The sequence below is a fragment of the Streptomyces barringtoniae genome (assembly GCF_020819595.1).
Classification (GTDB): domain Bacteria; phylum Actinomycetota; class Actinomycetes; order Streptomycetales; family Streptomycetaceae; genus Streptomyces; species Streptomyces barringtoniae.
On the sequence record NZ_JAJHNP010000004.1, the window covers coordinates 228,329 to 283,899 of the forward strand.

Here is a 55,571-nt window from a genome sequence, read left to right on the forward strand (position 1 = left end):
GCCGGTGCACCCGTGAGCCCGCCTCCGCCGCCGGCCTCGGCCCGGTTCCCCGACGCACCGCCGCGCACGGGTCGTGAGGAGCACCGTCCCGGACGGGAGTACCGCAAGCCCGGAGCCCCGGTGGAGACCCCCTCGGAGACGACGGCCCGGCTCCGCCCGGTCACCGCGTCGGAGACGACGGTCCCGCCCCGCCCGGTCACCGCGCCCGATTCGACGGTCCCGAGCCGGCCGGTCACCGCGCCCGGTGCGACAACGCCCGCCCGGCCGGTCACCGCTTCGGAGACCACGGCGCGGCTTCGTCCGGTCACCGACGTGCCGAAGGCACCGCGTCCCGCTGCCGCGCCCGGTCGGCCGTCTGTCGGGGCGGGCGGAGAGCGCCGTACCGCCTCCGCGTCCCCTTCGACGGTGTCCGCCTGGAGCCCCATGGCGCCGGCGCATCCCGTCGGCCCGCCGCCGGCCGGCACCGCCGCGCCGGACCCCGCGCTGTCCTGGAGCGCCACGGCCGCCGCGCGGCTCGTGACGGGGGCAGGGGAGCCCGAGGCACTCGGTGGGCGGACCTGGTACCGGGTGGGGCCCCGCACCGCTGCCGCTGCCGCCTGTCTCGTGCTCGGGCTCGGTCTCGTCGGCGGTGCCGTGACCGGCAGTTGGCTCACCGACGACGGCGGGGACGACGCCGTCGGCGACCACTTCACCACCGCCGGTTCGCTCTGGCACAACGTGCCCGTCGACCAGCTGTTCCCGGCCACCGTCCAGGGCACGGGCGCCGGCCCCGGCGGCGCCGACCGCACCTGGACCAGGATCGCCGTGGCCCCGGACACCGGCTGCGCGCACGCCTTCGACCCGCTGCTGGCCAAGGTGCTCGCCCCGGTCGGCTGCCAGCGGCTGCTGCGCGCCACCTACACCGACGCCACCCAGAGCTACGTCACCACCGTCGGGCTGCTGTTCACCAAGGCAGACCCGGCCGCCATGGCCGCGCTCGCCCACCGCTTCCGCACCGAGCGCCTTGACCGGCGCGCCGATCTGATGCCCCGGCCGTACGCGGCCAAGGGCACCGTCGCGGCCGGCTTCGGCGACAGGCAGCGGGCCTCCTGGGCCGTCTCCGTCCTCACCGACGCCCCCGTCGTCGCCTACTCCGTCTCCGGCTGGGCCGACGGCCGCGGCGTCGATGTGCCCCAGCCCGCCGCCGACGCCGTCAGCGCCGGCGCCACCACCGCACCGGCCCAGGCCGGGCTCGGCAACGAGGCCCAGGGCCTGGCCGACCGCATCGAACGGCGCCTGCGCCGGAGTATCGGCACGGCCACGGAGAAACCTTCATGAGGCGATCGAGCACGAGGCGATCGAGGCAGTCGATACGCGGCCGCCACCGTGTGGAACCCGTCGGCGCGGCGCTGAGCCTGCTGCTCGCCGGCACCCTCGCCCTGGCGCCGGCCGCCACGGCCCACGCCGACGGCATACGCGCCCAGCAGTGGGGCCTCGACGCCCTGCACCTGGACGAGGCCTGGCGGACCACCAAGGGCCGGGGCGTCACCGTCGCCGTCCTGGACACCGGCGTCGAGGCCGACCATCCGGACCTCGTCGGCAACGTCCTGCCCGCCAAGGACATGATCGGCTTCGGCGCCGGGCAGGGCGACCGCGACTGGGCCCGGCACGGCACCGCCATGGCCGGCATCATCGCCGGACACGGCCACGGCCCCGGCGACAGCGCCGGTGTGATGGGCGTCGCCCCCGAGGCCAGGATCCTCCCCGTGCGTGTGATCCTGGAGGACGGCGACCCCGCCCGCGCCAAGGCCCGTACCAGCCGAGGCAACGCCCTCGCCGACGGCATCCGCTGGGCCGCAGACCACGGCGCCGACGTCATCAACCTCTCCCTCGGCGACGACTCGAACTCCGCGCACCCCGAGCCCAGCGAGGACGAGGCCGTGCAGTACGCCCTGAAGAAGGGCGTGGTGGTCGTCGCTTCAGCGGGCAACGGCGGGGACAAGGGCGACCACGTCTCCTACCCGGCTGCCTACCCCGGTGTCATCGCCGCGACCGCCGTCGACCGCTACGGCACCCGCGCCTCCTTCTCGACCCGCCGCTGGTACGCCGCGGTCAGCGCGCCCGGCGTCGACGTGGTCATCGCCGACCCCGACCACAAGTACTACGAGGGCTGGGGCACCTCGGCGGCCTCCGCCTTCGTGTCCGGAGCCGCGGCCCTGGTCAAGGCCGCCCATCCCGAGCTCGGCCCGGCCCAGATCAAGAAGCTCCTGGAGGACACCGCCCGGGACGCGCCGGTCGGCGGCCGGGACGATTCCCGTGGCTTCGGCATGATCGACCCCGCGGCGGCCCTGCGGGCGGCCGAACGGCTCAGGCCGCAGAGCCTGCGCGCGGCGTCGTACGGCAAGAAGTACTTCGGCGAAGGTCCCGACGCCCCCAGGGCCACGTACTCGACCGCCGACTGGGCGGGCCCCCTCGCCGGCGGTACCGGCGGGGTCCTGCTGGTGGCGGGCGTGGTGCTGTGGCGGGGCCGCAGGCGGAGGGTCTGAGAGCGTCCGGGACAGGGCCCACGCCGGCCGGAGAGCCTTGAAGCCCGGATCACTCGACGGCGGGCGCCGCGTCATTCACCGGCGAAGCCCGGATCACTCGATGCCGGGCGCCGCGTCATTCACCGGTGAAGCCTGGATCACTCGACGGCGGGCAGCGCGTCATTCACTGGCGAAGCCTGGATCACTTGATGCCGGGCAGCGCGTCATTCACCGGCGAAGCCCGGACCACCCGGCACCGGGCGCCATGTCATCCACCGGCGAACGCCGAAACCGCCGCCCTCGCTGCCGCCTCCACCAGCGCGATGCCCTCCGCCTGTGTCCGCGTGCCCTTCGACAGCACCGCCACCAGACAGCCGGTGCCGTCCACCGTGATCCGCCCGATGCTGTTCACGTCCCACAGCCCGGTCGTACTGCGCGCCAGCCAACCGTTCTTCAGCGCCCAGGAGTTGCCCTCCGCGGCGGCCGACACCCCCCACCGCTGGTCTGCCTCAACCGACTTCATCAACCCCTGCACATACGTCCGGGAGGCCGCGCTCAGCCGGGAGTCCTCCCCGAACACCTGCTGGAGCAGGACGAGTTGGTCCGCGGCCGTGGTCTGTGTCAGCCCCCACAGCTCACCCTCGCCACCGGAGGTCGCGGTGAGCCCGAAGCGCTTGTTCGCCGCGTCCAGACCGTCCGCCCGCCCGATCGTGTGCCACAGCGCCGTCGCCGAGGCGTTGTCGCTGTTCTCGATCATCTTCGTGGCGTACGCCTTCTCGGCCGCCGTCAGCGGCCGGCCCGCGTCCTGCGCCTGGAGCAGCAGCGTGGCCAGGATGTCGACCTTCACGATGCTCGCCGTGTCGAAGGCCGCGTCCCCGTACACCGCGCTCTCCCCGGAGCCCACCGCCAGCACCGCTATGGACACCTGCGCACCCGACGGCACGCTCACCGCCGTCATCGCCTTGCCCAGCAGCGCTGTCCGGTCCACCGCCGGCTTCGTCACCGGTTCCACCAAGGCCTCCTCGCCCGCCCCGGCCGAGGAGGAGGCCGAGGGCGTCGCCGCCGACGATACGGCCTCCGTACCCGGGCGCGCCCGCGCCTTCACATAGGCCGTGCCGCCGGCCGTCACTCCGCTCACGGCGACCACGGCGAGAGCGGTGTACAGAAGGGGACGGCACCGGGACGGGCGCGCACGACGGCCGCGGCGGGCTCCGGGGGACTCCATGGCCGTGATGCTCGGGGCGGGGACTGTGCGCCGCGTTGGACGCACATGAGACGGGGTTCAGGGAACGCTGAGATTCCCGTGAAGGCTCCCGTGCAGCGGGCCGGCGAGGTGCCTATAGGGTCGGTGACCGTGGCGAACAAGAACATTCCCGACCCCGGCTTCTCCGACGACGACGGCTCCGCCGACCCCCGGCTGAGCGCCGCGCTCGCCGCCTGGGCCGAGGACCGCGGCGCCCTCGGGGCCGTCCTCGAGGCGCTGCGGGGCGCCCGCCTGCTGGTCCCGGTCGTCGCCGTGCTCGGCGAGGTCGAGGAGGACGAGAACGGGCTGCGCCGCGAGAAGACCAGCGACATGGCCGTACCCACCCTGAAGGCCGGACAGCGCACCGCCCTGCCCGCCTTCACCTCCACCGAGTCGCTCGCCCGCTGGGACCCGGCGGCCCGCCCGGTCGCCGTACCCCTGCACCAGGCGTTGCAGGCGGCCGCCCACGAGAAGGCCGACACGGTCGTGCTGGACCTCGCCGGACCCGTCCCCTTCGAGCTGACCGGCCCGGCGCTGCTCGCCCTCGCCGAGGGCCGCACCAGCACCGACCCGCTCGCCGACCCGGCCGTGCTCGGGGCCGTCCGTACGGCCGTGGCGGCGGAGCCCGCCGTACTGCGCGCCCATCTCGGCCCCGGCCGGGCCGACGGCACCCTCGCCCTGGTCCTCGACCCGGCAGCCCCGCCCGCCGAGGCCGCCCGTGCGGTGGCCGAGCGGCTCGCCGCCGACGAAACACTGAGGGCCCGCCTGGTGCACGGCCTCGACCTGGCACTGCTGCCGGCCGGGACCACGCCTCCGGGCGAGCCCCTCTATGTGAAGGAATAGCTAGCCGTAGACCGGGCCGGTGTACTTCTCGCCCGGCCCCTGGCCCGGCTCGTCCGGGACGATCGAGGCCTCGCGGAAGGCCAGCTGCAGCGACTTCAGGCCGTCGCGCAGCGGCGCCGCGTGGAAGGAGCTGATCTCGGTCGTGCTCGCGTCCAGCAGGCCGGCGAGTGCGGTGATCAGCTTGCGGGCCTCGTCCAGGTCCTTGTACTTCTCGCCCTCCTCGCTCAGCCCGAGCTTCACGGCGGCGGCGCTCATCAGGTTGACGGCGACCGTCACGATCACCTCGACGGCGGGGACCTCGGCGATGTCCCGGGTCATCGCGTCGAAGTCGGGGTTCTCAGGAGGGGTCTCACTCATGCCCCACACGATAGGTGGCCGCGTCGCGCCTTCGCGATGACGGGTTCCGATTCGCCCTTCCCGGCCCGTGCTGCTAACCTTGTGTAACGACCGGCTGGACAGCATCCTGCCCAGCCCACAAGTGGAGGCTCCGATCTCCCACCTGACCGTCCTTCGGGACGGCGGGTCACCCGGTCAGGCGGCCGCCATCGTTCCGTACGGACGATGGAGCCGCCCGAACTGCGCCCCGCGGTCACCGCGGCGGTGCTCCGGTATTCATTGGAGCCCCGCCTGTGATCGTCCGGGGCATTTTTTCTGCTTCGGCGCGGTTAGGTCTAACGAAAAGACATACGCGGCTGTCCGCCAGACAACCGTGTGGTGCTACCGAGGAGGATCCATCAGCGCCGAGCCCCGCATCAACGACCGGATTCGCGTTCCCGAGGTGCGACTTGTCGGTCCCAGTGGCGAGCAGGTCGGCATCGTGCCGCTTGCGAAGGCACTGGAGCTTGCGCAGGAGTACGACCTGGACCTGGTCGAGGTCGCGGCGAACGCCCGTCCGCCCGTGTGCAAGCTCATGGACTACGGGAAGTTCAAGTACGAGTCGGCCATGAAGGCCCGTGAGGCGCGCAAGAACCAGGCGCACACGGTCATCAAGGAGATGAAGCTCCGGCCGAAGATCGACCCGCACGACTATGACACCAAGAAGGGTCACGTCGTCCGGTTCCTCAAGCAGGGCGACAAGGTCAAGATCACGATCATGTTCCGTGGTCGCGAGCAGTCCCGTCCCGAGCTGGGCTACCGACTGCTGCAGCGCCTCGCGGAGGACGTCCAGGACCTCGGTTTCGTCGAGTCGAACCCGAAGCAGGACGGCCGCAACATGATCATGGTCCTCGGTCCGCACAAGAAGAAGACCGAGGCCATGGCCGAGGCCCGCCAGGCGCAGGAGGCCCGCAAGGCCGAAGCGAAGGCGAACCCCGGCAAGTCGCAGAACCCTGCCGAGGCTGAGGCGTCCGCCGAGGAGCCCGCCGAGGCGTGATCCCGGGGGGTGTGCGGTTCCGTACGTCCCCGAGGATGTAACCGACAGAAGAGAGCGACGCTCCACCGTGCCCGGTTTTCGCAACCGGGCACCGGAGCGCCACCGACGAGGAGATAACGGCGCTATGCCGAAGAACAAGTCGCACAGCGGTGCCAGCAAGCGCTTCAAGATCACCGGCTCCGGCAAGGTGCTCCGCGAGCGCGCCGGCAAGCGCCACCTGCTCGAGCACAAGTCGTCCCGCGTCACGCGTCGCCTCACCGGCAACGCCGAGATGGCCCCGGGCGACGCCGCGAAGATCAAGAAGCTTCTCGGCAAGTGACCTGCGGCGCCGTCTGAGCGCCGTACGTCTGGACCGGGACCGAATCGTTTCCGGGCCGTGTGAGTACCCCCACGGCCCCGCTACAAGGAGTTAACAAGTGGCACGCGTCAAGCGGGCAGTCAACGCCCACAAGAAGCGCCGGGCGATCCTCGAGCAGGCCTCCGGCTACCGCGGTCAGCGTTCGCGCCTCTACCGCAAGGCCAAGGAGCAGGTCACCCACTCGCTGGTCTACAACTACAACGACCGCAAGAAGCGCAAGGGCGACTTCCGTCAGCTGTGGATCCAGCGCATCAACGCCGCTGCCCGCGCCAACGGCATCACCTACAACCGCTTCATCCAGGGTCTGAAGGCCGCGAACGTCGAGGTCGACCGCAAGATCCTGGCCGAGCTGGCCGTGAACGACGCGGGCGCCTTCGCCGCTCTCGTCGAGGTCGCGCAGAAGGCGCTGCCGTCGGACGTCAACGCGCCCAAGGCCGCGTGACGCTGCGCCGGCTGTGAGCCGACGCTCACTGGACCCGCAGGCTTTTACGGCTTGCGGGTCCTGTTGTTGGGGTCCCTCGGCCGTCATTCGGCCGCGGGCCGGTGGGGGCTGGTCGCGCCCACGCGGCGGAGCCGCATGTCGATACGGCCCCGCGCCCCTCTGGGGCGCCACAAGTTTCCGAAGGTAACAAGGATGCCCCCCGTCTCTCCCGAGCTCATCTCCCCGCGGTCCGCCCGTGTCAGTGCAGCGCGTCGGCTCGCCAAGCGGAACTTCCGGGGCAAGGACCGGCTGTTTCTCGCGGAGGGGCCGCAGGCCGTCAGGGAAGCGGCCGGGCACCGGGCCGACGGCACGCCCACCCTCGTCGAGCTGTTCGCCACCGTCGAGGCCGCGGAGCGGTACGCCGACATCATCGGGGCCGCGCGGGACGCGGGCGCCCGGGTGCATCTCGCGTCCGAGGACGTCATCGCCGACATCTCCACCACCGTCACCCCGCAGGGGCTCGTCGGGGTGTGCCGGTTCCTGGACACGCCCTTCGAGGAGATCCTCGCCGCCCGGCCGAGGCTCGTCGCCGTGCTCGCCCATGTGCGCGATCCCGGGAACGCCGGCACCGTGCTGCGCTGCGCCGACGCCGCCGGCGCCGAGGCGGTCATCCTCACCGACGCCTCCGTGGACCTGTACAACCCCAAGGCCGTACGGGCCTCCGTGGGCTCCCACTTCCATCTGCCGGTCGCCGTGGGGGTGACCGTCGAGCGGGCCGTGGCGGGCCTGAAGGACGCCGGTGTGCGCATCCTTGCGGCCGACGGGGCGGGAGACCGCGACCTCGACGACGAGCTCGACAAGGGCAGCATGGGCGGGCCGACCGCGTGGGTGTTCGGCAACGAGGCCTGGGGGTTGCCGGAGGAGACCCGCGCGCTCGCCGACGCCGTCGTGCGCGTGCCCATTCACGGAAGGGCCGAGAGCCTGAACCTCGCCACCGCCGCCGCCGTATGTCTCTACGCGTCGGCCCGTGCACAGCGCGCCTCCGGAGGGTGCCGCTCCGTCACCCAGAGCTAGTAGGGTGACCAGCTCGGGGCCCTGCGCGGTCTGAGAGGTGGGGTACGGGGATGAGCGTGGCCGGCACGAGCACCGCGCCGCAGGGGCGGGACGCGCGGCGTACAGCCGTGCCCCGGCAGGGTGACCACGGCTGCGGCCTCGACCCCGACCAGCTGCCCGACGGCCTCGTCGTCGCCGACGAGCACGGCCGCGTCGTCTGCTTCAACGCCGCCGCGGCGCGGATCACCGCGGTACGCGCCGCCGACGCCCTCGGCCGGCCTCTGGAGAAGGCGCTGCCGCTGGAGGACCTGGAGGGCCGCCGCTGGTGGCAGCTCACCGACCCCTACGGAGGGCTCGCGATCCGGACCCGGCAGCCGGAGCGCAACCTGCTGCTGCCCGGGGTGCGGGAAGTGCTCGTCTCCGCCCGCTATGTGCGCGCCGTGCCCCTCGGGCCCGTGCGGCGTGTCGTCGTGTCGCTCCGGGACACCGAGGCCCGCCGCCGCACGGAGCGCAGTCACGCCGAGCTGATAGCGACGGTCGCCCACGAACTGCGCTCGCCTCTCACCTCCGTGAAGGGTTTCACCGCCACGCTCCTCGCCAAGTGGGAACGCTTCACCGACGACCAGAAGCGGCTGATGCTGGAGACCGTCGACGCCGACGCCGACCGGGTCACCCGGCTCATCGCCGAGCTGCTGGACATCTCCAGGATCGACAGCGGACGCCTGGAGGTGCGCCGGCAGCCCGTCGACATCGGGGCCGCCGTGTCCCGGCACATCCAGGCCTACGTCGCCGCCGGCCAGCCCGCCGACCGCTTCCTGCTGCGCATCGAACAGCCGCTGCCCGACCTGTGGGCCGACCCCGACAAGATCGACCAGGTGCTCAGCAACCTCATCGAAAATGCCGTGCGGCACGGCGAGGGAACCGTCACCATGGACGTCACGCCCTGCGCATCCCCGCGCGAGGGCGAGGAAACCGGCACATCGGTCACGGTGAGCGACGAGGGGCCCGGCATCCCGGAGGAGTCCATGAACCGCGTCTTCACCCGCTTCTGGCGGGGCAGCAAGCGCGGCGGCACCGGCCTCGGGCTGTACATCGTCAAGGGCATCGTCGAGGCCCACGGCGGCACCATCACGGTCGGTCGCGCCTCCGGCGGCGGCGCCGAGTTCCGATTTACGTTGCCCGTGGGCGCACCGGCGTATCTCGCCTGACGAGACCCGGAGCAGCCCGCGGGCGCATTCGCCCACCTCCACCCCGTTAGACTCGGCCTTTGGCACCTTTGTGTCCTTCACGCGGCCCTCGCGAGTCGGTGACGGGGACCATCCGCCAGCCAATCGGAAGCACGGGAAGAGATGTCGGCACCGAATAAGTCGTACGACCCTGTAGAGGTCGAGGCGTTGAAACCGGAAGAGATCGAGCGCATGCGGGACGGGGCGCTCGCCGCCTTCGCCGCCGCGGACTCCCTCGACGCGCTCCACGAGGCCAAGGTCGCCCACACCGGCCCCGCCTCCCCGCTGGCCCTCGCCAACCGCGAGATCGGCGCCCTGCCCCCGCACGCCAAGGCCGAGGCCGGCAAGCGCGTCGGCATGGCCCGCGGCGCCGTGAACAAGGCCCTCGCCGCCCGGCAGGCCGAGCTGGAGGCCGAGCGGGACGCCCGCGTGCTGGTCGAGGAGGACGTCGACGTCACGCTGCCGTACGACCGCGTCCCGGCCGGCGCCCGCCACCCCCTGACCACGCTCTCGGAGCGCATCGAGGACATCTTCGTGTCCATGGGCTACGAGGTCGCCGAGGGCCCGCAGGCCGAGGCGGAGTGGTTCAACTTCGACGCCCTGAACATCGGCCCGGACCACCCGGCCCGCGGCGAGGCCGACACCTTCTTCGTCCAGGGCCCGGACGGCGGCACCGAGTCCGGAGTGGTGCTGCGCACCCACACCTCGCCCGTGCAGATCCGCTCCCTGCTCGACCGTGAGCTGCCGGTCTACGTGATCTGCCCCGGCGTCGTCTACCGCACCGACGAGCTGGACGCCACCCACACCCCGGTCTTCCGCCAGGTCGAGCTGCTCGCCGTGGACGAGGGCCTGACCATGGCCGACCTCAAGGGCACCCTGGACCACATGGTCCAGTCGCTGTTCGGGGAGGGCATGAAGACCCGGCTGCGGCCGAACTTCTTCCCCTTCACCGAGCCGAGCGCCGAGATGGACATGCTCTGCTACGTCTGCAAGGGCGAGTCCGTCGGCAACCCCGACCGGCCCTGCCGCACCTGCTCGTCCGAGGGCTGGATCGAGCTGGGCGGCTGCGGCATGGTCAACCCGCGGGTGCTCGCCGCCTGCGGCGTCGACCCGGAGAAGTACAGCGGCTTCGCCTTCGGGTTCGGCATCGAGCGGATGCTGATGTTCCGCCACAACGTCGAAGACATGCGAGACATGGTCGAGGGTGACGTCCGGTTCACCCGGCCGTTCGGGATGGAGATCTGATGCGGGTCCCGCTTTCTTGGCTGCGGGAGTACGTCGACCTGCCGGCCACCGAGACCGGCCGCGACGTCCAGGCCAAGCTCATTTCGGCCGGCCTGGAGGTCGAGACCGTCGAACAGCTCGGCGCCGACCTCACCGGCCCGCTCGTCGTCGGCCAGGTGCTGACGATCGAGGAGCTGACGGAGTTCAAGAAGCCGATCCGCTTCTGCACCGTCGACGTCGCCCAGGCCAACGGCACCGGCGAGCCGCAGGAGATCATCTGCGGCGCCCGCAACTTCGCCGTCGGCGACAAGGTCGTCGTGGCCCTGCCCGGCGCCGTGCTGCCCGGCGACTTCCGGATCGCCGAGCGCAAGACCTACGGCCGGGTCTCCCGCGGCATGATCTGCTCCGCCGACGAGCTGAACATGGGCGACGACGGCACCCACGGCATCATCGTGCTGCCGCCGGAGACCGAGGTCGGCAAGGACGCCGTCGAGCTCCTCGAACTGGTCGACGAGGTCCTGGACATCGCCGTCACCGCCAACCGCGGCGACTGCCTGTCCATCCGCGGTGTCGCCCGCGAGGCCGCCATCGCCTACGGCCTGCCGCTGCGCGACCCGGCCCTGATCGACGTACCGGCCCCGAACGCCTACGGCTACCCCGTCCAGGTCTCCGACCCGTTCGGCTGCGACCGGTTCGTCGCCCGCACCGTCACCGGCCTGCGCCCCGAGGCCCGCTCCCCGATCTGGCTGCAGCGCCGGCTGCAGAAGGTCGGCATGCGCCCGATCTCGCTCGCCGTCGACGTCACGAACTACGTGATGATGGAACTGGGCCAGCCGCTACACGCCTACGACCGGTCCCTGGTCCAGGGCACGATCGGCGTGCGCCGGGCCCAGGAGGGCGAGAAGCTCGTCACCCTCGACGGCGTCGAGCGCAAGCTGCACGCCGAGGACCTGGTCATCACCGACGACCGCGGCCCCATCGGCCTCGCGGGTGTGATGGGCGGCGCCAACACCGAGATCGCCGACCACGAGATCACCGAGGACGGCGTGAACGGGACCACCGACGTGGTCATCGAGGCCGCCCACTTCGACGCCGTCGCGATCGCCCGGGCGTCCCGCCGCCAGAAGCTGCTGTCCGAGGCGTCCCGGCGCTTCGAGCGCGGCGTCGACCCGCAGGCCGCCGCGGCCGCCGCGCAGCGCACCGTGGACCTGCTGGTGCTGCTCGCGGGCGGTACGGCGGAGGCCGGCGTCACCGAGGTCGTCGCGCCCTCGGCGCCGCACACCATCACCATCCCGGCCGACCACCCGGACAGGGTCGCGGGTGTCGTCTACGGCCGTGAGACGGTCGTCCGCCGCCTCCAGGAGGTCGGCTGCGACGTCTACGGGCAGGACGAGCTGATCGTCACCGTCCCGTCCTGGCGGCCCGACCTGGTCGACCCGAACGACCTCGCCGAGGAGGTCATCCGCCTCGAGGGCTACGAGAACCTGCCCTCCACGCTGCCCAAGCTCCCCTCGGGCCGCGGCCTGACCCACCGCCAGCGGCTGCACCGGCGGGTCGGCCGCGCGCTGGCCGGTGCGGGCTATGTCGAGGCGCCGAACTACCCCTTCATCGGCGAGCAGGTCTTCGACCAGCTCGGCCTGGAGGCCGACGACCCGGCCCGCCGTGTCGTCAAGCTGGTCAACCCGCTGAGCGACGAGGAGCCCGCGCTGCGTACGACGCTGCTGCCGGGCCTGCTCGGTGCCCTGCGGCGCAACGACGGCCGGGGCTCGCACGACCTGGCGCTGTTCGAGACGGGGCTGGTGTTCCACCCCCGTGAGGAGCAGCGCGTCGCCACGCACCTGCCGGTCGACCGGCGTCCCACCGACGCGGAGATCGCCGAGCTGAACGCCGCGCTGCCCGTGCAGCCGCGGCACGTGGCCGTCGTCCTCACCGGCGCCCGCGAGCAGGCCGGCTGGTGGGGCAAGGGCCGTCCGGCGAACTGGGCCGACGCGCTGGAGGCCGGACGCGCGGTGGCGCGGGAAGCCGGCGCCGAGCTGATCGTCCGCAAGGGCCAGTACGGCCCCTGGCACCCCGGCCGCTGTGCCGAGCTGGTGGTCGTCGCCGACGGCGCGGAGCAGGTCGTCGGCCACGCGGGCGAGCTGCACCCGCGGGTGCTGAAGGCCCTGGGGCTGCCCGAGCGCACCTGCGCGATGGAGCTCAACCTGGACGCCCTGGAGACGGTGGGCGACGGCGCCCCGCAGGCACCGCGGATCTCGACGTTCCCGGTCGCCACGCAGGATGTCGCCCTCGTGGTCGACCGGCCCGTCCCCTCCGGGGAGGTCGAGGCGGCGCTGCGCGAGGGCGCCGGTGAACTCCTCGAGTCCATCCGGCTGTTCGACGTGTACGAGAACGCGGAGCAGCTGGGCGAGGGCAGGAAGTCGCTGGCGTACGCGCTCCGCTTCAGGGCCGGTGACCGGACGCTGACGGTGGATGAGGCGTCCGCTGCTCGGGATGCGGCGGTTGCCCTTGCCGGTGAGCGGACCGGGGCCGTGCTCCGGGGCTGATCGCCGGTGGGGTGCTGTGCGCGGCCGGCTGCGGGTCTTCCGTGGCCGGCCGCGCACACGCGGCGGAGCCGCGCATCGAACTCAGCGCCCCTTACGGAGCGCTGAGTTCCCGTATGCCCTCCTGCGCCAGTGCCTCCTCGTGCTGGTTGTCGAGCCTCCTGGCCAGCTCAAGGGCCTCCCGGTGCAGCCGCAGCGCCTCTTCAGGGAGACCGGCGAGGCGGCAGGTCTCGGCGTAGCCGTTGAGGAAATGGATCTTCCAGTGTTCCTCGAACAGCTCGTCCAGCAGGGCGAACGCCTCCCGGTGGCTGGCCAGCGCCTCCTCGTAGCGGCCCATCTGCCGCAGCGCCACGCCCATGCAGTTGAGACACCATGCCTGGTTGTTCAGGTGCCCGTCCTCGCGGGCCAGCGCCAGTGCCTGACGCAGCTGCTCCGCCGCCTCCTCGGGGTCCTCCCGGGCGATGGCCACGCCGAGCGTGATCCGGGCGGTCAGACCGGGCGGCCACGCGGCATCGGTGTGCGGCAGGCCCAGCACCTCCCGGGCCCGCCGGGCCGCCTCCGCGCGGTGTCCCAGCTGGAGCATCGTCCAGGCCTCCGACGCGGCCGCGTGGGCCGCTCCCGCCGGGCAGCCGGCCTGCTCGTACAGCTTCCCGGCCAGCCGGAAGAGTTCCAGCGGCTCCTCGGCCTGTCCCGCGTCCCAGCTCAAGTAGCCGCGGCGGACGGCCAGTTCGGCCTCCGCCCGCGCGTCCCCCGCCCGGGACAGCCGCAGTCCGGCCGCCTCGTACGCCGCGGCGGCCTCGGCCATCCGGCCCGCGTTGTAGCGTGCGTAGCCCAGATCGCTGTGGGCCTCGGCCAGTTGCACCGGATCGTCCAGGCGCTCGGCCGCGGCCAGCGACCGCTCGAAGAGGACGTTGAGATGTATCGTGCCGCAGCGCCGCGCGAAGTAGGCCCGCAGGAAGCGCGGCAGCTCGCACACGTGCACATCGGCGCCGACGGCGGCCGCGGTCTCGAAGGCCGCCATCAGGTTTCCGTACTCCGTCACGAACCAGGCGAAGGCGGCGTTCTTGTCCCCGAACCGCGGAAGTTCGGCCGGGCGGTGTCCGGCGGAGGGCGGCCGGCCGGGTGACAGGAACGGCATCGCGGCGTCGGCGGCGGCCGCCGCGTGCACGTAGTAGTCGAGCACCCGGCCCAGGGCCCGCTCCCGGTCGGCCGGCGAGTCCTGTTCCGCCGCGGCCCGCCGCGCGTGCTGGTGCACCAGGTCGTGCAGCCGGTAGCGGCCCGCCGTCGGCTGCTGGACGAGGTGTGCGTCGAGCAGGTCCTCCAGCATCGCCCGGGCGCTGTGCAGCGGCACGTCCGCCAGCGAGGCCACCACGTACTCGTCGAACGACTCCCCGGGCAGCAGGCCCAGCTGCCGGAACAGCCGGGCCTGGGCCCGGTTCAGCTGCCGTACCGACATCGCGAACGCCGTGCTGAACGCGGCGTCGAACTCGCCCGCGCCCTGCGCCATCCGTTCGGCGAGGACGCCCACGGTCCAGCCCGGCCGGTGCCGCAGCCGCGCTCCCGCCAGGCGCAGGGCCAGCGGCAGATGGCCGCACAGCCGCAGCACCTCGGCGGCGGACTCCGGATCGCGGCCCAGCCTGCCCCCGGGCCCGTCGGGCTCGCCGCTGGCCCGGGCCAGCAGCCGGGCGCTCTCCTCGGGGCTCAGCACGTCGAGCGAGACCGGGGGCACCTCGTCCAGTCCCAGGAGCCGGTTGCGGCTCGTGACCAGGGCCACGGAGGGCCCGGCACCGGGCAGCAGCGGGCGCACCTGCTCGGCGTCGGCGGCGTTGTCGAGGACCACGACGACCCGCCGGCCGGCCAGCTCCGAGCGCCAGCAGGCGGCGAGTTGCTCCAGCCCGTCCTGCGGGACCTTCTCGGACGGCACGTCGAGCGCGCCGAGCAGCATCCGCAGCGCGGCGTCGGGATCCAGCGGCGGCCGGCCCTCGGTGAACCCGTGCAGGTCGACATAGAGCTGCGCGTCCGGGAAGTCGGCGGCGAGCCGGTGCGCGGCGTGCACCGCCAGACAGGTCTTGCCGACGCCCGCCATGCCGTCGACGGAGACCGCCCGATGGCTCGCGACGGCGGCCAGCACGGCCGCGAGCCGCTCCTCGCGCCCGGTGAAGTCGGGCACGTCGCGCGGCAGGTCGTTACGGGCCGGCGGGCGGCCCTGGCGGGTGCTCTTCGGGGGCGCGGGCAGGGGGTTCGAGGCCCGCTCCCACACCGGACGCAGCGGGCGGGGGTCGCGTTTGACGAGGCGGCAGAGGGCGACCACCGCGGGCCAGGGCGGCACGGTCTGCCCGTTGAGGTAGCGCGAGAGCGATGAGGAGCTGAGGCCGGCGTCCCGCGCGAGGGCCCGTACGCCGAGCCCGGACAGCTCCTGCAGCAGGCGCAGCCGGGCCGCCAGCTCCTCCTGTGGATCGGCCTTCGCCGTCCGTGCGTGCGCGTCCACTGTTACCCCCCGGTCGTCGTGTCCCGTGCCGCCGGAAGTCTTCCGGCCCAAGTCGCCGCTGGTCAAGGCCGTTTCAGCTGTCCCACGGTGTCCCAACGCCGTGGCCCGGGCAGCCCGCTGCGGCTGTCATGGAGTCACGCCCCGACGCCAGGGGCACCGACCACGAAGGACCAGCAGAGGAGCGGAACGAGATGCAGTCCCGTATGCAGAACCCCGCCGTCGTCCTGTCCGACGCGATGCAGCCCATCCAGCAGCTCTTCAAGGCCGTGCACTCCGGCGGAGTGGACGAGCAGACGCTGGAGCTGGTGCATCTGCGGGTCAGCCAGATCAACGGGTGCAGCGCCTGTGTCGACGCCGGCGCCAAGACGGCCCGCAAGGCCGGAGTGGGCGACGAGCGGCTGGCCACGGTCGCGGCCTGGCGGGAGGCCCCGTACTTCACCGACGAGGAGCGGGCGGCCCTGGCGCTGGCCGAGGCCGCGACGCGCCTCGCCGACCGTCCCGACGCGGTGAGCGACGAGGTCTGGGACACGGCCGCCACCTACTACGACGAGAAGCAGCTGGCCGCGATCACCCTGATGATCGGCGTCACCAACCTGTTCAACCGGCTCAACGCCACCACCCGCCAGATCGCCGGCGCGTGGGGCTGACACCCGCCGTCCCCGACCCCACCACCCCCGCGACCGGAGGAAGCCCGCTGTGAAAGCCACGCAGAACACCGCCAGGACCACCGCCACCCCGCCCGAGGGATTCACGGACGAGGAGCGAGCGGCGATGAAGGAACGGGCCAAGGAGGTCAAGGCGGCCACGCGCGGCGCGTCGCGCGCCGCCAAGGCGGCGGAGGACGAGGCCGCCGTGCTCGCCCGGATCGCCGAGATGCAGGACTCGGACCGGGTCATGGCCGAACGGCTGCACGCCGTTCTCAAGGCGGCCGCGCCCGAGCTCGCCCCGAAGCTCTGGTACGGGATGCCCGCGTACGCCCTGGACGGCAAGGTCGTCTGCTTCTTCCAGAGCGCGGAGAAGTTCAAGTCGCGCTACGCCACCTTCGGCTTCAGCGACCGGGTGAACCTCGACGAAGGCACCATGTGGCCGGCCTCCTACGCCCTGAAGGAGCTGACCGCCGCCGACGAGGCGAGGATCGGCGAACTCGTGGGGAAGGCCGTCGGCTGAGGGCCCACGGAGCCCGTCATCCCATCGGCGAGCTGCATAAATGCGGGTCGACCGGCGCGGGCTCACTCGTTCGGGTGGGAACTTCTGGCGATCCGGTCTTCCCGGGCCAAGCCCTCGACAGAATCGGACCGGCCTTTCGGGGTCGGTCCGTCTGCTCTTTCGGGGTCCACATGGGGGACCAGAGGCATGATCCGCATCAAGGCACGGGCGCCCACCGCGCGGGGGGCCGTACTGCCCACGGTCTGGGGAGCCGCGGCGGTCGCCTACAAGTTCGGCTGCCCGCTCGCTCAGCAGAACGGCCTCGGCGCGCGCATCGTCACCAGCGCCGTCTTCTTCGCCGTCGGTACCGGGCTGATCTTCCATGTCCGCCGGGCGCTGCTGCGGGAGCTGCGGCAGGTCCGCCGGGTGGCGCGGGCCGCGCAGAGCGTCGTACTGCGTCCCCTGCCGCCACGCCTCGACGGGCTGAACATCGCCGCCGCCCAGTTGTCGGCGGACCGGGGCGCGTGCGTGGGCGGCGACCTGTACGAGGCGATCGCCACCGAGCACGGGGTGCGGGTGGTGATGGGCGACGTACGCGGGCACGGTCTGGCCGCGCTGGGCACGGTCGCCGCCGTCCTCGGAAGTTTCCGCGAGGCCGCCCACGACGAGCCCGAACTCGGCGGTGTCCTGGGCCGTTTGGACCGCGCCCTCGCCCGGCACCTGCGCGAACGCGCCCGGGCCGAACACCCCGCGAACGGCGGCCAGGACCCCGACCACCCGGTCGCCGAGGAGTTCGTCACCGTCCTGCTCCTGGAGATCGACCGCGACGGCCGGCTGCGCGCCCTCAACTGCGGTCACCCGTGGCCGTATCTGCTCAGCGGCACGAGGGTCGAGGCGTTGACGCGCGTCGACCCGCTTCCGCCACTGGGTCCGTTCCCGCTCCCGGCCGATTTGGAGGCCGAGTCCTGTGGTCATCTTGTCCCGGGTGAGTCCCTGGTCCTCTTCACGGACGGAGTGGAGGACGCGCGGGACAGCCGGGGCCGGTTCTTCTCGCTGCCGGGGACGCTGAGCGACGTCGTACGCGATCACCCCGTCTCTCCCCAGACGGTCCTGCGCACCGTCTTCAGGGCGCTCCTGCAGCATACCTCCGGCAAACCCACGGACGACATAGCACTACTGGTCCTGCGGAACGATCGAACCTGGGGCGAACCGTCCTGCCCGGGGGTGCGGCACCCCCGTAGCAGGCCCGGCCAAGCCACCGCTTTTCGAGGGGGAGCCGGCGGCTTGGCCGGCACCTAAGTCAACCGGTTCGGCACGCTGAGCGACAACGCGTGTACAGCGCGGATGCACGTGTTCCGTTCACACCCCGTGTGAAAGCGGGCGCACTACGCTGAACCGCACCAGGCCACCCGGGGGGCATCCCATGCAGCCCAACACTCTGCTCGACGCGATCCTGGACGAGGCGGGGATCTCGCACGCCGGTCTCGCCGCCCACGTCAACCAGGCGGGCCGGAGACGGGGCCTCGCGCTCCGTTACGAACACACCGCCGTGGCACGGTGGCTGAAGGGCCAGCGACCGCGCGGGCAGGTCCCCGACCTGATCTGCGAGGTGCTCGCCGCCCGCCTGCACCGTCCCGTCACCCTCGACGACATCGGCCTGGGCGTGCCCGGCGAGCCCGGCGCCCCGCACGTCGGCCCGCTGAACGGCTTCGTCGAGCGGGCGACCGCCCTGTGGCGCTCCGACGAACAGCAGCGGCCGCACGTCCTGGGCGCCCCCGCCGTCACCGGGACCCCGGCCGTGATGCCGGTCTGGGAGTGGGAGAACCCGCCCGAGGACGTCGATGTCTCCCGCGGCGGCCGGCACCGGGTCACCGCGGCCGACATCGAGATGCTGCGCGCCGCGCGGACGCACTACGAGCAGATGTACCGCAAGGCCGGCGGCATCGCGACCCGCACCAGGATCGTCGGCTTCCTCAACGCCGAGGCGGCGCCGCTGCTGCGCGGCAGCTACACCGACGCCACCGGACGCCAACTGCACCGCGCCACCGGCGGGTTGGTGGCCATCGCGGGCATCTGCGCGTACGACTCCGACGCCCACGGTCTCGCCCAGCGCTACTTCCACCAGGCGCTGCGGCTGGCAAAGGCCAGCGGCGACCGGGGACTTGGCGCGTACGTCATAGCGCTGCTGGTCAACCAGTCGCTGTTCATGCGGGAGTACCGGCAGGCGGTCGCCTTCGCCGAGGCCGCGCTGCGGGCCGCCGGCAAGCACATCACCCCGGCGCTCGCCTCCGACCTGTACGCGATGCAGGCCAAGGCGTACGCCCACCTCGGCGACTCCGCGGGAGCCCTGTCCTGCATCCGGCGCGCGGAGACGGCGGCCGAGCGGATCCGGCGCGGCCACGAGCCCGATGAGACCGGCTATGTCCAGCCGGGCCTGGTCAATGTGCAGGTGGCCGAGGCACTGCTCAGCCTCGGCGAGCTGGCCGCCGCCCAGGAGCACGCGGCGGCGGCCGTGGACAACCCGGCCCACGACCGGGGGCGGGTGCACCGGCTCGCCATGCTCAGCACCATCGAGCTGCGCCAGGGCAACGCCGACAAGGCGGTCGCCGCCGCCGTGCAGATGGCCGAGCAGGCACGCGGAATGGAGTCCCAGCGGCTGCGCGACAGACTCCGCGCGGTACGCGAACACCTGGCGCGCTGTGGCTCGGCCGGCACTGCCGAAGCCGCCGAACTCATCGACGGGGCACTGCGCGTACCGCTGTAGGCCCTCTGTAGGTGCACAGTTCCTGCTGCGATATTGCCACTTACTCGGCGGAAGGTGGCAGAACCGTGCAGTGGACGAAACAGAACGAGCAAACTGTGTACGCAAACCGCTGGTTCAGCGTCAATCTCGCAGATGTCGAGTTGCCGGACGGCCGGCACCTGGACCACTTCCTGATCCGGCTGCGGCCGGTGGCCGTGGCCACCGTGGTCAACGAGGCGAACGAGGTGCTGCTGCTGTGGCGGCACCGCTTCATCACCGACAGCTGGGGCTGGGAGCTGGCCGCGGGCGTCGTCGAGGACGGCGAGGACATAGCGAGCGCGGCCGCCCGGGAACTGGAGGAGGAGACCGGCTGGCGGCCGGGGCCCCTGCACCACCTGATGAGCGTGGAGCCGTCCAACGGCCTCACCGACGCCCGGCACCACATCTACTGGTCCGACCGGGGCGAGTACATCGGGCATCCCGTGGACGACTTCGAGTCGGACCGCCGGGAATGGGTCCCGCTCAAACTCGTTCCCGACCTGATCGCCCGTGGGGAGGTCCCGGCCGCCAACATGGCGGCCGCGTTACTCCTGCTGCACCACCTCAGGCTCGCCGAGGGCTAGCGGGCCCGGTGCCCGGCGCCTAACGGGCGGCCAGCGCCTGCCAGACCGTCACGACGAGTGCTCCCAGGGCCGTGAGCGCGGCGAGTGACGGCAAGGGCCAGCGCGCGTGTTCCAGGGAGATCATCCGGGAGTTCAGCTCGTCGACTTCCTTGGCGGTCTCCTTGGTGCGGTGACTGAGCAGCGCCAGCCCTCCCTCGACGCGGGCATACGCGACGTCGAGACGGCGACGTAACTCTGCGAGTTCCTCCTGGACCACGGAATGATCGGAATCGGTGGTCACGGTTTCCTTCCTCTCTGTAGCCGAATGTGGTTCCGCCACATCCGTTGCATGGGCATGAAGAGTGAACTCTGCTGGTGGGCGCGTGGGGAGCGTGTGCGAGGGGCATATGCGTGCCCGGCGCGCACACGGTGTGTGAAACAGATGGGCCCGGCACCGAGTTCGGTGCCGGGCCCGTAAGGCGTAGCTCTGTGTGATCAGCCGTAGGTGTAGAAGCCCGACCCGGTCTTCCGGCCCAGCCGGCCCGCCTCGACCATGCGCTGGAGCAGCGGGGGAGCGGCGTACAGCGGCTCCTTGTACTCGGCGTACATGCTGTTGGCGATGGAGACGATGGTGTCCAGGCCGATCAGGTCGGACAGCTTCAGCGGGCCCATCGGGTGGGCGCAGCCCATCTCCATGCCGTTGTCGATGTCCTCGCGGCTCGCGATGCCCGACTCGAACATCCGGATCGCGGAGAGCAGATAGGGCACGAGCAGCGCGTTGACCACGAAGCCGGAGCGGTCCTGGGCGCGGATGGCGTGCTTGCCGAGCGTCTTCTCGGCGAAGACCTGGGCGCGGCCGAGGGTGCCCTCGGAGGTGGTGAGCGCCGGGATCAGCTCGACCAGCTTCTGCACCGGGGCCGGGTTGAAGAAGTGGATGCCGACCACGTGGTCCGGGCGGGAGGTGGCGACCGCCAGCTTCACCAGCGGGATCGAGGAGGTGTTGGAGGCGAGGATCGCGTCCGGGCGGGTCACCACCTGGTCGAGGACCTGGAAGATCTCCGTCTTCACCGGCTCGCTCTCCACGACGGCCTCGATCACCAGGTCGCGGTCCGCGAACTCGCCGAGGTCGGTGGTGAAGGTGAGCCGCGCCTGCGTGGCGTCCAGCTCCTCCTCGCTGATCTTGCCGCGCTCGGCGGCCTTGGCCAGGGAGTTGAACAGCCGGGTACGGCCGATCTCCAGGGCCTCGCCGGTGGTCTCGGCGACCTTCACGTCCAGTCCTGCGCGGGCGCACACCTCGGCGATGCCGGCGCCCATCTGGCCGCAGCCCACGACTCCGACGCGAGCAATGTCTCCCGTTGGGATGCCCGTCACATCGTTCCCTTCGCTGGTTCTCCGGCTCGCTGGCAGGACCTCCGGGTTTCGGCGCCTGCTCCGATCGAGCACGTTACCGTCAAGTATCGATGATCGATCGGCCGGGTGGGTGCATTCTGTGGCGCGGAACGATCCGTGAGGGAGCGGATCCGGAGCGTATGGGGGTGTGCACATGGGGCATCTGTCACGGCGGGCCTTCACACTGGCGGCGCTGTCGACGCTGGCCACGGCGCAGGGTGCGGTGCGGGGTGTGGCTGCGGCCGCGGGTCGCCGGCCCCGCGCGGCCGCCGAGATGCGGGGCGTGTGGCTCGCGACCGTGTCCAACCGGGACTGGCCGTCCCGGCCCGGGCTCACGGCCGCCGCGCAGCGGGCGGAGCTGACCGCCCATCTCGACCGGGCGGCCCGCGACCGGCTCAACACGGTGGTCTTCCAGGTACGGCCCACCGCCGACAGCCTGTGGCCGTCACCGCACGAGCCCTGGTCCGAGTACCTCACCGGCACCCAGGGCAAGGACCCCGGCTGGGACCCGCTGGGCACCGCGGTGCGGGAGGCCCACGCCCGGGGCCTGGAACTGCACGCCTGGTTCAACCCGTACCGGATCGCGAACCACGCCGACCCCGGCCGGCTCGCCGCCTCGCACCCGGCCCGCAAGCACCCCGACTGGGTGGTGCCCTACGGCGGGAAGCTCTACTACAACCCCGGCCTGCCCGAGGTCCGCGCCTTCGTCCGGCAGGCGATGCTCGACGCGGTCGCCAAGTACCCCGTCGACGCCGTCCACTTCGACGACTACTTCTACCCGTATCCGGTCGCGGGGCAGACCTTCGAAGACGACGACGCCTACGACCGCTACGGCGGCGACTTCTCCGGCCGGGCCGCCTGGCGGCGGGACAACATCAACAGGCTGGTGCGGGAGATGGCCGTCGGAATCAAGCGGGTCCGGCCCGGCACCCGGTTCGGGATCAGCCCCTTCGGGGTGTGGCGCAACGCCTCGGCGGATCCGCTCGGCTCGGACACGCGGGCGGGCGTGCAGACCTACGACGACCTGCACGCGGACACCCGCAGATGGGTGCGCGAGCACTGGATCGACTACATCGTGCCGCAGCTGTACTGGAACATCGGCTTCGCCGCGGCCGACTACGCGAAGCTGGTCGAGTGGTGGGCGGCGGTCGCGAAGGGCACGAAGACACGCCTCTACATCGGCGAGGCCCTGTACAAGGCCGGGGCGGCCGGGCAGCCCTCGGCCTGGCAGGACCCGGTCGAGCTGTCCCGGCACCTCACCTTCGCCGCCGGCTACCCGCAGGTGCGCGGGCATGTGTTCTTCGCCGCCAAGGACGTGGCGGCCGATCCGATCGGGGCGATGTCACGCGTGATCACCGACCACTACGGGCGATCGGCGAAGCCACCCCGCTGATTCGCCTGATCGTCGCGGTGCTTGACCTGGCAGTCGGGTCCGGGGGACATGATCGCCTCGTGTCCGTCCTTGAACCGTACGCGGTAGGGCGGGCTGCCCTCGGCACCCAGGACCTCGACTACTTCCGATTCCTGGTCGTGTTGGCCGACCACCCTGCCGTGCTGTACAAGATGGTCGCCCTTGGATGCACGCATGTCGCAGGCCCTCCTCATGATCACGACCGCTGTGTGACGGCGATGCATACGAGCACGGCGACGGCGGTCACCGGAGCGGCCGCCGTGAAGTGCTCGCCCAGTAGCAGCGCCGACCACACCAGTGTGAGCAGCGGCTGAGCCAACTGCAACTGGCTGGCCCGGGGGATGCCGATGACCGCCATCCCCCGGTACCAGACGACCAGGCCGAGGAACTGCGAGCCCAGTGCCACCCACAGCAGGCCGGCGATGCCGTGCCCGGTGAGCCGGACGGGTTCGTACGCCAGCGCCAGGGCGGCGGCCGGCACGCTCAGCGGCAGGCACAGCACCAGAGCCCAGCCGATCACCTGCCAGCCCGGCATGATCCGGGCCAGCCGGCCGCCCTCGGTGTAGCCGGCCGCGCACACCAGCAGGGCCGCGAACAGATACCCGTCGGCGGTCGTGAGCGCGCCGCCGCTCTGCCCGACCGTGAAGGCGACCACGGCCGCGGCGCCCGCCAGCGCAGCCAGCCAGAACCGGCGCGAGGGGCTGCTGCCGGTGCGCAGCGCCGAGAACACGGCCGTGGTCAGCGGCAGCAGTCCCACCACGACGGCGGCGTGCGCGGTGGTGGAGGTCTGCAGGGCGAGCGTCGTCAGCATCGGGAAGCCGGCCACGACACCGGCGGCGACGACGGCGAGACCCGGCAGATGCCGCCGCTCCGGCAGCGGTACCCGCAGGGCGAGGAGGCAGCCGCCCGCGACGAGTGCGGCGAGCACACTGCGCACGGCCACCAGCGTCCAGGGACCGAAGCCCTGCAGACCCCAGGCGGTGGCCGGGAAGGTCAGGGAGAAGGAGGCGACGCCGAGGGCGGCGAGACCGGTGCCGAGACCGCGGCGCTCGCGGGGAGCGGTGACCGCTATCGGGCTCGGTGCAGTAGCGCTACTCTGTGTTCTCATGCACCAGCGTAGCAGCGTCACTGATCTGGCAGAACAGCTCCGGCGAGACCTCGACCGCTACTCCGTCGGTGGAAAGCTCCCGTCGAGCCGGGAGCTGGTCGAGCGGTTCCGCGTGAGCCCGGTGACGGTCTCGCGGGCCCTCGCCCAGCTGGCCGCCGAGGGACTGGTGGTCACCCGCCCCGGGGCCGGCGCCTTCCGGGCCCGGCCCGGTGCGACCCAGTGCCCGGCCGGGGACACCTCCTGGCAGGAGGTCGCGCTGAGCGCCGACGGCGCCGCCGAGCTCGTACCGCGCACGGTGGACGCGTCCGGGGTCACGGTCTCCCTGGCCGCGCCGCCCCCCGGCGTGCTGGAGTTCAACGGCGGCTATCTGCATCCCTCCCTCCAGCCCGAGCGGGCCATGGCGGCGGCGCTCGCCCGGGCCGGGCGGCGGCCGGGTGCCTGGGGGAGGCCGCCGCTGGAGGGGCTGCCGGAGCTGCGGGAGTGGTTCGCGCGCGGCATCGGCGGAGGCGTCACGGCGGCCGAGGTGCTGATCGCGGCCGGCGGCCAGTCCGCCCTGGCCACCGCCCTGCGCGCGCTCGCCCCGCCCGGCGCCCCCGTCCTGGTCGAGTCGCCCACCTACCCCGGCATGCTGGCGATCGCCCGCGCCGCCGGACTGCGCCCGGTCCCGGTGCCCGTCGACCCCGACGGAGTGCGCCCCGAGCTGCTCGCCGACGCCTTCCGGGCCAGCGGCGCCCGGGTGTTCGTCTGCCAGCCCCTGTTCCAGAACCCCACCGGTGCCGTCCTGGCCCCCGACCGGCGCGCCGAGGTGCTGCGCATCGCCCGCGAGGCCGGCGCCTTCGTCGTCGAGGACGACTTCGTACGGCGCCTGGTGCACTCCGACGCGGGCCCGCTGCCCCGCCCGCTGGCCGCCGACGACCCGGACGGCGTGGTCGTGCACGTCGGCTCGCTGACCAAGGCGACCTCGCCCAGCTTCCGGGTGTGCGCCCTGGCCGCGCGCGGTCCGGTGCTGGAACGTCTGCGCGCCATCCAGGTCGTGGACAGCTTCTTCGTCCCCCGGCCGCTGCAGGAGGCGGCCCTCGAGCTGGTCGGCTCCCCGGCCTGGCCGCGCCATCTGCGGGCGCTGTCGGCCGAGTTGAAGGCCCGCCGCGACGCCATGACGGCCGCGCTCGCCCTGCACCTGCCCGAACCGGCCCTGCCGCACATCCCGTCCGGCGGCTACCACCTCTGGCTCCGCCTCCCCGACGGCACGGACGAGGGCGCCCTGACCACGGCCGGCCTCCGCGCCGGCGTCGCCCTCACCCCCGGCCGCCCCTACTTCAGCGCCGAACCCCCCGCGCCCCACCTCCGGCTGAGCTTCGCGGCGGTCGCCGGCACCGGGGAGATCGCGGAGGGTGTACGGCGGCTGCGGGCGGCCTGTGACGAGGTGTTCCAGGGTCTGCGCGGCGCGCCGAAACCCGTTCGACCGGCACCGCGTTGACCTGCGAGGATCACGCCATGGACAGCGCGCCCCGACTCCCCGACGGCTACGAGTTCTCCGCCGACCCCGCCCGCGTCGACGTCGACCGGGTCCACGGCTGGCTGTCGACCGACGCCTACTGGGCGATCGGCCGGCCCCGCGAGAAGCACGAGCGGGCGATGGCGGGCTCGGTGAACTTCGGGGTGTACGAGCGGGCCTCGGGGGAGCAGGTGGCGTACGCGCGCGTGGTCACCGACCAGGCGCTGTTCGCCTGGCTCGCCGATGTGTACGTGGACCCCTCGGTGCGCGGCAAGGGCGTCGGCACGGCCTTCGTCGGCCGCATCCGCGACCACCTGAGGCCGTACGGACTGCGCCGCATCCTGCTCGCCACGGAGGACGCGCACGGGGTGTACGAGAAGCTGGGCTTCCGCTCGCTGGACCGCCCCGGCCAGTGGATGGTCCACCCCTTCGAGCCGGAGGGAGCGGCCGCGTCCGAGTGACCGGCCGCACACCCCTGGTAACTCACAGCGGCCACCCCTTGACCTGCGCTCACTCGAGGCACACCATCACCGCATGCCACTGAGGGTGACGTTCGTCGCCGCTGCGCGCAGCGCCCCGCTGCTCGCGGAGCGCTTCGAGGACGACCGGCCGCTGGACCAGGCCGGCTGGGACGAGGTGCAGCGCGCCGCCGGGGACCTGCTGCCGCTGGCCGCCGCCGAGCTGCGGTACTGCTCGCCGACCCCGCGCAGCCGGGCCACCGGCGACGCCCTGGGGTACGCCCCGCTGGTCCAGCTGGCGCTGCGGGACTGCGACATGGGCCGGTGGCGCGGGATGACCCTGGGCGAGGCGATGGCCCGCGAACCGGAGGCGGTGGACGCCTGGCTCGCCGACCCGCGCGCCACCCCGCACGGCGGCGAGTCCCTGCTGGCCTTCATCTCCCGGGTCGGGGGCTGGCTGGACACCCGGCCGGCCGAGGACGGCGGCCGGATCGTGGCCGTCGCCGAGCCCGCCGTGATCCGCGCGGCCCTGGTCTACGCCCTGAAGGCGCCGCCCGCGACCTACTGGAACATCGACGTGCGCCCGCTGTCCACGTCCACCGTCACCGGCCGCGCGGGTCGCTGGAACCTCCGCCTCGACGGCGCCTCGGCTCAGCCCTCGCGCACGTAGTCCGTGGTCAGCAGCAGGTCCTTCGCCGGTCCGCCGACCCGCCACACCGAGCGCCAGCGGTCGGCATCCCGCATGGTGAACTCGCCCCGGTAGAGGTCGGCCGCGCACGGATGCTCGGCGACGTACCGCCCCGAGCGCAGGTCCAGCGAGTGAAAGGGCCGCCCGTCCGCGAACCGCACGTCCGCCGTGCCCGGCGCGGGCCCCGGCAGGAACCGCAGCGTACGCGTGGCGGGCCGGGTCACACCGTGCCACGTGAAGGCGCCGGACTCCTCGTGCAGCAGGCCTCCGGCCGTGAGCGCGGTGAAGTCGGTCGTTCCTGAGAAGTGGCCGGCGTCTCCGTTTGCCAGGTCCTGCACGCTACGTTCGACGCGCCAGCGGCCGGCGAGATGGGCCAGCACATCGGGGACCGGCCAGTACCGGGGCTGCGCATCCATGAGGCGAGCTTACGACCGCCGGCGCCCGGCCCCATTGACGTGCTCACGCCCCTCCTCTTACCGTGCGTTCGATGTGCTGACCAATGTCTGATATTTCGAACAATGCGCCGCGGAGTATCCATGTCACGCACCGCCCGCTGGAGACTCGGCCTGGGAGTGAGCGCCGTCCTGCTCGCCTCGGCCGCCCTGCCCGCCCCGGCCCACGCCGAGGACGCCACCGACTACTCGATCACCGTCGACCCCTCGGCGCAGGGGGCGGGCACCGGCAACTGGAGCGTCCAGGCCGGCCAGGAGGGCTTCCTCGTCCCCTTCGGTGTCAAGGACACCGGCAACTACTACTGGTGGAACATCGGCGGCTGGAACAACACCCAGGCCGCCGTGGAGCAGGCGGTGGACGGCGGCAAGTCGACGCTGATCGCCAAGCCCGGGTCGGTGGAGACCGGCCGCGCCTACGACGTCGACATCAAGGTGCGCGGCCGCCAGGTGACCCTCTACCTCGACGGACAGCAGTGGGGCGGCTTCACCGACGACAAGCCGGCCGAGCCGTTCCGCCAGGTCGTGACCCGGGACGCGAAGACCGGTGAGCTGATCGTCAAGGTCGTCAACGACCAGTCCTCGGCGGCGCGCACGGCCGTCGACCTCGGCGGCGCGAAGGTCGCCTCCCGGGCGAAGGCGACCACACTCGCCGCCGCTCCGGACGCGGTGAACAGCGAGACGTGCACGGCGGTCGCACCGCGGACGTCCACCGTCACCGCAGTCGCGGACAAGTTCACCTACACCTTCCCGGCGAACTCGATCACGTTCCTGAGGATCAGGCAGAAGTAGTGCCGTCCGGCGCGGGCCGCTGTCCGAGCGGCAGCAGCCCGCGCTCGGCGAAGACCTTCTTCGCCACGAAGGTCGCGTTCAGCGCCTTGGGGAAACCGCAGTACCCGGCCGAGTGCAGCAGCGCCTCGACGATCTCCTCGGGCGTCAGCCCCACGTTCAGCGCCGCGTTGACGTGCACCTCCAGCTGGGGCTCGCAGCCGCCGAGCGCGGTCAGCATGCCCAGGGTGACCAACTGGCGGTCGCGGGGCGGGAGTCCGGGCCGGTCGTAGATCTCGCCGAAGCCCCAGGCGACGATCTGGTGCCCCAGCTCGGGGCTGACGTCGGCGAGCGAGTCGATGACCCGCTGCCCCGCCTCGCCGTCGACGGACCGCAGGACCTCCAGGCCATGGGCGAAGCGTTCGTCACGGGTGGTGCTCTGGCTCATGTCTGCTCGTCCGTTCCCGGCCGCCCGTCGTGGAGCAGCCCTTCGTAGTGCGAGATCTTGTCGTCCAGCGCGGACGCGTTGCGCCGCAGCGCCCGGATCCGCTCGGCCAGTTCGGCGCGGTGCTCGCGCAGCATCGCCAGCCGCTCGGCGACCGTGACGTCCCCCTCCGCACGCAGCCGCGCGTAGCGCTGCATGTCGCTGATCGGCATGCCGGTCTCGCGCAGCCGCAGCAGGAACTCCAGCCACAGCAGGTCCGCCGTCCGGTAGCGGCGCTGGTTGCCGGTGGTCCGGCCCACCCGCTCGATCAGGCCGGCCTTCTCGTAGTAGCGCAGGGTGTCCTGCGAGAGGCCCGTGCGCTCGGCGACCTGGGCGATGGTCAACGACGGTTCCCGGTCCTGCGGGAGGGGCTGTCCGCTGGTCATGACAAGAACGGTAGAACCTGGAGCGCGCTCCAGGTCAAGCCCGAACTGCGATCACCGCCCGAAGTACCTCTGAGCTGCGCGGACACCCTCCACCAGGGCGTCCACCTCGGCCGGCGTGTTGTAGACGTAGAAGCTCGCCCGGGTCGTCGCGGGGATGCCGTACCGCCTCACGATCGGCCGCGCGCAGTGGTGGCCGACGCGGACGGCCAAGCCCCGCTCGTCCAGCACCTGGCCCACGTCGTGCGGGTGGATGCCGTCGACCGTGAAGGAGACCGCCGAGCCCCGGTCGGCGAGCTCGGCGGGGCCGATGATCCGGACGCCCGGCATCTCGGCGAGCAGGGCCAGCGCGCGGGCGGTGAGCGCCTCCTCGTGCGCCGCCACGTCCGCCATGCCGAGCCGCTCCAGGTACTCCACGGCCGCCGCGAGTCCCACCGCCTGCGAGGTCATCGGCACGCCCGCCTCGAAGCGCTGCGGCGGTGGCAGGAAGGTGGTGCGGTCCATCTCCACGATCTCGATCATCGAGCCGCCGGTCAGGAACGGCGGCAGCCCGGCGAGCAGGTCCGCGCGGCCCCACAGCACGCCGACGCCGTTCGGTCCGAGCATCTTGTGCCCGGAGAAGGCGAGGAAGTCCGCGCCCAGTTCCGTCACGTCGACCGGGCGGTGCGGCACGGACTGGGCGCCGTCCACGACCACCAGGGTGCCGAACGCGTGCGCGCGGTCGGCGAGTTCGCGTACCGGGTTGAGCGTGCCGAGCACATTGGACTGGTGACTGAGGGCGAGCACCTTGGTGCGCTCGTCCAGAAGCTCCCCGGCGCGGGAGAGGTCGAGCCGCCCGTCGTCGGTGAGCCCGAACCAGTCCAGACGGGCCCCGGTCCGCTCGGCGAGCTGCTGCCAGGGGACCAGGTTCGCGTGGTGCTCCATCTCCGTCACCACGATCCGGTCACCGGGGCCGACCCGGCCGGCGTTGCCCAGCGCGTAGGCGACCAGGTTGATGCCCTCGGTGGTGTTGCGGGTGAAGACCACCTCGTCGGCGGCGGCGCCGATGAACCGGGCGACCGTCGCCCGGGCCTGCTCGTACGCCTCCGTCGCCTCGCCCGCCAGCTGGTGCGCGCCCCGGTGCACCGCCGCGTTGCGGTTCAGGTAGAAGTCCCGCTCGGCGTCGAGGACCTGGAGGGGTTTCTGGGTGGTGGCGCCGGAGTCCAGGTAGACGAGCGGTGCGCCGCCGTCCAGGGTCCGCTCCAGGATCGGGAAGTCCTTGCGCAGGGCGTCCGCGTCGAAGGCCACGGCGGCTCACCTCTCAGGGTTCGTCTCACGGTTTTGGCGATGGTTCTCCGTGAGGTACGGTAAGCCTTCCTCACGGAGAACCGCAAGGATTACCATGAGAGCCGTGGATCACGACGCCCCCGTCTACCTGCACCGGCTGCCCGTCCCGGGCGAGGACCGGTACCTCTCGCTGGCGCTGGTCAACACGCGCTTCACCGTCAGCCACGGCCAGGTCGACCTGCTCGACGACACCGAGGCCGCGCACCTCTGGCTCGTCCGGCACGAACTGCTGCCCGACCGGGTGGCGATCAACGGCAGGCAGTCCGGCCGGCTGCGCACCCTGCGCGAGGCGCTGCGCGCCCTCTTCGAGGCCCGCGCCGCCGCGGCACCCCCGCCCGCCGGTGCCCTCGACACCCTGAACACCGCACTCGCCGCCGCGCCCGCCACTCCCCGGCTCGTCTGGAACGCCGACGGCCCCCACCGGGCCGACCTCCCCGACACCGGAAACCCGGCCGCCGCCGCGCTCTCCCTACTCGCCGAGGACGCCACCGACCTGCTCACCGGTGCCGACGCCGGCCAGCTCACCGAGTGCGCCGCCCAGGGCTGCGCCCGCTGGTTCCTGCGCTCCCACGGCGCCCGGCGCTGGTGCACCACCAAGTGCGGCAACCGGGTCCGGGCGGCCCGCGCCTACGCCGCCCGCAAGACCGGCCCATCCGGTTCACCTTAAAAACACCTCCCGGAAATCAGAGATTTTCCGGGCGGTCATCAAATTCATACGGTGTTTCCCGTATTCGGAGGACGGCGCGCCACTTTTCGGTGAGCGCACAACCAACCGGAAACACGGACCGTCTACGTCGGCGATAAGACGGGCACAGCTCTGTGGGGGAACGCCGGAATATGAAACAGGGTGGGAAACCGATATCCCGGCCGAGGCGGGCCGCCGCCCTGCCGACCGCGGCCGTCGCCGTCACGGCGTTCTGCGCCGGAGACCTCCTCGCCCGCAGCTACCCCTTCGGGCCGCGCACGCGCAGCGTCAACGACCTCGGCAACCAGTACGTGCCCTTCCACGCCCACCTGTGGGACCTGCTGCACGGCCACGCCGACGGCGGCGTCCTCGTCAACTGGCAGTCCGGGTACGGCTCCAGCTTCCTGCCCGACCTCGGCAGCCCCTTCGCCGCCACGACCAGGTCATCGCCCGGCGCAGCCGCACCGGCGAGCGTCTCGCCCGGACCCTCACCGCGCGCCTGTACTACCGGTTCGTCAACCGCCTGGTCGACGTCGAACTCGTGGACGGCGTCGGCGACTTCCGTCTGCTGTCGCGCCGCGTGGTGGACGCCGTGCCGGCCCTCACCGAGTACAACCGTTTCTCCAAGGGCCTCTTCGCCTGGGTGGGTTTCCCGAGCACCACCTTCGAGTACGAGAACGCCGCGCGCGGGGCCGGCAACAGCTCGTGGAACCTGCGCGGCCTGCTCAACTACGGCATCCACGGGCTGCTGTCCTTCAACAACCGCCCGCTGCGTGCCGCCCTCCGGCTCGGCATGGGACTGCTGTTCTGCGCGGGCCTGTGCACGGCCTGGATCGTGGGAGCGGCGCTGATCCACGGGGTCCGGACGCCCGGCTATGTGACCGTCATCACCGCCGTGACGGCCCTTGCGGGCGTGCAGATGGTCATGCTGGGAGTGATCGGGGAGTACACCGGCCGCATCTACTACGAGGTGAAGGGTCGCCCGCACTTCCTGGTGAAGGCGACCAACGTCGAACGGACGAAAGACCTCATTCCTTGAAGCGACAGATCCTCACCTTTGCCGCGGTCGGTGTGATCAACACCGCCGTCTATTACTGTCTCTACCTGTTCTTCCTCATATGGCTGCCCTATCTGGCCGCGCATGTTCTGGCCTTCGCCCTCAGTATGGTCGGCTCCTTTTTCCTGAACGCGCGTTTCACCTACCGGACCCGGCCCACCTGGCGTAAATTCCTGCTGTTCCCGCTGACCAATGTCACGAACTTCCTGATCACGACAGCCGGTGTCTACGTGATCGTCGACGTCCTGCACGCCGGCAGCCGTTTCGCCCCACTGCTCGCCTCGGCGACGGCGATCCCGGTCACGTTCGTGGTGTCCCGCTGGGTGATGCTCCCCAGGTCCCTCGCATAGTCCATTGCATAAAACTGCGGCGATACGTATAGTCATGCCATCACGAGGAGGATGGACATGGCGGTACGTGCGGCGGTGGCCGGAGCGAGCGGATACGCGGGCGGCGAGGTCCTGCGCCTGCTCCTCGCGCACCCCGAGGTCGAGATCGGTGCCCTGACCGCGAACTCCAACGCCGGGCAGCGCCTGGGCGCGCTCCAGCCGCACCTGCTGCCGCTGGCCGACCGTGTGCTCACCGAGACCACGGCCGAGGCGCTCGCCGGGCACGACGTCGTCTTCCTCGCACTGCCGCACGGGCAGTCCGCCGCCGTCGCCGAGCAGCTCGGCCCGGACGTCCTCGTGGTCGACATGGGCGCCGACTTCCGGCTGAAGGACCCGGCCGACTGGGAGACGTACTACGGCTCCGCGCACGCCGGCACCTGGCCCTACGGCCTCCCCGAACTTCCGGGCGCCCGCGCCGCGCTGGAGGGGTCCAAGCGCATCGCGGTGCCCGGTTGCTACCCCACCGCCGTCACCCTCGCCCTGTTCCCGGCCTACGCCGCCGGCATCGCCGAGCCGGAGGCGGTGATCGTCGCCGCGTCCGGCACCTCCGGCGCCGGCAAGGCACCCAAGCCGCATCTGCTCGGCAGCGAGGTCATGGGCTCCATGTCGCCGTACGGCGTCGGCGGCGGCCACCGGCACACCCCCGAGATGATCCAGAACCTCAGCGGGGTCTCCGGGGAGTCCGTGAAGGTCTCCTTCACTCCGACGCTCGCGCCGATGCCGCGCGGGATCCTCGCCACGTGCAGCGCGTCCGCCCGCGAGGGCGTCACCGCCGAGTCGGTGCGGGCCGCCTACGAGAAGGCGTACACCGACGAGCCCTTCGTCCATCTGCTCCCCGAGGGCCAGTGGCCCGCGACGGCGTCCGTCCACGGTTCCAACGCCGTTCAGGTGCAGGTCGCGTACGACGGGTCCGTGGGCCGCATCATCGCGATCAGCGCCATCGACAACCTGACCAAGGGCACCGCCGGCGGTGCCGTCCAGAGCATGAACATCGCCCTGGGTCTTCCCGAGACCACCGGGCTTTCCACGATCGGAGTCGCACCGTGAGTGTCACGGCAGCCAAGGGATTCACGGCGGCGGGCATCGCAGCCGGGATCAAGGAGAACGGCAACCCCGACCTGGCCCTCGTGGTCAACGACGGGCCGCGCCGTGCCGCCGCGGGCGTCTTCACCTCCAACCGCGTGAAGGCCGCGCCGGTGCTGTGGTCCGAGCAGGTCCTCAAGAGCGGCCAGGTCTCCGCCGTCGTCCTCAACTCGGGCGGCGCCAACGCCTGCACCGGCCCCAAGGGCTTCCAGGACACCCACGCCACCGCCGAGAAGGTGGCCGAGGTGCTCGGCCGGGGCGCCATCGAGGTGGCCGTCTGCTCCACCGGGCTCATCGGCGTGCTGCTGCCCATGGACAAGCTGCTCCCCGGCGTCGAGAGGGCCGCCGCCCAGCTGTCCGAGCACGGCGGCGAGAAGGCCGCCATCGCCATCAAGACCACAGACACCGTCCACAAGACCTCCGTCGTGACGAAGGACGGCTGGACCGTCGGCGGCATGGCCAAGGGCGCGGGCATGCTCGCCCCCGGCCTCGCCACCATGCTGGTCGTCCTCACCACGGACGCGGAGCTGGACAACGACGCACTGGACCAGGCCCTGAGGGCGGCCACGAAGGTCACCTTCGACCGCGTCGACTCCGACGGCTGCATGTCCACCAACGACACCGTGCTGCTGCTCGCCTCCGGCGCCTCCGGCATCACCCCGGAGTACGCCGAGTTCGCCGACGCCGTACGGCAGGTGTGCGACGACCTCGGACAGCAGCTGATCCGGGACGCCGAGGGTGCCAGCAAGGACATCAAGGTCGAGGTGATCAATGCGGCGAGCGAGGAGGACGCCGTCGAGGTGGGCCGCTCCATCGCCCGCAACAACCTCCTCAAGTGCGCGGTCCACGGCGAGGACCCCAACTGGGGCCGGGTGCTCTCCGCGATCGGCACCACGAAGGCCGCCTTCGAGCCGGACCGGCTGGGCGTCGCCATCAACGGCGTGTGGGTGTGCAAGGACGGCGGCGTCGGCGAGGACCGCGAGAAGGTCGACATGCGCTACCGCGAGGTGCACATCGTCGCCGACCTGGCCGCCGGCACCGAGACCGCGACGATCTGGACCAACGACCTGACCGCCGACTACGTCCACGAGAACAGCGCCTACTCGTCATGAGCACCCGCAAGCACACGGCCCTGCCGAAAGCCCAGATCCTCATCGAGGCGCTGCCCTGGCTGACCCGGCACCACGGCAAGATCGTCGTCATCAAGTTCGGCGGCAACGCCATGGTGAACGAGGAGCTGAAGGCCGCCTTCGCCCAGGACGTCGTCTTCCTCCGGCACGCCGGCCTCAAGCCGGTCGTCGTGCACGGCGGCGGCCCGCAGATCAGCGCCGCCCTCGACCGGCACGGCATCGTCAGCGAGTTCAAGGCGGGCCTGCGCGTCACCACCGAGGACGCCATGGACGTCGTACGGATGGTGCTGGCGGGGCAGGTGCAGCGGGAACTGGTCGGTCTGCTCAACCAGCACGGGCCGCTCGCCGTCGGCCTGACCGGCGAGGACGCGCACACCATCACCGCCACCAGGCACCAGCCCCAGATCGACGGCGAACTGGTCGACATCGGGCGGGTCGGCGAGATCACCGCGATCGACACGGGCGCCATCGAGGCCCTGCTCGCCGACGGCCGCATCCCGGTCGTCTCCTCCATCGCCCGCAGTCAGGACGACGGACATGTCTACAACGTCAATGCTGATACGGCGGCTGCGGCACTCGCTGCGGCACTGGGCGCCGAAACCCTCATGGTCCTCACCGACGTCGAGGGCCTCTACGAGGACTGGCCGAACTCCGACGAGGTGATCAGCCGTCTCACCGCTTCCCAACTGGAGAAGCTGCTCCCGGAGTTGAGCTCCGGCATGGTGCCGAAGATGGAGGGCTGTCTGTACGCCGTGCGCAACGGGGTGCACACCGCCCGCGTCATCGACGGCCGGGTCCAGCACTCGATCCTGCTGGAGATCTTCACCGACGAGGGCATCGGCACCATGGTCGTGCCGGACGAACAGGGGGAGCCGTGAGCAACCAGGAGCTGACCGCGCGGTGGCAGGGCGCGCTCATGAACAACTACGGCACCCCCCGCCTGCCGCTGGTGCGCGGCGAGGGCACCCGGCTGTGGGACGCCGACGGCAGGCAGTACCTCGACTTCGTCGGCGGGATCGCGGTCAACGCGCTCGGCCACGCGCACCCGGCCGTCGTCGAGGCCGTGAGCCGGCAGATCGCCTCCCTCGGCCACGTCTCCAACCTCTTCATCGCCGAGCCGTCCGTCGCCCTCGCCGAACGGCTGCTCCAGCTCTTCGGCCGGGAGGGCCGCGTCTTCTTCTGCAACTCCGGTGCCGAGGCCAACGAGGCCGCCTTCAAGATCGGCCGGCTCACCGGACGCACCCACATGGTCGCCGCCACCGGTGGCTTCCACGGCCGGACGATGGGCGCCCTCGCGCTCACCGGCCAGCCCGCCAAGCAGGACCCCTTCCTGCCGCTGCCCGGCGAGGTCACCCACGTGCCCTACGGCGACGCCCAGGCGCTCGCCGCCGCGGTCACGGAGCGGACGGCGCTCGTCGTCATCGAGCCGATCCAGGGCGAGAACGGTGTGATCGTGCCCCCGGCCGGCTATCTGAAGGCCGCCCGCGCGATCACCGCCGCCACCGGCGCCCTGCTGGTGCTGGACGAGGTGCAGACCGGCGTCGGCCGCACCGGGACCTGGTTCGAGTACCAGGCCCACGAGGGCGTCCTGCCCGATGTCGTCACCCTCGCCAAGCAGCTCGGCGGCGGACTGCCGCTCGGCGCCACCGTGGCCTTCGGCCGGGCCGCCGAACTGCTCGGGCCCGGTCAGCACGGTACGACCTTCGGCGGCAACCCGGTCGCCTGCGCCGCCGGACTCGCCGTGCTCGACACCATCGCCAACGACGGGCTGCTGGACAACGTCAAGCGGCAGGGCGAGAGGCTGCGGGAGGGAATCGAGGGCCTGGGCCACCCGCTGATCGATTATGTGCGGGGCGCCGGCCTGCTCCTGGGTATCGTGCTCACCGGGCCGCACGCGCCACAGGTGCAGCAGGCGGCCCAGGAGGCCGGGTTCCTGGTGAACGCGCCCGCCGCCGACGTCGTACGGCTCATGCCGCCGCTGAACCTGTCCGACGACGAGGTGGGTGCCTTCCTCAAGGCGCTGCCCGGCATCCTCGACGCAGCGAACCCAGTGAATGGGGACGGACGATCCGGAGAATAGGACGACGATGAGCCAGGCGCAGGACCACGAGCAGGCGGGGGCCGGACCGGCCGTGCCGCAGACCCGTACCGCGCGGCACCGCCGGATCGTGGACATCCTCAACCGGCAGCCGGTGCGGTCGCAGAGCCAGTTGGCGAAGCTGCTGGCCGACGACGGGCTGAGCGTCACCCAGGCGACGCTCTCCCGGGACCTCGACGAGCTGAACGCGGTGAAGATCCGCAACACCGACGGCGAGCTGATCTACGCCGTGCCGAGCGAGGGGGGTTTCCGCACCCCCCGTGCCCCCCTGGGGGAGTCGGCCAAGGAGGAGCGCATGCGGCGGCTCTCCCAGGAACTGCTGATCTCCGCGGAGGCCTCCGCCAACCTGGTCGTCCTGCGCACCCCGCCGGGGGCCGCCCAGTTCCTCGCCTCGGCCATCGACCAGGCGGAGCTGCACGACATCCTGGGCACGATCGCCGGTGACGACACGCTGCTCCTGATCAGCCGGGACCCGAGCGGCGGGCAGGCCCTGGCGGATCACCTGCTGCGGCTGGCGCAGAACGGCCACTGAGCCCGCATGCGGCGCCCCGCCCGGCGGCGGAGAATGACAGTGTGATCTTCCGCGGCGGGCGGGCAGGTGGGCGGGCAATCCCCTGGCGGCCGTCGGCCGTATACAGGGGTGTGTCGGGTTTCCGGTTCCCCGTGGACCGCCTCCCGGACGAAGCCCTGCTGTCGGGGCTGGCCACCGGTGATCCGGAACTCGCGGTGATCTTCGTACGGAGGTTCCAGCACCGGGTCTTCGGGGTCGCCATGGCCGTCACCGGGGATGCACAACTCGCCGAGGACGTCGCTCAGTTGACGTTCGAGCGCGCGTGGCGGCACGCCCAGATCTACGACTCACGCCGCGGCTCGGTCGCCACCTGGCTGACGACCATCGCGCACAACCTCGCCGTCGACGCCGTCCGTTCCAGGCGGACCGAGCCGATGGCACCCGAGGACCTCGACTCCGTCATCGGCGCCGTCACCGAGACCCCCGAGCAGTGGGCGCTGGCCGACGAGGCCTCCTCCCAGCTGCGGGCCGCCGTGGCACGGCTGCCCCGGGAACAGGCCAGGGCCCTGGTGATGGCCGGCATCTACGGGATGACGGCCCGGCAGATCGCCGAAGCCGAGCGCATCCCGCTGGGCACCGCCAAGACACGGATCAGGGCCGCCATGGGGAAGCTGCGCACCACACTCGCGCCTTTGAAGCGAGGCGACCATGTCCAGTGACGCGAACTGCGACAAGCTGCGGGAGATCGCCGCCGAGCTGGCGCTGGGCGTGCTGCCCGGCCGGGAGCGCGCCGAGGCGGTCGCCCATCTGGACCGGTGCGCAAACTGCCGGGAGTACGTCCGCTGGCTCACCCTGGTCGGCGACCGGCTGATCGGCCTGCTGCCGGACAGGGAGCCCCCGGCCGGGTTCGAGGCGCGGGTGGCGCGCCGGCTGGCCGAGCAGGCTGCGGCGTCCGAGGCTGCCGGGGGCGCCGCCGGCCGTGTGGCACGGGACCTGCGCGGGCGTGTCCGGCGGGGCCGGCTGCGGCTCGCGGCCGTCGCCACCGCGCTCACCGTCGCCGTCGGGTTCGCAGGCTGGGGGATCGGCACCGCCGTCGAGTCGGTCGTCGCCTCGACCGCGCCCGCCGCCGAGTCCGAGCCCATGCTGGTCGGGGACATGATCTCGGCCACGCGAGGCGGCGGCAAGGTCGGCGAGGTCTACGCCCACCCGGGGACCCCCGGCTGGATCTTCGTGTCCGTCGATTCCGCCGGACCCCGCGGCACCTACACCGGCAAGGTCACCTGTCTCCTGCAGCACTCCGACGGCACCACCGTCCGGGTCGGCGACTTCCCCCTGAGCGCCGGACGCGGCGAGTGGGGTGTGGCCGCGCCCGGTGACCTCTCGACCCTGTCCGGCACCCGGCTGACGACACCCGGCGGCACGGTCCTCGCCACGGCGCACCTGGAGATGGGGCACGTCGTGGAGCCGTCGTAGGCGACGCTGGGCCGGCCCGGGTCAGGGGCGCCGCGACAGGTCCCCTCCAGGGCTGCGGCCGGCTCGGCGACCGTCGGCCGCGCGGCCGGGTCGGCTCGCAGACAGGCGTCGATCGCGCCGGCGGGCGGGGGCGGCAGCCGCGGCCGTTCTCGTCGGTCTCGTGTGCGGGATCCCCGCAGTCGAAGGGGACGTCACCGCACGCGACCTCGTACAGCGGGACACCGGCGGTGCGGCGAACGGGCCTTCCCCCGTGGTCAGCCGAGCCGCGCCGCCAGCCCCCCCGTGCACCGCACCTCGTCGCCGGCGGTGATCAGCAGCCCTTCCACGTCCGGCAGCGACTCCAGCCATGCCAGGCCCGCCCGGGAGCCCATCGCGAAGGCCGCCGTGGCCCAGCAGTCGGCCCAGGTCAGACGGGGACCGACCACCGTCACCGCCACCAGGTCCGACACCGCGGACTTCCCGGTGCGCGGATCCACGATGTGCGCGCCCCGCTCCGCCGTACCCGAGGTCGCCACCGACAGTTCGGCCACGCCGGCCGTCGAGATCACCGCCGCCAGACCGCCCGGCCGAAGAGGATCGGCCACCCCCACCCGCCACGGCCGCTGCGGCTCCGGCGCGCCGAGGAGCTGGACGTCCCCGCCGCCGTTGACGCTCACCCCGCGCACCCCGGCCACCTCCGCCAGCTGCCGCGCGGCCCGCTCGGCGGCCCATCCCTTGACGATGCCGGTGGGATCCAGCGAGCCCCGGTAGCGCGTGCTGAACCAGCCCTCGCTCACCCGTTCCGCCTCGGCCGCGAGGTCCAGCACCGCGGCCACCTCCGGCGCGCACTCCGGCAGGGTCAGCTCACCCCGGGCAAGTCGTGAGACGTCGCTGTCCTCGCGGTAGGTGCTGAACACCGCGTCCGCCCGGTGCAGACCGGCGACGGCTTCGGCCAGCGCCTCGCGCACCGCACCGGGTTCCCCGCCGCGGACGTCGAAGGAGAAGACGGTCCCCATGACCTCCTCCGCATGACGCACCGCGGCGGGAGCCTCGGCCGACTCGGCCACCGTGTCAGCCACCGGCCTGGTCCAGCGCCGACTGCAGCGACTGCTTGTAGCCGGTGCTGGTGTAGGTGGCGCCGGAGACGGCGTCGATGTTCGCGTTGCCGGCCGTGACGGCCTCCTGGTTGAGCTTGGGGACCGCCAACGCGGTCTTCTGGTCGCTGAGTCCGCCCTTGGGTGCCTGGACGGCCTCCGCCTTGGCGATCTTGCCACCGCTGACCGTGATCCGCACCTGGACCGGACCGTACTGCGTCTGCGCGACCTTCCCGGTGACCGTACGGGTCTGCGCCGCACCGGAGGAGCCCGGGGCCCCGGGACCGGAGGAGCCCGCGGAACCGGCCGACTTCATCCGGTCCAGCGCCGACTGCAGCGACTTCTTGTAGCCGTTGCTCGTGTACGTCGCCCCGGACACCGCGTCGATCTGCGCGCTCTGCGCCGCGACGGCCTCCTGGTTGAGCTTGGGGACCGCCAATGCGGTCTTCTGGTCGCTGAGTCCGCCCTTGGGTGCCTGTACGGCCTCCGCCTTGGCGATCTTGCCGTTGCTGACGGTCAGCCGTACCTGCACCGTGCCGTACTGGGTCTGCGTGGCGTCGCCGGTCACCGTGCCGGCACCGGAGGACGCCTGGGCACCGCCCTGCTGACCGCCCTGCGGGGCCTTCTGTCCCGCCGCCGTCTGCTGCGGTGCGGCGCCGGCCGCCGACGCCGCGGCCGGATCGGACGCCGGCTTCAGCGACAGCAGCAGTACGACGCCGGACACGGTCGCGGCGGTGGCCAGCACGACCCGCCGAATGGGGTGGCTCTTCCTCATCGCTTTCCTAGCTCCCGCTCACATCTCGAACGACTCGTGATGGATGCGGCGGGCGGGGACCCCCGCGCCGCGCAGTGCCTCGTACACCGACTGGGCGAACCCGGTGGGGCCGCACATGAACACGTCGTGCCGGTCGATGTCCGGGATCTTCCGCTGGAGGTTCTCCGCGGAGATGTCCGGCCGCTCCCCGTCCGGGCTGTTCACCGCGTACATCAGCCGGGCGCCCCGCTCGTCGGCGATCTTCGCCAACTCGTCCCACAGCGCCAGGTCCTGGGTGCTGTTGGCCCGGTAGAGCAGGGTGATGTCACCGGCCGCCCCGGGCAGCGTCTCGAACAGCGCCCGCATCGGGGTGATGCCGACCCCGCCCGCGACCAGCAGCACCTTGCCCCGGCTGCGGCGCTGGGCGGTCATCGCCCCGTACGGTCCCTCCGCCCACACCCGGGTGCCGGGCGTCAGCTCGCGCAGCCGTGCGCTGTGGTCGCCGATCGCCTTCACCGTGATCCGCAGCATGTCCGGGCGCGGCGCCGCCGACAGCGAGTACGGGTGCGAGCTGAAGCGCATGCCCGGCGCGAGGAAACGCCAGCGGAAGAACTGGCCCGCCTCCGCGCCCATCCGGTGCAGCTTCCGCCCGCCGATCAGCACCGACACGATGCCCGGCGTCTCCTCGATGACCGCCTCCACGCGCATCCGGTGCTTGAGGTTCAGCCGGATCGGGGTGATGATCCGGTACCAGATCAGGAGCGCGGTGACCGTGCCGTACAAGCCGTACCAGAAGGTCTTCGCCATGGGCTCGACCGCGAAGTCGTTGCCGGTGGTGATCTGGTGCCAGAACGTCAGGAACACCGCCGCGTACGTCATCAGGTGCACGTGGTACCAGGTGTCGTACGGCATCCGGCGGCGGACCGGGCCGATCGAGGTCAGGCCGATGAGCACGAACAGGCCCGTGCCGATGGCGGCCTTGCCCATGTCCGGAAGCTGGTTGATGGAGTCGATGGTCTGCTGGACGATGTCGCCGAGCGACTTGCCGGCCTGCAGCGCGTATCCCCACATGATGAGGAAGACGTGCGCCACGATCAGGCAGAGCGTGTAGCGGCCGCTCATGGCGTGCCAGCGGGCCACCCGGTCCGAGCCGACCCGCCGCTCCAGCGCGGGCACGCGCGCCATCTGGAGCACGACCAGCGCCATCAGGTAGCCGGCCAGCAGGCCGGTGATCCGGCCCGCGTTGAGGATCCTGCCGTTGTCGTCGGCGATGGACGGCGTGTTGTGCCACCAGAGCCACAGCACGGCCGCCGCGCCCGCCCAGACGGCGAGCAGCAGCGGTACGGCCGGGGAGCGGCGCGGGCGGATGCGGCGCATCGTCTGGCGGCGGGCGGCACGTCCGCCTGCGAGCGTGGTGGACACGGTTCCTCCGTGGGGACTTGACCCTTGGCCCACAGATACGTGCCGGATGCGCTGAGTGTTCAGAGTTCCCGCATCACAGTCCCGCCGAGTCCAGCGCGGACTGCAGGGACTGCTTGTAGCCGGTGCTGGTGTACGTGGCGCCCGACACCATGTCGATCCCCGCACTCTGCGCGGCCAGCGCCTCGCGCCGCAGCTGGGGCAGGGCGTAGCTGTTGATCTCCTGGTCGCGCGGGTTGTCCGACGGGTACTGCACCGCCGTCACGTCGGTCAGCTTCCCGCTCTTGATCGTCACCCGCACCTGGACCGGGCCCCAGCGGGTCTGGACGGTGTCTCCGGTGACGGTCCTGCTGACCGTCTTCGATCCCGGGGACGAGCCGGATCCGCCCGACGATCCACTTGATCCGCCCGACGGCGCAGAACTGCTCGACACCGTGGGCGACTTGGTGCCGGCCGTGGCCAGCGTGGGGCTCGTGTGCGGCTTCAGCGACAGCAGCAGCACCATCCCGGAGACGGTGGCGGCACTGGCCAGCACGATCCGGCGCAGGGGGCGGTTCTTCTTCAGGGCATGCACGTGGTCTGCCTCACAGCTCTCACAGTTCGAACGACTCGTGGTGGATACGGCGGTCCGGCACCCCGGCCGCCCGCAGCGCCTCGTACACGTCCCGCGCGAAGCCGTGCGGCCCGCAGATGTAGACGTCATGGCCGGCGAGGCCCGGGAAGGTCGCGCGCAGCGACTCCGCCGTGATGGCCGGGCGCTCGCCCCGGGGACCGTTCAGCGCGTACAGCACCTGGGCGCCGCGCCAGCGGGCGATCGCCTCCAGCTCGCCGCCGAGCGCCAGGTCCTCGGCAGTGCGGGCCCGGTACAGCAGGGTGACCTCGCCGGGCAGCGTCTCGAACAGCGCGCGCAGCGGGGTGATGCCGACGCCGGCCGCGATCAGCAGGGAGTGGTGGCTGGTGGCCCGGTCGGCGGTCATGGAGCCGTACGGTCCCTCCGCCCACACCCGGGTGCCGGGCCGCAGCAGGGCGACGGCCGCGCTGTGGTCGCCGAGCGCCTTGACCGTGACGCGCATCAGATCCGGGCGCGGCGGCGCCGACAGGGAGTACGGCGTCGACGTCCAGCCCAGGCCCTCGCCGAGGAACCGCCAGCGGAAGAACTGTCCGGGCCGCGCGCCCAGTTGGTCCAGGTGCCGCCCGCGTACGACGACCGAGTACACACCCGGCGCTTCCATGTGAACCGAGTCCACACGCAGCTGGTGGCGCCGGTTGAGGCGGACCGGGGCGAGGATGCGGAACCACAGCACCAGCGCCGCGACGCCCAGGTACAGCGCGTACCAGACGGCGGTCGCGACCGGCTTGCCGTTGAACTCGTCGCCCAGCGTCAGCTGGTGGAAGAAGGCCAGGAAGACGGCCGCGTACGTCAGCAGGTGGACGTAGTACCAGAACTCGTGGCCGGTGCGGCGGCGCACGGCCCGCGCCGAGGTGATGCCGACCGCGAAGAGGATCACCGTGCCGGCGGTGGCCTTGAGCATGTCCGGGTAGTCCAGGACGACGGTCACCGTCTCGTGCCAGAGCGAGGCCCGGTCCTGGGCGGCGTACCCGGAGAGGATCAGCACGATGTGCGCCACGAGCAGGCAGACCGTGTACCGGCCGGCCATCGCGTGCCAGCGCGCCACCCGGTCCGAGCCGATCCGGGTCTCGAGCAGCGGGACGCGCGCCATCAGGCCGACCAGCACCGCGCAGGCGTACCCGCACAGCAGCCCGGCGATCCGGCCCGCGCCGGTCAGCCAGCCGGCCGTACCGACCACGGACCCGGTGTCCGCCCACCAGAGCGCGACCACGGCCGCCGCCCCGGCCCACACAGCGGCCAGCACGGGCCCCGCGGGGGAGCGCCGTGCGGTCACGGGCGGGGCCGCCCGCCGCACATCCACGGTCGTCATCAGTCGCCGTCCCTTCGTCCGTCGTACCGGGCCACTGTGCGGGGGAAAGCTCTGAGTGACCTCTGAGCGAGGCCCTGACCAGGGCTTTTGAGAGCAGACTCAGAGCCGGTCCTCAGACTCCGTTCAGCGGACCTGAGAGCTCTCAGAGAAAACTCAGAGCGGCGGCGGTGCCTCGCCCCCCGCCACATGGGTGATGCTGGAAGGCGCGATGAACACCACCCGTTCCGGCCGCCCGGCCCTCACCCGACCCGACGGCACCCCGCTGCGCGTCCTCGTCGTCGACGACGACCCCGACCTGGCAGAGGTCCTCACCGGCGCCCTGCGCTACGAGGGCTGGGAGGTGCGCGCCGCAGGGGACGGCGCCATGGCGCTCAGCACCGCGCGCGAGCTGCTCCCCGACGCCGTCGTCCTGGACGTGATGCTCCCGGACACCGACGGCTTCGCCGTGCTGCGCCGGCTGCACGAGGTGAAGCCGGACGTGTGTGTGCTCTTCCTCACGGCACGGGACGCGGTCGAGGACCGGATCGCGGGCATCACGGCCGGCGGCGACGACTACGTCACCAAGCCCTTCAGCCTGGAGGAGGTCGTGGCCCGGCTGCGCGGGCTGCTGCGCCGTGCGGGCATGGCCCGGCAGCAGGAGGAGGGGCCGCGGCTGGTGGTGGGCGACCTGGTGATGGACGAGGAGGCCCGCGAGGTCACCCGGGACGGCGAACTGATCGAACTCTCACCCACCGAGTTCGAGCTCCTGCGCTTCCTCATGCGCAACCCGCGCCGCGTGCTCAGCAAGGCGCAGATCCTCGACCGGGTCTGGTCCTACGACTTCGGCGGCCGGGCCCATGTGGTCGAGCTGTACATCTCCTACCTGCGCAAGAAGGTCGACGCGGGCCGCGAGCCCATGATCCACACCGTGCGCGGGGCGGGCTACGTCCTGAAACCGGTGGCGAAGTGAGCCGCCTCGGCCTCCGCGTGCGCCTGACCCGGCTGCCCCGCCCCCGCACCCTGCGCGCCCGGCTCACCTTCGGCCTGGTGGTGCTGCTGGCGGTGAGCTGCGCGGCCGTGGGCCTGGCGGCGGTCGTCGAGCTGAACGGCTTCCTCACCCAGCGGCTGGACGAGCAGCTCGTCCAGGTCGGCACCCGGTTCCCGGAGAGCCTGGAGCACCCCGGGAAGCTGCCCGACGACCACGACGGGGACGAGTACGGCGACACCCGCCGCATGGCCACCGGCACCTTCGGCGCCCGCCTGCTGAACGGCACGGTGACCAACAAGGGCCTCATCCGCTCCGGCGACCCGGCGGCGGACCTGCGCGTCAACCTGTCCGCCCAGGACGCCGCACAGCTGGCCCGGGTGCCGGTCGACGGCCGGCCCCACACGGTGGAGCTGTCGGCCCTGCACGACTACCGGGTCGTCGCCTCCGCCGGCCGGGACGGGGACGTGCTGGTCGTCGGGCTGCCGCTGGAGCCGGTCGAGGCCACGGTCCACCGGCTGGAGGCGGTCGCCGCGATCGTCTTCGGGCTGGCCCTGGTGGTGACCGGCGTGGCCGGCGCCTTCTGGGTCCGCTGGTCCCTGCGTCCCCTCAGCCGGGTCGCCGCCACCGCCACCCGGGTCAGCGAGCTGCCGCTGGCCAGCGGCGAGGTCGCGCTGCCACCGCGCGCCCCGGACGCCGACCCGGGCACCGAGGTCGGCCGGGTCGCCGCGGCCTTCAACCGCATGCTCGGCCATGTCGAGGGCGCGCTGACCAAGCGGCACGCGAGCGAGGAGCGGCTGCGCGGCTTCGCCGCCGACGCCAGCCACGAGCTCCGCACCCCGGTCGCGTCGGTCCGCGGCCACGCCGAGCTGGCCCTGCTGCACCCGGGCCCGGTACCGCCGGAGGTCACCCGGGCCCTGCAGCGCATCGCCGCCGAGTCCTCCCGCATGGGCCTGATGGTCGACGACCTGCTCCTCCTGGCCCGCCTCGACGCGGGCCGCCCCCTGGAGCGCCGGTCCGTCGACCTGACCCACCTGGTCCTGGACGCGGTCACCGACGCCCGCGCCGCGGGCCCCGGCCACCGCTGGACCCTCGACCTGCCCGAGGACCCGGTGACGGTGCAGGGCGACGCCCATCGCCTCCAACAGGTGTTGGCGAACCTGTTGGCCAACGCGCGTTTGCACACACCTGTTGGCACCAAGGTGACGGTCACCCTGGAGGCCGACGCCGGCTCGGCCGTCCTCTCCGTCCACGACGACGGCCCCGGCGTCCCCGAGGAGGTCCAGCCGGGCGTCTTCGAACGCTTCACCCGGGCCGAGCACCGCCGCCCCGCCGGTGCCTCCGGCTCCGGCGCGGGTCTCGGCCTGTCGATCGTGGCGGCGGTGGTGGAGGCGCACGGGGGAAGTGTGGGACTGGAGAGCAGACCGGGAACCACGACGTTCACGGTGCGGCTTCCGGCGAGCTGAGCCCTTCAGTACCGGGTGAGGGCGGTGGGCCCGTCCACCGTCCCGATGGCCATGTGCGGCTTCTGCTCCGGCTGCGCCCACTGCAGGATCCGGCGCATCGCGTCCTCCGGCACCGACACACACCCGGCCGTCGCCGCCTGCCCGTTCACATGGAGGAAGATCCCGGCCCCGCGTCCCCGTACGGGCTGGTCGTAGTTGAACCCGATCACGAGCCCGTACGCGTACTGCGTCGAGTAGGCGATGAGGTGCTCCGACTCGGAGCCGCGGCAGTCGGCGGGCAGCGGATCCACCCAACGGTTGTACGCCGCGGAGTCGTTGTCCTGGCACCACCAGGAACTCTCCTTCACCGCCCGGTACTCGACGCGCGTCCCGCTCGGCGCGGCCTTGATCCCGAAGCCGAAGGGAAGGCCGTACAAGCCGGTCGGGGTGGTGTTCGTGCCCTGCTCCCGCGCGGCGCCCTCCACCAGCCCGTTCGCCCCGAAGCGCGCCGGTGCCGAACCCGCCTGCACCCACTGCCCGTCCTTGAGGTCCCACCAGGTGACCGTCCCCGAGGTCGAGCCGGTGCCCGGTGCCTGAGCGGTGATCAGCTGGCTGCCCCCGCCGGTGTCCGCCAGCTGTGCGGGCAGCGGCTCGGATCCGGGGCCCGGTGCGAAACCGAGCAGGGCGAGCGAGGAGGCGGACACGAGGGCGAGCACGACACCGGGACGCATGGCTCAGACGGTAGACGGCGGAAGCGGCAACGGCAGCCCGGGTAGTCCGTCCAGGCTCGTCGCGACATGCTCCTTCTTCTCGAAGTACGCGTTCAGCGAGACGTCGTCCTCCCGCGCGAAACGCCTCTCGTGCAGGTCGCGGTCGCTCTCGTACGCCATGTAGGGGACGGCGTAGCCGCAGGTGTCCCGGACCAGTTCCGCGTGTACGACGATGATCGCGCGCAGTCCGTGCGGGTTGGGGTCGATGCCGGGGAAGTGGGTGAGGAGTTCCCTGAAGCGCGGGTCGTCCCGGAAGACCGGCTCGCCCCGGCCGTGCACCCGCACGATGTTCGGCGGGCCCTGGAAGGCGCACCACATCAGGGTGATCCGGCCGTTCTCCCTGAGGTGCGCGATGGTCTCGGCGTTGGACCCGGCGAAGTCCAGGTAGGCCACGCTCAGTTCGTCGAGCACGGCGAAGGAGCCCTTGAGTCCCTTGGGGGAGAGGTTGACCGTGCCGTCGCCGGACAGTGGGGCGGTCGCGGTGAAGAAGACGGGTTGCTCCTCGATGAATGTCCGGAGCCTGCCGTCGATGCGCTCGTAGGTCTTTCCCATGTCCAGCGATTATCGAGGGGATTCGTTCGGCTGTCTAAGGAATTGCCGTGGCCGCCCCGGCCGGCGCTCGTCGGGGCGGCCACGGCCGCATGTCACGTCACTTGGTGAGCGTGCAGGCGGCCAGGGAGCCCAGCCCGGTGGGTCTGGTGGTGGTGCGGCCGATGGCGATGGCGATGCGGTCGATGGTGGAGGCGCGTTTGTCCTTGAGGGGTCCGAGGACGGCGTTGTTGACGAAGTTGGGTCCGCCTTGGCCGACGGTGGTTTGCAAACGCTTGTCGGCTTCCTGGATCTGGGTCTGCAGGAGGGCGAGGTTGCGGTCGACCTCGGCCTTGGCGGAGGCGGGGATCGAGGGCAGCTTGGAGGCGACGTCCGGACAGGTGATCGTGCCCGATCCGGTGCTCCCGCCGCTGCCGCCGGTGTTTCCTCCCGCCGTGGTGGCGGTGCCCGATTGCTGGGTCGCGGCCGTGCTCGGCGTGCCGGCACCGCCTCCCGCCGCGCCGGTGCCGCCCGCGTTCAGGGTGCAGGCGGCCAGGGAGCCCAGCCCGGTGGGTCTGGTGGTGGTGCGGCCGATGGCGATGGCGATGCGGTCGATGGTGGAGGCGCGTTTGTCCTTGAGGGGTCCGAGGACGGCGTTGTTGACGAAGTTGGGTCCGCCTTGGCCGACGGTGGTTTGCAAACGCTTGTCGGCTTCCTGGATCTGGGTCTGCAGGAGGGCGAGGTTGCGGTCGACCTCGGCCTTGGCGGAGGCGGGGATCGAGGGCAGCTTGGAGGCGACGTCCGGACAGGTGATCGTGCCGGGGCCCGCCAGTGTGCGGGCCTGCGCCGCGCCGCCGCTCTTGGCAGGGGTTCCGGCCAGGGCCGAGCCCGCGATGACCGCGCCGGACAGCACCACGGCCGCGGCGCCGCCGATGAACGCCACGCGACGCTTGTTGTACTTCGGAAGAGCCCTGGACATGCGGATGCCTCGCTCGGGTCGTGTCGGTGTCTGGGCAACGCGGGCGCCTGCGTTCGGAGGGGAATACGAGAAAGCGGTTTCATCCGTTCACGTGGAACTTGATTGACGAATCATGCAGAGCTCTGCATACTCATGCATGACAGCAGGTGCAGTGTGAGGAGAAACCCGTGACCGAGCGCGTCGTACTCGCCTATTCGGGCGGTCTGGACACCTCCGTCGCCATCGGCTGGATCGCCGAGGAGACGGGCGCCGAGGTCATCGCCGTCGCGGTGGACGTGGGCCAGGGCGGTGAGGACCTGGACGTCATCCGCAAGCGCGCCCTCGCCTGCGGCGCCGTCGAGGCGGAAGTGGCCGACGCCAAGGACGAGTTCGCCGAGGAGTACTGCCTCCCGGCGATCAGGGCCAACGCCCTCTACATGGACCGCTACCCGCTGGTCTCGGCCCTCTCCCGGCCGACGATCGTCCAGCACCTGGTCGCCGCCGCCCGGAAGCACGGCGCCACGACCGTCGCCCACGGCTGCACCGGCAAGGGCAACGACCAGGTCCGCTTCGAGGCCGGCATCCTCGCCCTCGCCCCCGACCTGAAGTGCATCGCCCCGGTCCGCGACTACGCGATGACCCGGGACAGGGCGATCGCCTTCTGCGAGGCCAAGGAGCTCCCGGTCGCCACCACCAGGAAGTCCCCGTACTCCATCGACCAGAACGTCTTCGGGCGCGCGGTCGAGACGGGCTTCCTGGAGGACATCTGGAACGCCCCGGTCGAGGACATCTACGAGTACACCGCCAACCCGGCCACGCCGCGCGAGGCCGACGAGGTGATCATCACCTTCGACAAGGGCGCCCCGGTCGCGATCGACGGCAGGCCCGTCACCGTCCTGCAGGCCATCGAGCAGCTCAACGACCGCGCAGGCGCCCAGGGCATCGGCCGGATCGACATGGTCGAGGACCGCCTCGTCGGCATCAAGTCCCGCGAGGTGTACGAGGCTCCCGGTGCGATCGCACTGATCACCGCGCACCAGGAGCTGGAGAACGTCACCGTCGAGCGCGAACTCGCCCGCTACAAGCGGCAGGTCGAGCAGCGCTGGGGCGAACTCGTCTACGACGGCCAGTGGTTCTCCCCGCTCAAGCGCGCCCTGGACGGTTTCATCCACGAGGCCAACCAGCACGTGACCGGCGACATCCGCATGACCCTGCACGGCGGCCGGGCGGTCGTCACCGGACGCCGCTCCGCCGAGTCCCTGTACGACTTCAACCTGGCGACGTACGACACGGGCGACACGTTCGACCAGTCCGCGGCCAAGGGCTTCATCGACATCTACAGCCTGTCGTCGAAGATCGCCGCCCGGCGTGATCTGCAGGCATAGCCTGACGCACACCCCGCGTATCCCACCCACTTCCCTAGGAGCAGCGCAAGTGAGCAGCAACAGCGGTGACGTACGGCTCTGGGGCGCCCGTTTCGCCGACGGTCCCGCCGAGGCCCTGGCGAAGCTGTCCGCCTCCGTCCACTTCGACTGGCGGCTCGCGCCCTACGACATCGCCGGTTCGCGTGCCCACGCGCGCGTGCTGCACAAGGCCGGCCTCCTCACCGACGACGAACTGCAGCGCATGATCGCCGGGCTGGACCGGCTGGAGGCCGACGTGGCGTCCGGCGCGTTCGTCGGCACCATCGCCGACGAGGACGTGCACACCGCCCTGGAGCGTGGTCTCCTGGAGCGCCTCGGCCCGGAACTGGGCGGCAAGCTGCGCGCGGGCCGCTCCCGGAACGACCAGGTGGCCACCCTCTTCCGCATGTACCTGCGGGACCACGCCCGTACGATCGGCGGTCTGATCGCCGACCTCCAGGACGCCCTGATCGGCCTCGCCGAGGCCCACCCGGACGTCGCCATGCCGGGCCGCACCCACCTCCAGCACGCCCAGCCGGTGCTCTTCGCCCACCACGTCCTCGCCCACGTCCAGGCCCTGTCCCGGGACGCCGAGCGCCTTCGCCAGTGGGACGAGCGCACGGCCGTCTCCCCGTACGGCTCCGGCGCACTCGCCGGCTCCTCCCTCGGCCTGGACCCGGAGGCGGTCGCGCGGGACCTCGGCTTCGAGCACGGCAGCGTCGGCAACTCCATCGACGGCACGGCCTCCCGTGACTTCGTCGCCGAGTTCGCCTTCATCACCGCGATGATCGGCGTGAACCTCTCCCGGATCGCCGAGGAGATCATCATCTGGAACACGAAGGAGTTCTCCTTCGTGACCCTGCACGACGCGTTCTCCACGGGCTCGTCGATCATGCCGCAGAAGAAGAACCCGGACATCGCCGAGCTGGCGCGCGGCAAGTCCGGCCGCCTGATCGGCAATCTGACGGGCCTGCTGGCGACCCTCAAGGCCCTTCCGCTGGCCTACAACCGCGACCTCCAGGAGGACAAGGAGCCGGTCTTCGACTCCTGCGACCAGCTGGAGGTCCTGCTCCCCGCCTTCACCGGCATGATCGCCACCCTCACGGTCAACCGCGAGCGCATGGAGGAACTGGCCCCGGCCGGCTTCTCCCTCGCCACGGACGTCGCCGAGTGGCTGGTCAAGCAGGGCGTGCCGTTCCGCGTGGCCCACGAGGTCGCGGGCGAGTGCGTCAAGGTCGCCGAGTCCGAGGGCAAGGAGCTGGACGACCTCACGGACGAGCAGTTCGCGAAGATCTCCGCCCACCTGACCCCGGACGTCCGGACGGTCCTGAACGTCCCGGGCGCGCTCGCGTCCCGTAACGGCAGGGGCGGTACGGCACCGAGCGCGGTCGCCGTCCAGCTGTCGGAGGTCAAGGCCGACGTGGCGGCCCAACACGTGTGGGCGACGGCCAGGAAGGCCTAGCCGACGCAGCGAGAAGGGCCCGGACACATCGTCCGGGCCCTTCTCGCTGTGCCGTGCGTGCGGTGAGAGAAGCTCAACGCCGACCCGGGGAACCGGCGGTGGGCCACGGACTCCGGCTCCGTCCCCCGACTGGCCGCCGACCTCGCCGGGTTCGGCGGCCCGTGCGCACCGGGCGCGGGCCAGGAGGGACGACCTGCTCGGCCGCTGCCGTGCCGGTCGGAGGCGCGTCCGCCCGCCCCTGTTCGAATTGACACCGGGCTGCGGGGGCCTCGTACTGAATCAGGAGACGCTTTTGGTCAAAAGCGTCCCTTTGGTGCACTCCACCTCCCCCCCACTTCATCCCCCCATGGAGCCGCCATGACGGTGCAGCCACAGCAAGCGACAATGCCGATGGTCCTGGTGTTCGAGGACGACCCCGGCGGAGACCCCCTGCACATCAACATGCCCGTACCACATCCCGTCCCCCATCTGGACATCCAGCCCTTCCCGACGGCCATCGCGGAAACCGCGCCGCAGCCGGACAGCGCCGGGCCCGGCACCGAGGCATTCCGCTACTGGGTGGCGGCCGACTCGCTCAGCCGGGCCAGCCAGACCTGGGGGCCGCTGGTTCCGACCGGAACGAAGTGGCATCCGCAGGTCGGACGCGCCCTCACGGCGCACCTCAACGCAGGGGACGACCTGAACGCCTTCTACGACCGCAAAGGCCTGTGGTTCTTCCGCAGCACGGTGGCAGGCGTCAACGTCGCGGCGTGCGAGAGCAACGAGGTCGTCCTGCACGAGACGGGGCACGGGGTCCTCGACGCCCTGCGCCCCCAGCTGTTCAACATGGCGAGCGCGGAGACGGCCGCCCTGCACGAAGCATTCGGTGACATCAGTGCGCTGCTGGGCTCACTCCAGCTGGAGTCGCTGCGGACCGCGGTACTGGCCGAGACACAGGGCGACCTGGAACTGTCCTCGCGGGTGTCCAGGATGGCCGAGCAGCTGGGCTGGGCGATCCGCCAGGGCCACCCGAACGCGGTGGACCCGGACTGCCTGCGCAACATGGCGAACAGCTTCTTCTACCGCGACCCGGTGCTGCTGTCGCCGAACGAGCCCGCGAACAGGCTCTCCAGCGAGCCGCACTCGTTCTCCCGCGTGTTCAGCGGCGCGTTCCTCAAGATCGTCGCCGGGATCTTCCGGCAGCAGGACCTGCAGGACCAGGCCGGTCTGGGCAGGGCGGCCGAGATCGCGGGACAGCTGCTGGTGGACGCGGTCGTGGCCGCGCCCGTGGTGTCCGCCTACTACGCGCAGGTCGCGGGTCACATGATCGCCGCTGACCATCGCCGGAACGGCGGCATGTACGGCCAGTCCCTGCGCTCGGCGTTCATCCGGCACGGCATTCTCTCCCTTGAGTCCGCCGCGTCCATCACCGAGCCGGAGGTGGCACGCCGAGGCGCCGGAATCGCCGAGGCGACGCCGGGCGGTGGTGACGACGAAGGCCTCACGCCCGTCACGATCCACGGGGCGACGTACGGCGTCACCCAGCCGCTCACCCTCTCCGCCCCGGCGCAGGAGCGACGCTTCGGAATCGCGGGCTCCGACCCCGCCGGCGGCTCGGTGCGGCCCTCCGACCCCGAGCGCGTCGCGACGTCGTACCTCGAGGACCTCTTCCGCCGCGGCCGGATCCACGTGCCCGAAGAGCACCGCTCCGCCACGTCGTTCGCCGACGACAGCCCCTCCCGGCTCAAGACGCACGAGATCACACGGAGCACGACCGGCGAGGGCCTGGCCCTGGTCCGGCGGTGCTTCGACTGAGAACCCGCCCTGAGGTCTCGGTCTGAGGTCTCAGTTCGACAGCTCGGTCTCCGGTTCATTGGAAAAAGCGCAGACGACGGACGGTGAGCCGTCCGTCGTCCTCGCGCTTGACCACGTGCGTCGTTCCGGGTGTCGGCTCCTCGCCCTCGAAGACCGCCTCGCCGCGGGCCAGCAGGTCGCTGACGAACTTCTCGGCGTCCGCCATTTCCTCCACCCCTCCTTGCACCTCCACCGTGAAACCGGCGCGCTCCAGCACTTCGGTGCCCCGCGTGGTCGCCATGGCGACCACGAACCGCTGGGAGACGACCTGCACGGGAACGGCCTCGGTCTCGTTCATGGCCGCGGTCAACGCGGACCGGCCCTGGCCGTCCGGCAACTCGATCCGCGCCCGGAACACGGGACGGTTCTCCATCGCGGCCCGGGTGAACACCGGGTGGGGCGCGGTACGCATCCCCGCCTCCCGTGCGAACGCGCGCTCCCGGGCGTTCTCGCCCACGAAGACACAGTCGTCGGCTGTCGCTCCGCCCGTGCTCGCGACCGCCCGGTCGAAGATCCCGCGACTGTCCTTCGCACCCCAGTGCACAAGGGCCTCGTCCGTGAAACGACCGGGGAACGCCTCCGCCAGCGCGTCTGCTGCCCGTGCTGCGGCACCGTCGCCCGACCCGGGGTCGGAGATGATGCCCTTGCGTACCTCGCGCAGGGCGTCGAGCACGGCGATGACACGCGGCAGGGCCTCCAGTCTCAGCGAGCCGTCGGGGTCCACATGGGGATCCGCAAGGGTCTCGCCGATGTCGAAGAAGATCACAGACATGGTGAGTGCCTCCCCCTGGGAGACGCTTTCGAGTCGGACCGCGAGGGTGAAATCGCCGTGGGCGTGACAGGCGACGACGGCTCCCGGCGCGGGCTGAACCGCGCAGGGCTGGGTAGATTGGTGCGAGATCCTCTCCTGATGGGAGATCCGCTACGCCGATCGTGCAGGGAGCCCCCATGCCGTTCAGCCGCCTGGCCACCGCGACCACGCCCACCGCGCACATCGGACTCGGCCTCGCCGCCGTCGGCCGCCCCGGCTACATCAACCTCGGCCGCGAAGAAGACCTCGGAGAGAACCGCAGCGCGGATGCACTGCGCACCCGCACCCACGAACTCCTCGACGCCGCCTACGCCCAGGGTGTGCGCTACTTCGACGTGGCCCGCTCCTACGGCCGTTCGGAGGAGTTCCTCGCCGACTGGCTGAACGCCCGCCCCGACATCGACGACGTGGTCGTCGGCAGCAAGTGGGGCTACACCTACACCGCCGGCTGGTCCGCCGACGCCGAACAGCACGAGGTCAAGGACCACAGCCTCGCCGCGTACGAGCGGCAGCGCGCCGAGACCGACGCCGTGCTCGGCGACCGGCTCGACCTCTACCAGATCCACTCGGTCACCCCGGACAGCCCGGCCCTCACCGACAAGGACCTCCACGCCCGGCTCGCCGAGGCCGCCGCTCAGGGTCTGACCATCGGCTTCTCCACCAGCGGCCCCGCCCAGGCCGACACGATCCGCGCGGCCCTCCAGCTGACCGCCGACGGCGAGCCGCTCTTCCGTACCGTCCAGTCGACGTACAACGTGCTCGAGACCTCGGCGGCGGCCGCGCTCGCCGAGGCGCACGACGCCGGGCTCACCGTGATCGTCAAGGAGGGCATGGCCAACGGCCGACTGGCCGCGCCGCACGCCCCGGAGATGCTCAGGACGGTCGCCGGGGACACCGGCCTCGGCTGTGACGCGGTGGCCCTCGCCTGGATCCTGCGCCAGCCGTGGGCCGGTGTCGTGCTCTCCGGCGCCGCGACGGTCACCCAGCTCGTCTCCAACCTCCACGCTCCCGCCGTCGACCTGGACGCGGACCAGCTGACCCGACTCGCCACGCTCGCCGAGGACCCGCGGGCCTACTGGGAGCGGCGCGGACAGCTGCCCTGGCACTGACCTCACGTGCCCCGAGCAGCGATTATGAGTCATGCATGCCCAGTGTGAGACATAGATGTCTCATATGGGCTACCCTTGTCTCATGGCTCTCGATCGTGACCAGGTGCTGCGCAGCGCGGCCGCCCTGCTGACCCGTAAATCCACCGCGACCATGGACGAGGTCGCCAAGGCCGCCGGGATCAGCCGGGCGACACTGCACCGCCACTTCGCCGGGCGCGACGCTCTCGTACGGGCGCTGGAGGCGCTCGGCATCGAGGAGTGCGAGGCGGCGCTGGATGCGGCGCGCATGGACGAGGGCCCGGCGAGCGAGGCCGTCCACCGACTGGTCCGCGCCATCGAACCCTCGGCCGGACTGCTCGCCTTCCTCTACACCGAGAACCAGCTGTTCGAGGGCGAGGGGCAGAACCAGGGCTGGGCTCGCATCGACGAGCGCCTGACGGCCCTGTTCCGGCGCGGTCAGGAGAGCGGCGAGTTCCGCATCGACCTCACCCCCGCCTGGCTCACCGAGGCGCTGTACGGCCTGCTGGCCTCCGGCGCCTGGGCGGTGGCGGAGGGCCGGGTGGCCACGAAGGACTTCACCTACATGATCGTCGAGCTGCTGCTCGGCGGCGTACGACGTACGAACGCGTAAGAAGAGTAAGAAGAGAGGAATCATGACCAGCACCCTGCGGCCGGCCGCTACGACGGAGGCGGTGACGCGCCCGGGCCGCTGGCTCGCGCTCTCCGTCCTCGTCCTGGCCGTGCTGCTGGTGGCCGTCGACGCCACCGTCCTCGGCCTGGCGACCCCCTACATCAGCGAAGACCTCAACCCCTCGGGCACCCAGCTCCTGTGGATCGGCGACGTCTACTCCTTCGTCATCGCCGGTCTGCTGGTCTCCATGGGCAGCCTCGGCGACCGCATCGGCCGCAAGCGGATCCTGCTCGGCGGCGCCACGGCGTTCGGCGCGATATCGG

General features: G+C 71.9%; 56 protein-coding genes and 3 pseudogenes (1 of these 59 cut by a window edge). 39 read left to right on the plus strand and 20 right to left on the minus strand.

The annotated features are described in order from the left end of the window. Positions 1 to 405 precede the first annotated feature (405 nt). Both LMU33_RS08160 and mycP read left to right on the plus strand, forming a co-directional pair. A complete protein-coding gene (locus tag LMU33_RS08160; RefSeq protein WP_228618714.1) occupies positions 406 to 1,317 on the plus strand; it encodes a hypothetical protein in 912 nt (303 codons plus the stop codon). After that, positions 1,314 to 2,525, plus strand: coding sequence for a type VII secretion-associated serine protease mycosin (gene mycP / locus LMU33_RS08165; protein WP_372477901.1), 1,212 nt, complete (start codon positions 1,314 to 1,316; stop codon positions 2,523 to 2,525). Before LMU33_RS08160 ends, mycP begins: the two co-directional genes overlap by 4 nt. Positions 2,526 to 2,772: 247 nt before the next feature. Here the strand turns inward: mycP and LMU33_RS08170 are convergent, their stop codons facing one another. After that, positions 2,773 to 3,729 carry a serine hydrolase gene (locus LMU33_RS08170; protein WP_228618717.1) on the minus strand — a complete coding sequence of 319 codons (957 nt, stop codon included), beginning with the start codon at positions 3,727 to 3,729 and terminating at the stop codon, positions 2,773 to 2,775. Between the two features lie 129 nt (positions 3,730 to 3,858). Between LMU33_RS08170 and LMU33_RS08175 the strand changes: the two genes are divergently transcribed. Next, positions 3,859 to 4,590, plus strand: a complete 732-nt coding sequence (locus LMU33_RS08175) for an SseB family protein (protein ID WP_228619078.1) — start codon at positions 3,859 to 3,861, stop codon at positions 4,588 to 4,590. Here the strand turns inward: LMU33_RS08175 and LMU33_RS08180 are convergent, their stop codons facing one another. Then, a complete protein-coding gene (locus LMU33_RS08180) occupies positions 4,591 to 4,947 on the minus strand; it encodes a DUF1844 domain-containing protein (RefSeq protein WP_228618719.1) in 357 nt (118 codons plus the stop codon). 352 nt (positions 4,948 to 5,299) lie between these two features. On the opposite strand from LMU33_RS08180, the gene infC reads away from it, so the two are divergent. The 7 genes from infC (at position 5,300) to pheT (ending at position 12,787) form a co-directional block, all read left to right on the plus strand. Then, complete coding sequence (infC, locus tag LMU33_RS08185; RefSeq protein ID WP_228618720.1) at positions 5,300 to 5,962, plus strand: translation initiation factor IF-3; 663 nt, start codon at positions 5,300 to 5,302, stop codon at positions 5,960 to 5,962. A gap of 124 nt (positions 5,963 to 6,086) precedes the next feature. Continuing rightward, positions 6,087 to 6,281 carry a 50S ribosomal protein L35 gene (rpmI, locus tag LMU33_RS08190; protein ID WP_003977225.1) on the plus strand — a complete coding sequence of 65 codons (195 nt, stop codon included), beginning with the start codon at positions 6,087 to 6,089 and terminating at the stop codon, positions 6,279 to 6,281. Between the two features lie 97 nt (positions 6,282 to 6,378). Continuing rightward, positions 6,379 to 6,762 (plus strand): 50S ribosomal protein L20, encoded by a 384-nt coding sequence (gene rplT, locus LMU33_RS08195; protein WP_004002577.1) that lies wholly within the window; start codon positions 6,379 to 6,381, stop codon positions 6,760 to 6,762. A gap of 192 nt (positions 6,763 to 6,954) precedes the next feature. Next, a complete protein-coding gene (locus tag LMU33_RS08200) occupies positions 6,955 to 7,815 on the plus strand; it encodes a TrmH family RNA methyltransferase (protein ID WP_228618722.1) in 861 nt (286 codons plus the stop codon). A 50-nt stretch (positions 7,816 to 7,865) separates the two neighbouring features. Next, complete coding sequence (locus tag LMU33_RS08205; RefSeq protein WP_228618723.1) at positions 7,866 to 9,002, plus strand: sensor histidine kinase; 1,137 nt, start codon at positions 7,866 to 7,868, stop codon at positions 9,000 to 9,002. Positions 9,003 to 9,143: 141 nt separating this feature from the next. Then, entirely contained in the window at positions 9,144 to 10,265 is a 1,122-nt protein-coding gene (pheS, locus tag LMU33_RS08210) for a phenylalanine--tRNA ligase subunit alpha (RefSeq protein ID WP_228618725.1), read from the plus strand. Next, positions 10,265 to 12,787: a phenylalanine--tRNA ligase subunit beta gene (pheT, locus tag LMU33_RS08215; RefSeq protein WP_228618727.1), complete on the plus strand. Its 2,523-nt coding sequence runs from the start codon at positions 10,265 to 10,267 to the stop codon at positions 12,785 to 12,787. Before pheS ends, pheT begins: the two co-directional genes overlap by 1 nt. 91 nt (positions 12,788 to 12,878) lie before the next feature. Here the strand turns inward: pheT and LMU33_RS08220 are convergent, their stop codons facing one another. Next, the gene (locus LMU33_RS08220; RefSeq protein ID WP_228618729.1) at positions 12,879 to 15,272 is read right to left on the minus strand and encodes an ATP-binding protein; all 2,394 of its coding nucleotides are present in this window, start codon (positions 15,270 to 15,272) and stop codon (positions 12,879 to 12,881) included. Between the two features lie 191 nt (positions 15,273 to 15,463). Here LMU33_RS08220 and LMU33_RS08225 point away from each other — a divergent pair, with 191 nt between their 5' ends. The 5 genes from LMU33_RS08225 (at position 15,464) to LMU33_RS08245 (ending at position 19,784) form a co-directional block, all read left to right on the plus strand. Continuing rightward, positions 15,464 to 15,919, plus strand: coding sequence for a carboxymuconolactone decarboxylase family protein (locus LMU33_RS08225; protein WP_228618731.1), 456 nt, complete (start codon positions 15,464 to 15,466; stop codon positions 15,917 to 15,919). Between the two features lie 124 nt (positions 15,920 to 16,043). Next, entirely contained in the window at positions 16,044 to 16,439 is a 396-nt protein-coding gene (locus LMU33_RS08230; protein WP_228619080.1) for an iron chaperone, read from the plus strand. Between the two features lie 186 nt (positions 16,440 to 16,625). Next, entirely contained in the window at positions 16,626 to 17,717 is a 1,092-nt protein-coding gene (locus tag LMU33_RS08235) for a PP2C family protein-serine/threonine phosphatase (RefSeq protein ID WP_228618732.1), read from the plus strand. Between the two features lie 124 nt (positions 17,718 to 17,841). After that, complete coding sequence (locus LMU33_RS08240; RefSeq protein ID WP_228618734.1) at positions 17,842 to 19,182, plus strand: NsdA family TPR-like regulatory protein; 1,341 nt, start codon at positions 17,842 to 17,844, stop codon at positions 19,180 to 19,182. Positions 19,183 to 19,247: 65 nt separating this feature from the next. After that, positions 19,248 to 19,784 (plus strand): NUDIX hydrolase, encoded by a 537-nt coding sequence (locus LMU33_RS08245; RefSeq protein ID WP_228618736.1) that lies wholly within the window; start codon positions 19,248 to 19,250, stop codon positions 19,782 to 19,784. A gap of 19 nt (positions 19,785 to 19,803) precedes the next feature. Here the strand turns inward: LMU33_RS08245 and LMU33_RS08250 are convergent, their stop codons facing one another. Together LMU33_RS08250 and LMU33_RS08255 are read right to left on the minus strand one after the other, a co-directional pair. Next, positions 19,804 to 20,064 (minus strand): hypothetical protein, encoded by a 261-nt coding sequence (locus LMU33_RS08250; protein ID WP_228618738.1) that lies wholly within the window; start codon positions 20,062 to 20,064, stop codon positions 19,804 to 19,806. Between the two features lie 194 nt (positions 20,065 to 20,258). Next, complete coding sequence (locus tag LMU33_RS08255; RefSeq protein WP_228618740.1) at positions 20,259 to 21,134, minus strand: 3-hydroxybutyryl-CoA dehydrogenase; 876 nt, start codon at positions 21,132 to 21,134, stop codon at positions 20,259 to 20,261. 172 nt (positions 21,135 to 21,306) lie between these two features. Between LMU33_RS08255 and LMU33_RS08260 the strand changes: the two genes are divergently transcribed. Further along, on the plus strand, positions 21,307 to 22,545 hold the full coding sequence (locus LMU33_RS08260; protein ID WP_228618741.1) for a glycoside hydrolase family 10-like protein: 1,239 nt from the start codon (positions 21,307 to 21,309) through the stop codon (positions 22,543 to 22,545). Here the strand turns inward: LMU33_RS08260 and LMU33_RS08265 are convergent. Then, complete coding sequence (locus LMU33_RS08265) at positions 22,515 to 22,739, minus strand: DUF1918 domain-containing protein (RefSeq protein ID WP_228618743.1); 225 nt, start codon at positions 22,737 to 22,739, stop codon at positions 22,515 to 22,517. The two genes, LMU33_RS08260 and LMU33_RS08265, sit on opposite strands and share 31 nt — an antisense overlap. A 20-nt stretch (positions 22,740 to 22,759) precedes the next feature. Beyond that, positions 22,760 to 23,671: a DMT family transporter gene (locus LMU33_RS08270; protein ID WP_228618745.1), complete on the minus strand. Its 912-nt coding sequence runs from the start codon at positions 23,669 to 23,671 to the stop codon at positions 22,760 to 22,762. On the opposite strand from LMU33_RS08270, the gene LMU33_RS08275 reads away from it, so the two are divergent. The 3 genes from LMU33_RS08275 (at position 23,670) to LMU33_RS08285 (ending at position 26,294) form a co-directional block, all read left to right on the plus strand. After that, the gene (locus LMU33_RS08275; RefSeq protein ID WP_228618746.1) at positions 23,670 to 25,148 is read left to right on the plus strand and encodes an aminotransferase-like domain-containing protein; all 1,479 of its coding nucleotides are present in this window, start codon (positions 23,670 to 23,672) and stop codon (positions 25,146 to 25,148) included. The genes LMU33_RS08270 and LMU33_RS08275 overlap by 2 nt on opposite strands. A gap of 17 nt (positions 25,149 to 25,165) precedes the next feature. Beyond that, positions 25,166 to 25,627, plus strand: a complete 462-nt coding sequence (locus tag LMU33_RS08280; protein ID WP_228618748.1) for a GNAT family N-acetyltransferase — start codon at positions 25,166 to 25,168, stop codon at positions 25,625 to 25,627. Positions 25,628 to 25,700: 73 nt separating this feature from the next. Continuing rightward, complete coding sequence (locus tag LMU33_RS08285; RefSeq protein ID WP_228618749.1) at positions 25,701 to 26,294, plus strand: histidine phosphatase family protein; 594 nt, start codon at positions 25,701 to 25,703, stop codon at positions 26,292 to 26,294. On the opposite strand, the gene LMU33_RS08290 is transcribed toward LMU33_RS08285, so the two are convergent. Next, entirely contained in the window at positions 26,276 to 26,728 is a 453-nt protein-coding gene (locus LMU33_RS08290; RefSeq protein ID WP_228618751.1) for a DUF6314 family protein, read from the minus strand. The two genes, LMU33_RS08285 and LMU33_RS08290, sit on opposite strands and share 19 nt — an antisense overlap. Positions 26,729 to 27,007: 279 nt before the next feature. Between LMU33_RS08290 and LMU33_RS08295 the strand changes: the two are divergent. Further along, a pseudogene (locus tag LMU33_RS08295) lies at positions 27,008 to 27,553 on the plus strand (alpha-L-arabinofuranosidase C-terminal domain-containing protein); the annotation flags it as partial. Here LMU33_RS08295 and LMU33_RS08300 read toward each other — a convergent pair. The 3 genes from LMU33_RS08300 to LMU33_RS08310 are packed head-to-tail and all read right to left on the minus strand — an operon-like array spanning position 27,540 to position 29,683. Then, on the minus strand, positions 27,540 to 27,977 hold the full coding sequence (locus tag LMU33_RS08300) for a carboxymuconolactone decarboxylase family protein (protein ID WP_228618752.1): 438 nt from the start codon (positions 27,975 to 27,977) through the stop codon (positions 27,540 to 27,542). The pseudogene LMU33_RS08295 and the gene LMU33_RS08300 overlap by 14 nt on opposite strands. Continuing rightward, a complete protein-coding gene (locus tag LMU33_RS08305; RefSeq protein WP_228618754.1) occupies positions 27,974 to 28,399 on the minus strand; it encodes a MerR family transcriptional regulator in 426 nt (141 codons plus the stop codon). Before LMU33_RS08305 ends, LMU33_RS08300 begins: the two co-directional genes overlap by 4 nt. Positions 28,400 to 28,450: 51 nt before the next feature. Further along, positions 28,451 to 29,683, minus strand: a complete 1,233-nt coding sequence (locus LMU33_RS08310) for a cysteine desulfurase (protein ID WP_228618755.1) — start codon at positions 29,681 to 29,683, stop codon at positions 28,451 to 28,453. A gap of 94 nt (positions 29,684 to 29,777) precedes the next feature. Here LMU33_RS08310 and LMU33_RS08315 point away from each other — a divergent pair, with 94 nt between their 5' ends. The 11 genes and pseudogenes from LMU33_RS08315 (at position 29,778) to LMU33_RS08365 (ending at position 38,148) form a co-directional block, all read left to right on the plus strand. Beyond that, positions 29,778 to 30,389 (plus strand): ABATE domain-containing protein, encoded by a 612-nt coding sequence (locus tag LMU33_RS08315; protein WP_228618757.1) that lies wholly within the window; start codon positions 29,778 to 29,780, stop codon positions 30,387 to 30,389. Positions 30,390 to 30,559: 170 nt separating this feature from the next. Beyond that, a pseudogene (locus tag LMU33_RS08320) lies at positions 30,560 to 30,842 on the plus strand (YfhO family protein); the annotation flags it as partial. Further along, a pseudogene (locus LMU33_RS08325) lies at positions 30,841 to 31,446 on the plus strand (glycosyltransferase); the annotation flags it as partial. The pseudogenes LMU33_RS08320 and LMU33_RS08325, both read left to right, overlap by 2 nt. Continuing rightward, complete coding sequence (locus LMU33_RS08330; RefSeq protein WP_228618758.1) at positions 31,443 to 31,814, plus strand: GtrA family protein; 372 nt, start codon at positions 31,443 to 31,445, stop codon at positions 31,812 to 31,814. The pseudogene LMU33_RS08325 and the gene LMU33_RS08330, both read left to right, overlap by 4 nt. Positions 31,815 to 31,871: 57 nt before the next feature. Beyond that, on the plus strand, positions 31,872 to 32,900 hold the full coding sequence (argC, locus tag LMU33_RS08335) for an N-acetyl-gamma-glutamyl-phosphate reductase (RefSeq protein ID WP_228618760.1): 1,029 nt from the start codon (positions 31,872 to 31,874) through the stop codon (positions 32,898 to 32,900). Then, the gene (gene argJ / locus LMU33_RS08340) at positions 32,897 to 34,048 is read left to right on the plus strand and encodes a bifunctional glutamate N-acetyltransferase/amino-acid acetyltransferase ArgJ (protein WP_228618761.1); all 1,152 of its coding nucleotides are present in this window, start codon (positions 32,897 to 32,899) and stop codon (positions 34,046 to 34,048) included. Before argC ends, argJ begins: the two co-directional genes overlap by 4 nt. Beyond that, complete coding sequence (gene argB, locus LMU33_RS08345) at positions 34,045 to 34,944, plus strand: acetylglutamate kinase (RefSeq protein ID WP_228618763.1); 900 nt, start codon at positions 34,045 to 34,047, stop codon at positions 34,942 to 34,944. Before argJ ends, argB begins: the two co-directional genes overlap by 4 nt. Then, on the plus strand, positions 34,941 to 36,146 hold the full coding sequence (locus LMU33_RS08350; RefSeq protein WP_228618765.1) for an acetylornithine transaminase: 1,206 nt from the start codon (positions 34,941 to 34,943) through the stop codon (positions 36,144 to 36,146). Before argB ends, LMU33_RS08350 begins: the two co-directional genes overlap by 4 nt. A gap of 7 nt (positions 36,147 to 36,153) precedes the next feature. Further along, complete coding sequence (locus tag LMU33_RS08355) at positions 36,154 to 36,696, plus strand: arginine repressor (protein ID WP_228618766.1); 543 nt, start codon at positions 36,154 to 36,156, stop codon at positions 36,694 to 36,696. A gap of 110 nt (positions 36,697 to 36,806) precedes the next feature. Beyond that, a complete protein-coding gene (locus LMU33_RS08360; protein ID WP_228618768.1) occupies positions 36,807 to 37,394 on the plus strand; it encodes an RNA polymerase sigma factor in 588 nt (195 codons plus the stop codon). After that, the gene (locus LMU33_RS08365; protein WP_228618770.1) at positions 37,384 to 38,148 is read left to right on the plus strand and encodes a zf-HC2 domain-containing protein; all 765 of its coding nucleotides are present in this window, start codon (positions 37,384 to 37,386) and stop codon (positions 38,146 to 38,148) included. The genes LMU33_RS08360 and LMU33_RS08365 overlap by 11 nt, the downstream gene beginning before the upstream one ends. 254 nt (positions 38,149 to 38,402) lie before the next feature. Here the strand turns inward: LMU33_RS08365 and LMU33_RS08370 are convergent, their stop codons facing one another. The 5 genes from LMU33_RS08370 to LMU33_RS08390 form a co-directional block, all read right to left on the minus strand. After that, complete coding sequence (locus LMU33_RS08370) at positions 38,403 to 39,206, minus strand: FAD:protein FMN transferase (RefSeq protein WP_372477902.1); 804 nt, start codon at positions 39,204 to 39,206, stop codon at positions 38,403 to 38,405. Further along, complete coding sequence (locus tag LMU33_RS08375) at positions 39,199 to 39,996, minus strand: FMN-binding protein (protein WP_228618772.1); 798 nt, start codon at positions 39,994 to 39,996, stop codon at positions 39,199 to 39,201. Before LMU33_RS08375 ends, LMU33_RS08370 begins: the two co-directional genes overlap by 8 nt. A gap of 18 nt (positions 39,997 to 40,014) precedes the next feature. Further along, positions 40,015 to 41,397, minus strand: coding sequence for a ferredoxin reductase family protein (locus tag LMU33_RS08380; protein WP_228618774.1), 1,383 nt, complete (start codon positions 41,395 to 41,397; stop codon positions 40,015 to 40,017). A 73-nt stretch (positions 41,398 to 41,470) separates the two neighbouring features. Continuing rightward, positions 41,471 to 41,968 carry an FMN-binding protein gene (locus LMU33_RS08385; RefSeq protein ID WP_228618775.1) on the minus strand — a complete coding sequence of 166 codons (498 nt, stop codon included), beginning with the start codon at positions 41,966 to 41,968 and terminating at the stop codon, positions 41,471 to 41,473. A gap of 19 nt (positions 41,969 to 41,987) precedes the next feature. Continuing rightward, positions 41,988 to 43,334: a ferredoxin reductase family protein gene (locus tag LMU33_RS08390; RefSeq protein ID WP_228618777.1), complete on the minus strand. Its 1,347-nt coding sequence runs from the start codon at positions 43,332 to 43,334 to the stop codon at positions 41,988 to 41,990. A gap of 208 nt (positions 43,335 to 43,542) precedes the next feature. On the opposite strand from LMU33_RS08390, the gene LMU33_RS08395 reads away from it, so the two are divergent. Together LMU33_RS08395 and LMU33_RS08400 are read left to right on the plus strand one after the other, a co-directional pair. Then, positions 43,543 to 44,283 (plus strand): response regulator transcription factor, encoded by a 741-nt coding sequence (locus tag LMU33_RS08395; protein WP_228618779.1) that lies wholly within the window; start codon positions 43,543 to 43,545, stop codon positions 44,281 to 44,283. Then, positions 44,280 to 45,764, plus strand: a complete 1,485-nt coding sequence (locus LMU33_RS08400; RefSeq protein ID WP_228618781.1) for a sensor histidine kinase — start codon at positions 44,280 to 44,282, stop codon at positions 45,762 to 45,764. The genes LMU33_RS08395 and LMU33_RS08400 overlap by 4 nt, the downstream gene beginning before the upstream one ends. Before the next feature lie 5 nt (positions 45,765 to 45,769). Here LMU33_RS08400 and LMU33_RS08405 read toward each other — a convergent pair whose 3' ends face one another. The 3 genes from LMU33_RS08405 to LMU33_RS08415 form a co-directional block, all read right to left on the minus strand. Then, a complete protein-coding gene (locus LMU33_RS08405) occupies positions 45,770 to 46,474 on the minus strand; it encodes a L,D-transpeptidase family protein (RefSeq protein ID WP_228618782.1) in 705 nt (234 codons plus the stop codon). A 3-nt stretch (positions 46,475 to 46,477) separates the two neighbouring features. After that, on the minus strand, positions 46,478 to 47,065 hold the full coding sequence (locus LMU33_RS08410; RefSeq protein WP_228618783.1) for a pyridoxamine 5'-phosphate oxidase family protein: 588 nt from the start codon (positions 47,063 to 47,065) through the stop codon (positions 46,478 to 46,480). A gap of 97 nt (positions 47,066 to 47,162) precedes the next feature. Continuing rightward, positions 47,163 to 48,020 (minus strand): hypothetical protein, encoded by an 858-nt coding sequence (locus LMU33_RS08415; protein ID WP_228618785.1) that lies wholly within the window; start codon positions 48,018 to 48,020, stop codon positions 47,163 to 47,165. A 167-nt stretch (positions 48,021 to 48,187) separates the two neighbouring features. On the opposite strand from LMU33_RS08415, the gene LMU33_RS08420 reads away from it, so the two are divergent. From LMU33_RS08420 to LMU33_RS08430, 3 genes are all read left to right on the plus strand, one after another. Continuing rightward, entirely contained in the window at positions 48,188 to 49,384 is a 1,197-nt protein-coding gene (locus LMU33_RS08420; protein ID WP_228618786.1) for an argininosuccinate synthase, read from the plus strand. A 49-nt stretch (positions 49,385 to 49,433) separates the two neighbouring features. After that, positions 49,434 to 50,864, plus strand: coding sequence for an argininosuccinate lyase (argH, locus tag LMU33_RS08425; RefSeq protein WP_228618788.1), 1,431 nt, complete (start codon positions 49,434 to 49,436; stop codon positions 50,862 to 50,864). 357 nt (positions 50,865 to 51,221) lie between these two features. Beyond that, complete coding sequence (locus LMU33_RS08430) at positions 51,222 to 52,658, plus strand: gluzincin family metallopeptidase (RefSeq protein ID WP_228618790.1); 1,437 nt, start codon at positions 51,222 to 51,224, stop codon at positions 52,656 to 52,658. A 55-nt stretch (positions 52,659 to 52,713) separates the two neighbouring features. Here the strand turns inward: LMU33_RS08430 and LMU33_RS08435 are convergent, their stop codons facing one another. After that, positions 52,714 to 53,469, minus strand: a complete 756-nt coding sequence (locus LMU33_RS08435) for an HAD family hydrolase (protein ID WP_228618791.1) — start codon at positions 53,467 to 53,469, stop codon at positions 52,714 to 52,716. Between the two features lie 176 nt (positions 53,470 to 53,645). Between LMU33_RS08435 and LMU33_RS08440 the strand changes: the two genes are divergently transcribed. The 3 genes from LMU33_RS08440 to LMU33_RS08450 all read left to right on the plus strand — a co-directional run. Further along, the gene (locus LMU33_RS08440) at positions 53,646 to 54,617 is read left to right on the plus strand and encodes an aldo/keto reductase (protein ID WP_228618793.1); all 972 of its coding nucleotides are present in this window, start codon (positions 53,646 to 53,648) and stop codon (positions 54,615 to 54,617) included. A gap of 82 nt (positions 54,618 to 54,699) precedes the next feature. Then, on the plus strand, positions 54,700 to 55,248 hold the full coding sequence (locus LMU33_RS08445) for a TetR/AcrR family transcriptional regulator (RefSeq protein ID WP_228618794.1): 549 nt from the start codon (positions 54,700 to 54,702) through the stop codon (positions 55,246 to 55,248). Positions 55,249 to 55,270: 22 nt separating this feature from the next. Next, a protein-coding gene (locus LMU33_RS08450; protein WP_228618796.1) for an MFS transporter crosses the window boundary here: on the plus strand, positions 55,271 to 55,571 show its 5' end (the start). 1,223 nt of this gene lie beyond the right edge of the window; only the first 301 of its 1,524 coding nucleotides appear in the window; the start codon lies at positions 55,271 to 55,273; the stop codon falls past the right edge of the window.

Bases quoted from the DNA above. Each gene is read 5' to 3' on its own strand.
- LMU33_RS08435 (WP_228618791.1), bottom strand. From the start codon at position 53,469: ATGTCTGTGATCTTCTTCGACATCGGCGAGACCCTTGCGGATCCCCAT.
- LMU33_RS08240 (WP_228618734.1), top strand. From the start codon at position 17,842: ATGCAGCCCAACACTCTGCTCGACGCGATCCTGGACGAGGCGGGGATC.
- LMU33_RS08415 (WP_228618785.1), bottom strand. From the start codon at position 48,020: ATGTCCAGGGCTCTTCCGAAGTACAACAAGCGTCGCGTGGCGTTCATC.
- argB (WP_228618763.1), top strand. From the start codon at position 34,045: ATGAGCACCCGCAAGCACACGGCCCTGCCGAAAGCCCAGATCCTCATC.
- LMU33_RS08410 (WP_228618783.1), bottom strand. From the start codon at position 47,065: ATGGGAAAGACCTACGAGCGCATCGACGGCAGGCTCCGGACATTCATC.
- LMU33_RS08285 (WP_228618749.1), top strand. From the start codon at position 25,701: ATGCCACTGAGGGTGACGTTCGTCGCCGCTGCGCGCAGCGCCCCGCTG.
- LMU33_RS08305 (WP_228618754.1), bottom strand. From the start codon at position 28,399: ATGACCAGCGGACAGCCCCTCCCGCAGGACCGGGAACCGTCGTTGACC.
- LMU33_RS08290 (WP_228618751.1), bottom strand. From the start codon at position 26,728: ATGGATGCGCAGCCCCGGTACTGGCCGGTCCCCGATGTGCTGGCCCAT.
- LMU33_RS08235 (WP_228618732.1), top strand. From the start codon at position 16,626: ATGATCCGCATCAAGGCACGGGCGCCCACCGCGCGGGGGGCCGTACTG.
- LMU33_RS08265 (WP_228618743.1), bottom strand. From the start codon at position 22,739: ATGCGTGCATCCAAGGGCGACCATCTTGTACAGCACGGCAGGGTGGTC.
- LMU33_RS08300 (WP_228618752.1), bottom strand. From the start codon at position 27,977: ATGAGCCAGAGCACCACCCGTGACGAACGCTTCGCCCATGGCCTGGAG.
- LMU33_RS08395 (WP_228618779.1), top strand. From the start codon at position 43,543: ATGAACACCACCCGTTCCGGCCGCCCGGCCCTCACCCGACCCGACGGC.
- LMU33_RS08225 (WP_228618731.1), top strand. From the start codon at position 15,464: ATGCAGTCCCGTATGCAGAACCCCGCCGTCGTCCTGTCCGACGCGATG.
- LMU33_RS08170 (WP_228618717.1), bottom strand. From the start codon at position 3,729: ATGGAGTCCCCCGGAGCCCGCCGCGGCCGTCGTGCGCGCCCGTCCCGG.
- LMU33_RS08280 (WP_228618748.1), top strand. From the start codon at position 25,166: ATGGACAGCGCGCCCCGACTCCCCGACGGCTACGAGTTCTCCGCCGAC.
- LMU33_RS08180 (WP_228618719.1), bottom strand. From the start codon at position 4,947: ATGAGTGAGACCCCTCCTGAGAACCCCGACTTCGACGCGATGACCCGG.
- mycP (WP_372477901.1), top strand. From the start codon at position 1,314: ATGAGGCGATCGAGCACGAGGCGATCGAGGCAGTCGATACGCGGCCGC.
- LMU33_RS08230 (WP_228619080.1), top strand. From the start codon at position 16,044: ATGAAGGAACGGGCCAAGGAGGTCAAGGCGGCCACGCGCGGCGCGTCG.
- LMU33_RS08260 (WP_228618741.1), top strand. From the start codon at position 21,307: ATGGGGCATCTGTCACGGCGGGCCTTCACACTGGCGGCGCTGTCGACG.
- LMU33_RS08315 (WP_228618757.1), top strand. From the start codon at position 29,778: ATGAGAGCCGTGGATCACGACGCCCCCGTCTACCTGCACCGGCTGCCC.
- LMU33_RS08205 (WP_228618723.1), top strand. From the start codon at position 7,866: ATGAGCGTGGCCGGCACGAGCACCGCGCCGCAGGGGCGGGACGCGCGG.
- LMU33_RS08390 (WP_228618777.1), bottom strand. From the start codon at position 43,334: ATGACGACCGTGGATGTGCGGCGGGCGGCCCCGCCCGTGACCGCACGG.
- LMU33_RS08445 (WP_228618794.1), top strand. From the start codon at position 54,700: ATGGCTCTCGATCGTGACCAGGTGCTGCGCAGCGCGGCCGCCCTGCTG.
- LMU33_RS08200 (WP_228618722.1), top strand. From the start codon at position 6,955: ATGCCCCCCGTCTCTCCCGAGCTCATCTCCCCGCGGTCCGCCCGTGTC.
- pheT (WP_228618727.1), top strand. From the start codon at position 10,265: ATGCGGGTCCCGCTTTCTTGGCTGCGGGAGTACGTCGACCTGCCGGCC.
- LMU33_RS08365 (WP_228618770.1), top strand. From the start codon at position 37,384: ATGTCCAGTGACGCGAACTGCGACAAGCTGCGGGAGATCGCCGCCGAG.
- LMU33_RS08355 (WP_228618766.1), top strand. From the start codon at position 36,154: ATGAGCCAGGCGCAGGACCACGAGCAGGCGGGGGCCGGACCGGCCGTG.
- pheS (WP_228618725.1), top strand. From the start codon at position 9,144: ATGTCGGCACCGAATAAGTCGTACGACCCTGTAGAGGTCGAGGCGTTG.
- LMU33_RS08405 (WP_228618782.1), bottom strand. From the start codon at position 46,474: ATGCGTCCCGGTGTCGTGCTCGCCCTCGTGTCCGCCTCCTCGCTCGCC.
- LMU33_RS08375 (WP_228618772.1), bottom strand. From the start codon at position 39,996: ATGAGGAAGAGCCACCCCATTCGGCGGGTCGTGCTGGCCACCGCCGCG.
- LMU33_RS08440 (WP_228618793.1), top strand. From the start codon at position 53,646: ATGCCGTTCAGCCGCCTGGCCACCGCGACCACGCCCACCGCGCACATC.
- argC (WP_228618760.1), top strand. From the start codon at position 31,872: ATGGCGGTACGTGCGGCGGTGGCCGGAGCGAGCGGATACGCGGGCGGC.
- rpmI (WP_003977225.1), top strand. From the start codon at position 6,087: ATGCCGAAGAACAAGTCGCACAGCGGTGCCAGCAAGCGCTTCAAGATC.
- LMU33_RS08270 (WP_228618745.1), bottom strand. From the start codon at position 23,671: ATGAGAACACAGAGTAGCGCTACTGCACCGAGCCCGATAGCGGTCACC.
- LMU33_RS08430 (WP_228618790.1), top strand. From the start codon at position 51,222: ATGACGGTGCAGCCACAGCAAGCGACAATGCCGATGGTCCTGGTGTTC.
- LMU33_RS08275 (WP_228618746.1), top strand. From the start codon at position 23,670: ATGCACCAGCGTAGCAGCGTCACTGATCTGGCAGAACAGCTCCGGCGA.